A 57671-nucleotide genomic window follows, 5' to 3' on the forward strand; every position below is an offset into this window, starting at 1 on the left:
GCGTTTCGAAGCGCCGACATCGAAGTGATGTGGGTCGAACCATCCTTGGTGGGCGTTGCCCGCCTGGTCGGACAGGCGGGTTTGTGGGGCGACCAACCGATCATGATCGCCGACGGAACCGGCAAACAGTGGGACGTTGGGATCGCCAGCGCGGGCCGACTGTTACTGGACTATCGGCCCGCAAACGCCACCAGCGAAGAAGGACTTCGCGAGGCATTGGATGGACACATTTCGCGGCTGAAACGGTTCTGTCACCGTCACTTGCGAGGCATCTCCGGTGACGTCGAAGAACTGTTGATCTGTGGCGACGGCGACAAGCCATCCCGAGCCATCGAAGCACTGCGAAACGTTCGAGGTCTAAGCGCTAGCATCCTGAGCGTCCCCGAACTGCCCCACCTATACACCATCGCAGAACAGGATCGGGCGCCGCACTGTGTGCCGGCCGTGGCGACTGTCTTTCCGCTGTTGATCGACGTCACCGCCGACGAAGTCCCTGACCTGTTGGTCCAAGTTCGACGAGCACCGGACCTGTCATGGCCCCAGCAGATGGTCAAACTGCTTTGGCCTGTGGCCGCTGCCACGCTGCTGGTTGCCGGTTCCTATGCGATGGTATCCAAAGAACGCAACCGCCACGCCAACACGTCGCAGAGCCGCGAATCGCTAGAGTCCGAAATCGTCGCCAGCAACGTCAAGTTCTCGCGTCTGGCTCGCAAACGCGAACAACTCAATCACTTCCGCACCATTGCTCGGCAAACTCAAGAACCGAATTGGGCGATGATGCTTCGCAACATCACCCATTGTCTTCCCGATTCGGCCAAGCTGAATGAATTCCGTGTGGAGTCCGATGGGCACGTCTTGATGTCCGGAGTGGTGATGGACGAATCGGTGGTTTACGAATTGGTCAACACACTTCGCCGATTGCCATTGGTCACGCAAGTAGCGCTCAACGGCACGACACCAGAACACGATAGCCAAGCAACACGGTTTTCCATTCGATTGGCCACCGTGCGATCTGCCACGCCCGAAACGATGGGAGACGGCAATGAAGCCTAGTCAATCGCAGCAAGAGACCTACTATCGCGTGTCTCGAGCGGCCCTGTTGGGATTCAGCTTGTTGGCGATCGGCGGCCTAGGCGTGCCCTGGATCAACGAGTATTACGAACTGCAACGTGACGCGGTCGAACTGAACGCACTGGAAAGCAAACTAACTTCGGTTCGACAACGGCAAGACGCGCTGAACAAGATCGAGCAAACGATTGCATCGGAGACCGGCCAATTCTTCAACCGCAACGTGACGAAAGAAAAGATCGAATCGGCTCGCGAACAACTGATCGAAATCGTACGCGTTTCCAAAGCGAGACTGCGGCGCCTTGAAATCACCCCCAGCGATCCACGCATTTGGGCATCCGAGAACGACGACGCCCGAAACGACGCGATGCCAATCTACGGAGAACCATCCGGATTCGTGATTCAATCCCACACCATTGAACTCGAAGCCGACGGTTCACTCGATGCCATCGGAGGCATCATCCAGTCGATCTCCAAACAAGGATGGTTGATGTCAACAAAGAATGTGACGGTAGGACCAACGAACACATCCGCATCACCAATCAAGCTTGAAATGCGTTTGGTGGCCTATGGGTTGTCCGTCGCGGAAGAACCCACCGATGCGGAAGAAGAACGAGACCTAGAAGACATCGCCGCAGTTTCGACGCAGAATTCAATCCGCTGATCGATTTATTTGATCGATTCTGCTGATCATTGCGTTGATCAGAACCGCTGTTCCCCGATTGCTCGCTGACTGAAAGAAGACTTGCCATGGATGGCAACGAACCCCAGACCAACCTGATCAGCGTCCGCTCGGTTGCCTTCGGCACCGGACTGTGCGTGGCGTTGTGCGTCACCACTGGCTGGAGCCAGGTCCCTTGGTCCCTGGGCCCGCAGGTCTCTGCGAAACCGATCCAGCAATCGGTCATTCCCAGCCATCTGATTCGACCGGCCGCGAATTTGATCGCTGCCGACAAGTCGCCTTTCCAAGCCACACTGACGACCCCACGGATCGCAGCCAACCCACGCCCATCGACCGGTGCCGAACAAACGTCATCAGATGGAACGGGGCAACCGACCGGCAGCGAAACAGCGCCCCTGACGGTGGCCCAGGCATTGCAGATGCGCGGCTCGGTGACGTTCCGCAAGACCCCACTTTCCGAAGTGATCTTCCTGCTGAGTGATCTTTGGCACATCAACATCGTGGCCGGCGAAGACGTCTCCGGCGACGTCAGCGGGTCGTTCCATGATGCCCCACTAAGCGAAGTGTTGGCAGCGATTCTGACTTCGTCAGGATACAGCTACCGAAAAACGGGCAGCAGTCTGGTGGTTTTGTCGGCAGACCAAATTGGCGTCGACGATCCTTCCTTTGCTTCGGAAACACTTCGGTTACCGCCCTCACTTCGCGAGGACGCATCGACGCTTGAAGCCGCTAGTTTGCTGCTTAGCGAACGAGGCGAACTTAAGAAGATCGGCTCGGACCTGGTGCTTGTCATCGATGCACCCGAGCGTATCCAACGCGTCCGCAGCCTGTTCGACAGCCTTACACCGTCACCGGCCCAGGCGTCTGCTGCACAATCAGCCAACGCCCCCGTCGAACCCCTGTTGATCGCTTCGGCCAATACTCTATCAGGCATCTCGTACTTCACCCCGCAGTTTACCGAAGCCGAAGAGATGGCAGAGTCGCTTCGCGAAGCGCTTGGCGAAGGAGTGATCGTTGCCATCTTTGCCGAAGAAAATCGCATCATGGTCAAGGGCACCCCCGCCGATTTGCGATTGGCCAATCAGATCATCGAACAACTGGACAAACCACGCCAACAGGTTCGCATCACGGCGATGATCTATGACGTCAGCCTGACCGAACTGGAAAAGCTGGGCGTCAACTGGTCTCGCGACATCCGGGCTCTGGCCAACGGTCGCAACGATCTGCTGGAAAACGTGACCGAATCGGTCGACAAGTTCGCCAAATTTTCTTCGGACCTGACCACAACGGGAGCCACCAGCATCGGCATCCGAACGTTGACCGGCAGCATGGAAGCGAGCGTATTTCTAGAAGCCCTCGATTCAACCTCCGAAGCAAAGCTACTTGCCGACCCATCGATCACCGTCGGTGACCGACGGCAAGCGTCCATTCGAATCGTCCGGCAAATCCCCATTGTCGGTGCCAACCCGGTGCAAAATTCGAACGCGGTCTTCACACAAACCGAATTCAAAGAAGCCGGTGTGATCCTGAATGTCCAACCGCGGATCAGCCGTGATGGAACGATCGAACTGAACGTTGAACCGGAATACAGCGTGGTCGCAGAGATCACGGCATCGGGTCCAGTCATCGATAGCCGAACGGCGCAAACGATTGTTCGCGTGGGCAACGGCCAGATGTTTGTGCTGGGCGGGCTACGTCAAACGTCGATCGTTGAATCGCAGCGTGGCATTCCTTACCTGAAAGACATCAAGTACGTCGGCAATCTGTTCCGCAGCCACGACACCGAAGTTCGCGAAAGTGAACTGATCGTCTTTCTGCGTCCTGAAATCATCTCGCCCTATTACAACGGGACGGCTCGGGAACGCGAAGCCGCTCGGGTATCCAACCAACAGCTGGACGACATCGCACACGCGTCGGTTTGCCCACAAACGGAGAACTGCAAGGACCCGTACTGCCCCAACCATTGCCGACGACCACGGATCAACGCGGGATCACCGGGGCTGCCCATGATCGGCGGCGACGGACTTTACGATTCAACGATCGATGGCATGATGGGCGATTCGCTGATGGTGGAATCCATCGTCATTCCCCAGCACGGTGTTCTGCCGCCGGGGATCGACGCCAACGAAACGTTCTATCCGCTCGTCAACCCTGGCACAAACCATATTCCGATGCAAGGCATGCCGACGGGCCCGTCACAACCTTACGCCGCACCGATCGATGATGGCGACCAATTTGCACCGGTCATTGTGGCCCCGCAAAGTAGCCTTTGACTCGGATCCACGACGGCTAGTGAGAGATCCAGGTGAGCGCCAATAGCGCGATGGTGGACAACAGTGCCATCATGCGCAGCGCCCAACGGGTTCGCATATCCATCTTGGTTTCCGATCGCATCCCTCGCGCCCACAAGATGAACGACGATCCGATCATGATCGTGATCACGTTGATGGAAACCAACAACAGTGGGCCGACGACCGGCCAGCCGCGATCCGTGTTTTCCCACTGTCCAAATGCCAACTGCAGACCCGCAGTGGCAATCGGCGGGACCAACGCCGCCGCGATTGCGGCGCCAGCCAACGCCGATGAAAGGTGAGTCCGCGTGCGTGCATAGGACGCTGCCAATCCGCCCACCAACCCCACGCAAAAATCCAGAGGCGATGGCTTGCAGCGAGCCCACATTTCGTCGGTGATCGTCGGCTCTTGAAACAGCCAGAACAGCCATCCAAACATCATGCTGGCCGCCAAGGCACCGATAAACCCGAGGGCGATCGTCAGCAAAGAGGATTGAAACAGCGGGCGGTTCCCATGGGCCAATCCCAAGCCCGCACCCATGATGGGAGTCATCAGTGGCGCGATCAACATCGCCCCGATGATGACCGCGGCCGAGTTCTGCATCAGACCAAAAGCAGCCAGCATGGAGGACGCTGACATCAACCCCAAGAATTCGAGGTTTGGCTGCGAACCTTCGACCAAGTCATCCGCCAGCGCGATGCGTTGTTCACGCTGCATCGGCGGAGCGATCGATGCGAACCATTTCCGAATCCTTGCGGCTGCGGTCTCGGCAAGCGAATCCCCGTCGTGCAACAACGCAAATGGGTAAGGCGAGGCGGCCGAAATTCGTTTCCGCGCCCAGCGGTACACCGGATCGGAATCACGAGCCGCGTGAACCGCCACTAGCACCAAGTCCCGATCGGTCACACCGAAATCTTCAAAGACCGTTGCGATGATGGACGGATCGTTGGTTTCGGCTAACGTGCCTTCAAACGGAATCGTCGCCTCGGCAAGCAATCCCAATGATCGCTGGGCCATGCCACGTGAAAACCCGTCTCCGTCCAGATCGATCGCGAAGGCACGCATCGCTGCATCGGACATCTCGGCGCTTTTAAGCGGATCGGCAGCGACCGACACATTTTCTTCGTTGGTGGGCTCCTGATTCGGCCCTTCGCCACCAATATGAATCCAAACCGTTGAATGGATCGACTGTTCAAAAACGGCTTGCTGCCACTGATGGTCGCTGTTCTGATACGACATCAAAAGTTGGCTGCAACCGACCGACGTGGCCAATTCGATGACCCGCTCGGGTTCGCGGGCAACGCTGTGTACCGACACACGTTTTTCGTCAATCCCCAGGTAATCGATGGCCTTGCGGTTGACTTGCTCGGTCAGAATCTTGCTGTCCTCGCCCAGCACGACAAGATGCACATCCGCCTGACGTAGATTGGCCATCCGCTGGCACCAAGGGGCGCCAAAACGCAGTTCCTGTTCGGATCCCATCACGAAAACGATACTCATAGAAGCGATTTCTCTTTCGCGAGGGTTCCCCTGGGTCGGCCAAGTCCGTAGCTTAGGACGATGCGAAAATGAAGTGTCCGCCCCCTTTTGTGCGAAGCACCCGAACTTTTGTGCGAAGCACCCAAACTTTTGTGCGAAGCACCCGAAGGGCCGGTTCCCGGCAAAAGGGGGCGGACACCTTTTTTCTCGCACGATCTTTAGCGGAGCTCAATAATACCGACCTGAGAGTGACGTGAAACCAGAGTAGGTGCAATGGCGTCGGCTGGGGCTCCCACCGATCACTCTGCCATCGCCTTTCAAGCTGGTGCGTCCGTTCTGTTTTGCTGGCCAACCATCGCTGTGACGAAGAATCATCAATGGCGGACATTCGCAGCCATGACGGGATCGCTGGCTCTTGCCGTGTTCTGTCTGGTTCTGTTGGCGTTTGATTCCCATCCAACCATGGAATCCGATCCCAGTGACGCCACTGGGCGTGGCAGTTTGCACGTCTACTGTGCATCGAGCAACCGACCCGTCATGGATGCCGTCTTGGCCGAGTATCGGCACCGAAACGGTACCGAGGTGACGGTCCAGTACGGTGCATCCCAAACGTTGATTTCGACCATCGCCATCGTCGCAGATGGCGATTTGTATTTGCCGGCCGATGAAAGTTACCTTGCGAAAGATGAATCCAAGGATTTGATCGCGAAGTCGTTCCCGCTTGCCACCACCCGCGCCATCGCCGTGGTCCGCCGCGGGAACCCCAAACAGATTCACTCGCTAAGTGACTTAGAGCGCAAAGACGTGGTGTTGGTCCAAGCCAACCCTGAAACCGCTGCGGTGGGGCACGTCACACGATTGGCTCTTCGCGGCTCGAATCATTGGATCCCCTTGGAACGATCCACCAAGGCGTTTCGGACATCCGTGACCGAGGTCGCCAATGACGTTCGACTGGGAACAGCCGACGCGGGGATTATCTTTGAAGCCATGCTGACGACCTATCCAGAACTGCAAGCGATCGAGTTGCCGGAACTGCAAGATGCGAAGGCACGATTGGAAATAGGACTGTTGGTGGGATCCAAGCATCCCGAAAAAGCGATTGAATTGATCGAGTTTCTGCAGTCACCCGATGGCGGACAAGCGATCTACGCCCGTTTTGGTTTTCAGGTCGACTCTAGCCCCAGCCCCATTCCAGACGGCGAACCTAAATCGCAGGGCACGCCATGACCGCACCGTCACAGCCGACGTCCGTTGTCCCCAACAACACCGACCGCACTTATCCCCACCAGCCGCTGCCGCTGAAAAATCGATCGGACGTTCCTTTCTATCTGGTCACCGGCGGGTTGGCTTCCTGCTTTGTCGTTTTGATTTTGCTGTTGCTGGTCGCCGACGTCGCCTTCACATCGCTACACGATTTTCGCACAGCGATCGGCAAGCCCGAGATATTAGCATCGATCCGACTGACGTTGTTGACGTGCACCGTCTCGGCAATCGCGTCGATCTGGGTTGCCACTCCGCTGGCCTACGTGCTGACCCGGTTTCGATTTTTTGGACGATCACTGGTCGAACTGTTAGCGGACATTCCGCTGGTGCTACCGCCGCTGGTTTTGGGGCTAAGCCTCCTGATCCTGTTCCATTGGTCGATCGGATCGGGGGCGGATGCTTGGACGCTGGAATCGTGGCTCCGCGACCGGGTTGGTTTTCCGGTCACCCACCGTTGGCCGGCCATCATCCTGGCTCAGTTTTGCGTCGCCTGCGCCTTCGCCGTGCGGATGATGCGAGCCACGTTTGAACAGATGGACCCCCGCGCCGAACAGGTCGCCCAAACCTTGGGATGCAATCGCGGCCAAGCGTTCTTTCAAGTCGCATTGCCCCAGGCCAGTCGCGGCATGTTGGCCGCCACGACCATCGCGTGGGCCAGATCCCTTGGCGAATTTGGCCCCATCTTGGTATTCGCCGGGGCAACCAGAATGCGAACCGAGGTTTTGTCGACCAGCGTCTATTTGGAGCTGAGTGTCGGTGAACTCGGATCCGCCGTCGCGGTGTCACTGTTGATGGTCGGGATTGCGGTGGCGGTGTTGATCGCACTGCGATCGATCGGCGAAGGGATGCTACGTTGATCGAACTGAAACAAGTGGACATTCACGCTGGCGATTTCTCACTACGGGGCTTAAACCTGTCGGTTGCCCCAGGGTCGTACGCCGTGTTGATGGGACAAACCGGACAGGGCAAAACAACCATCTTGGAATCCATTTGTGGGCTCCGCCGAGTCGCTGCGGGATCGGTATGGATCGACGGGATGGACGTCACCCTTTGGCCACCCGCCAGACGGCAGATCGGTTACGTGCCTCAGGACGTGGCATTATTTTCGTCGATGACGGTCGGGGAACATCTGGCATTCGCACTTCGTCAACGAAAGTATTCACGGCGGGCTATCGCGGATCGAGTCGACTCAGTCGCCCAGTCGCTTGGCATTGACTCTCTACTGGATCGGCGGCCACGCCACCTCAGCGGCGGCGAGGCCCAACGCGTCGCACTGGGCCGCGCCGTCTCGTTTCACCCCGCCGTGTTGCTATTGGACGAACCGCTCAGCGCACTCGACGAGGCCACTCGCACGTCGATGCAGAACTTCCTGCGATCACTCTGCCGGGATCAAGGAACCGCAATTCTGCACGTCACCCATGATTCGCAAGAAGCCGCTTCGCTAGCCGACCATCACTGGGACCTTGCCGACGGAAAAATATCGCAGCGAAGGCCAGTTGAACCGCAGACCCCATCGACAAACAAACACCACTGATGCGATCAAACGGGACCAATCATAAGATTCGCCAACGAAGATGCGAGTGACATTCAGTTTGCAAAATCGTTTATCAACAAAGTCCAGTCTAGGCCGAGAAGTTTCGCTAGTTCAGTGAGTTCGGATTTGTACTGTTCGAGGAACTGGGTTCCGATGCGATCTTGATCGCGAAGACGAAGACGATTTCCGTCGCCCAGCAGCTTCTCGATGCCATTTGACTTGTAGTGTTGGTCGCCTCTGTGCCAGACGCGATCAAATCCGATCGGGTCAGCAGCGGAGTACGAATCAACGTCCAAACCGTCACCGTGCGCGAACAGTTTGAAGAAGTTCATTTGGCTTGGTCCAGGTCGGCCAAGGGGAGGTTTTGCCGACGCCATGTTGAACTAAGCGATCGACATTGGATAACGAACAGCGAATGATACGCCAGCGAACGTGAATCACCAACGAAGGCGTGCCCGAAGGGCCTTTGCGGCCAAACCATGTTGGCCGACCGGTCGTGTGCGTATCCCGACGAGAACAGCAGCTAAATTAGTGATTGATTAGCGAAGATTAGTGTTCGGCGCAGCCAAGTTTTTGGGAACACTAATCCGCACTGATTGCACACGAATCGAATCCCCAAAGCCAACCTCGCGAACTCTACAATCCCTAGGTCGTCGAACGGAAGTTTTTTGCCGACGCCGCCGTGAACGAAGCAAGTGACTTTGAGTAAATGAGATTGGACCAATGCGATCGCCCGTTGCCAAAGAGTGAAGGAGATCACGCAGCGACTAGCGTAAAAACCATATTCGGCGATCCGGCATCCGCTTCGGGTCAGTGGTAGCCCCACATTGCGCCCAGAGATTCGAGGTGCAGGCGAATCTCGGACTGCAGTCCATGATCGCTGGTGTTGGCGTACACCAGCAACGTAACAGAAGGATCATCAGGAGACGGACCGATATCACCGACAAATCGCAAACCATCACGATCACAGACCAGCGTTGAGAAGCCGTCGTGTTTGTGCACAAGGATCGGGTTGCTGTGCACCTCGGTCGAGACACCCAGCGACTGGATCGCGGACTCAAGTTTCGGAACTGCGGAGTTGGGTATTGAGAGTTGGTGAAAAGGCTCCATCTAGGGTCGCCCAACGGGAGGTTTTGCCGACGCCATGTTGAACTAAGCGATCGACATTTGGATAACGAACAGCGAATGATACGCCAGCGAACGTGAATCACCAACGAAGGCGTGCCCGAAGGGCCTTTGCGGCCAAACCATGTTGGCCGACCGGTCGTGTGCGTATCCCGACGAGAACAGCAGCTAAATTAGTGATTGATTAGCGAAGATTAGTGTTCGGCGCAGCCAAGTTTTTGGGAACACTAATCCGCACTGATTGCACACGAATCGAATCCCCAAAGCCAACCTCGCGAACTCTACAATCCCTAGGTCGTCGAACGGAAGTTTTTTGCCGACGCCGCCGTGAACGAAGCAAGTGACTTTGAGTAAATGAGATTGGACCATGCCATCGCCCGTTGCCCAGGGCGATTGCTCCACGCTGGAGGCTCGCTGATTCGTTTGGTTGATTCTAATCGAATTTGGGAACGAGATTTTGCTCCATTCTGCGGACGGGCTTCCTGCGATGGCATCATTGATCCCTCGTTCACGGCTGGACGTACGTAGCGTCGGCCAGCTTGGCTACTGAAACGATCCTATTTTCTTCCAATGGCTTTCGACGCTTGAGGCTTGAGTTGTTTGGAATTCACTATTCGCGTTGCTGCGACAGCTTGAAATAGCGACTGGTGATTTCCGTTTCCAGCCGCTGATAGAACGCTGCGCTTGCGAATCGCTCTCTTTGTTCACGGCTAAACGACCGGAAAGTAGGAAGTAGGCCGGAACAAGGAGCGCAGCGACGACGATCCGGCAATCACACTTGCGACCAGACTCGCTGGCTGCCTAGAAATGCCTTGCATTTGCGTCGTCCGGTTCGGCAGAGCGGTCAAGGTCGGGAAACCCATTCATGAAACTCAGCGAAATCCGATCGGACCGGTGGATCGCTGTGACGGCGTTCGTGATCGCGGCCTGCGTCGCATCGGTGGCTTCGATCGCACCTGCCCAGGATCCCTACGTCGTGATCGAGAGCGGCGAAGAAGATTTCCCCAGCGCTCAGTTGCCACCACCCGATGAGGAGACATTTTCGGAATCGTTCCACAGCGAGCTGGACGATGACGCAACCCGGAAAGCCAGTAGCGAAGCGGCGACACTGAATCTGGTGCCGACGGGATTCCTAAGATCCCGGTGGGCGATGACCGATCCAGCCTATGCGGAAAAGTATGCCAACGGTGCTCGCAAGACCAACCTGCTGAAAAAGATCAAGCAAGCAGCCGACGCTCGCTTTGTCAGAGATTTCGCGGGCTGGTATCTGTCGGGCGGTCTGACTGCGATTGGCGACACACCGGATCCGCTGGGAAGTATCGAGATCGGTGTCACCGGCTATCAGACGTCCTACCTGACCTCACGGCTTGGATTCATCGCGGCCGCCAATGACAAAGATTTTTACGTGGGTGGCGAAACCGGCCTGCGGATTCAGACCCCGACACGCTTAGCTCCCTTCGTCGGCGGCGGGTTGTTCTTGGGTGCATCGAGCACGCGCAGCCCCGCGGAGGACGACAACGTCGACAACGATGATGACGGGGCGGTCGATGAAGACGGAGAAACCGAGTTCGATTTCGACGGTGCTCTGGCGGCCATCTATCCGGAAGCTGGAGTTCATTTTTGGTGGTCGCCGCGAGTCCGGATCAGCGGTTTTGGCCGGTATCTGATCACGACCGAAGGCCGCAGCGCCGATTCGTGGTACTACGGTGTATCGATGGCAATCTTGTCGCGTTGACGCCAATCAACCGGACACCTGTTTCTTCCGACGCCCCATTGTCTGGTTGGTAAATCGCTAGCAAAAGCTGGCCACGACGTTTGACCGAACGTGTCAAAACGGTCGTTCATCTTGCTCGGATCGGTTTCCCATCCCAGTCGCTGCGGCGAATCTTCGCGAACAGATTCGGACCGCTGCGATAGCCACCTTCTCGCAAAGGACGGTACAAGATGTACGATTTTGATGAACAGAGCTGGGACGATCAGGCTTCAGACGACCAGGCCTGTTTCGACCAAAACGACTGGAAAGTCACCCAAGGCGGATACCTGATCCAGCGTCTGACACCCCTCGACCTGGACCTCAACCAGGCCCCCGACGCGGCCGAGTCCAGTGTGGCTGAGTACCGATTCCTGCAGATTGGCACTGGCCAATGGTGCTCGGCCGTTCACGCGACCGTGTTCCCCCAGCCATCGACGGCCGAGGCTTATGCATGGGAATTCGGCTATGTGATCGGCCGGCATGCCCGCGTCGTCCACCGCCGCTTCTAATCATGGAATCAGCCGAGCGACGTGGCAGACTTGGCAAGACGACCATTGGCGAGACTACAATGGCAAAAACGCGGGCCGCCCATGGCCGGCGTTTGCCCACCTTGATTGCCCTCCCCATCGGTTCTCGGTCCCTCCATGCTCGCTCGCCACCTATTGATTCTGACCGCGTTTGCTTGTTTTTCTGTGCCGCCCACCACCGGCGCGGCCCCCGTGACGGGTGCCGAACCCAACAAGTCTGTCGCACCAGACAAATCCGTCACCCCGGATGCAGCATCCAAAACGGAAAAGCCAGCCCCCGACGCCGACACAGAGGCAACCGACACAGAGGCAACCGCCCCCGATGCCGACGTCACCGATGCCGACGTCACCGATGCCGACGTCACCGATGCGGGCCACAGCTATCACGGCGAAGCGTTCAACGAAGGACCACGGCAAGCGGCGCACCGGATTGCGGGAATCCCGGCGGTCGATTTTCCCACGTCTAGCGAATCGGGATCCGCGCAGGAGTTCTTCGAACAGGGCGTCGGCCAGCTGCACGGTTTCTGGTACTTGGAAGCCGAACGGTCGTTCCGGCAAGCGGTCAGCGAAGATCCGGACATGGCGATGGGATATTGGGGGCTGGCCATGGCCAACATCAACAATGCAACCCGAGCCCGGGGTTTCATCGACAAGGCGATGGAGCGAAGGGAAAAGCACACCGATCGTCGCGAGCGGCTGTACATCGAAGCCTTGGATCGATGGACACCCAAGACCGTCGATGACGACGCCAAGAAACCGACCAGCGATGAAAAGAAAGATGCCAAACGAAAACGGACCGAACGTTACATCGCTGACCTAGAAGGCATCTTGCATGAATTCCCGCACGACGTGGAAGCCAGAGCGTTCTTGGTTTTGGCGTTGTGGATGGGCGACCGTGACGGAGTAAAACTGGCCAGCCGTTACGCCGTGGACGCTTTATTGGGACAGATCTTCGACGCCAACCCCATGCACCCGGCCCATCACTATCGGATCCACCTGTGGGATTCCAAACGTCCCGAGAACGCCTTGGAATCTGCGGCCAAGTGTGGTCCGTCCGGCCCCGGCATCGCGCACCTGTGGCACATGCCCGGACACATCTATTCGAAACTGAAACGATACAACGACGCCGCCTGGCAACAGGAAGCATCCGCTCGCGTGGACCATGCCCAAATGATCCAAAACCGGCTGATGCCTGACCAGATCCATAACTTCGCCCACAACAACGAATGGTTGGTCCGGAATCTGTTGCATGTCGGTCGTGTCGATGACGCGTTGGACCTGGCTCGCAACTTAGTCTCGCTGCCGCGTCACCCCAAATACAACTCGCTGGCCAAAGGCGGCAGCTACAAATACGGGCGTCAACGCTTGCTGCAAACGTTGACCCAATACGGACTGTGGGACGACCTGCTGGGGGAAGCCGGCGGCATGTTCCTGGTCCCCACCGACGACGCCAAAGAACAAGAAGAATGGATGGGATGGCTAGCCGTCGCCCAGTTCCAAGCGGACAATGGCAAACCATCTGAAGGGGCGCGGATCCACCGCTCGCTCCAACGCCGCAAACTAGCACTGCAGGGTCAACTGTTGGACCTGGCGGAACCACAGAAAACCGACGATGCGGATTCCAAGGAACAAGACGATGCACCCGAGTCGCCCAGTCGCGACGAGATCAAGAAACATCTAGACGGGATCAAGAAAGTCATCGCACGCGTTGCCGCGGCATCGGCAGCACGCCGAAAAGACCTTGATGCATTCCGCCGCAACGCCAAGATTGCAAAACTGGATGCCGTGATCGAAGCCCAGTGGCTGGCCCAGGCGGGCGACTTGGACGAAGCCCTGCAAGCGGCTCGCAAAGCCGCCAAGTCCGGCAAAGGCGAAGTCCGCCCGCAAGCGGTGTTGGTCGATCTAGCATGGAAGATCGGCGACAAAGAACAGGCACTTCGCGAATTCGAAAAGCTGCGTTCGTTGGCGGCAGTGGCCGATCTGACCACGCCGCTGCTGGCAAAACTGCAACCGGTTGCCGATGCCGCCAAGATCGAAGGCGACTGGCGAATCGCTGCCGAACCGGCTGATGACTTGGGTCAACGACCGCCGCTGGACACCCTGGGACCGTTTCGTTGGCGACCGTACGCCAGCGAGTCGTGGGGCGCCAAGATGGCGGACGGGACCCTGGTTGCCGGCGACCAGTATGATGGGAAACCACACATCATGATTTTCTATCTGGGATTTGGATGCCTGCACTGCATCGAACAGTTGCACACGTTCCAGCCCCGCATGAAAGAGTTCCAAGACATGGGGATCGATGTGGTTGCGCTCAGCACCGAAAGCATCGACGAACTGAAAACGGGCCTGGAATCGTTCGACCAGGAGATGTCGATCCCGTTGATGTCGGATTCCGACCAGCACATTTTCCGGTCCTTCCGCTGCTGGGACGATTTCGAAGACCAGCCGCTGCACGGTACTTTCCTGATCGACTGTCAGGGCAAAGTTCGCTGGCAAGACATCGGTTATGAACCGTTCAACGACGTCGATTTCTTGCTGAAAGAATCCAAGCGACTGCTGAACCTGCCCTAAACGTCGATCGCTTCGGCGTGTTCGGCGCGGTCCATGATAAAACGGAAGCGAGCCGATGCGTCGCGTCCCATCAGATCGCTGATGATGCGATCGGTTTCCAAGTGGTCGTCGATTTCGACTTTTTCGAGGCGACGGGTGCGGGGGTCCAAAGTGGTTTCCCACAGCGTCTTGGGCATCATTTCGCCGAGGCCTTTGAAGCGAGTGATTTCCGGCTTGGCACGCCCCCCGTGTTCTCGGATGATCCGTTCGCGATCCGGTTCATCGGCCGCCCAATACGTTTCTTTGCCAAGATCGATTCGGTACAGCGGGGGTACCGCGATGAACAACCGCCCACCGGCAATCAAGGCTGGCATGTGGCGATAGAAGAACGTCAACAACAAGGTCGTGATGTGATGGCCGTCGCTATCGGCATCGGCCAACAGAATCACTCGATCGTAACGCAGGGCGGCCAAGTCCAAACTCGGACCGATCCCACATCCCAACGCAGCCACCAGATCCTGGATTTCTTTGTTTTCCAGGATCTTCTTTAGCGTCGCGCTTTCGGTGTTCAGCACCTTTCCACGCAGCGGCAGGATTGCTTGATGGTTCCGGTCACGCCCCTGTTTGGCACTCCCACCGGCCGAATCACCTTCGACGATGAACAGTTCGGAATTCCCTTTGCCACCGGAAACGCAATCGGAAAGTTTGCCCGGCAACATCGTCCGTTTGCTGCCGCCTTTTCGAGAAATCGCGTTGGATGCCGCGCGAGAAGCCTCGCGAGCTCGGGCGGCGGCGATGATCCGCGCGATCACCGAATCGGCGACGCTGCGGTTGTTGTTCATCCACTGTTCCATCGCCGGGCGAACAGCGGCTTCGACGGTGGCCTGCACTTCGGGATTGTTCAGCCGGTCTTTGGTTTGTCCTTGGAACTGCGGTTCGGAGATGAACACCGACAGGATGGCGACCATCCCTTCGCGAATATCTTCGGTCGTGATTTTGACACCGCGTGGCGTCAAGCTGTGGGTATCGATGTAGTTCCGAACAGCTTTGTTCAGCCCGCTGCGGAACCCGTTTTCGTGGGTCCCGCCGCTGCCGGTGGGAATCCCGTTGACGTAACTGCGGACATGTTCGTCGGTGGACTCGGTCCACTGGACAGTGACTTCTAGCCGCGCGTCGGAATCGTCTTTGCGGAGCGTGAAGGGCAGTTCGTGGATCGCCCGAGCACTGCGTTCTTTCAGAACTTTGGCCAGGTAGTCGACGATGCCCTGTTCGTGCAGAAACGTTTCTTTTGTTTTCGCCGCTTCGTCGATGTAGGTGACTTTGACGCCACGGTGCAGGAAGCTGGCCGTTTCCAAACGCGCACGGATCAGCCCGCTGTCGAAGTCGGTTTTGGGGAAGATCGTTGGATCAGGCGTGAACGTGATCGTCGTCCCGGTTCCACGCACCGCACCTTTTAGCTTCTGCAACTTGCTGGTGGCGTGCCCCTTCGCAAAGGTCATCCGATACTGCACGCCATCGCGTTTGATGACGGCGATCAGTTCTTTCGACAGGGCGTTGACGACCGATGCACCGACACCGTGCAATCCGCCTGCGGTCTTGTAGTTCCCTTCGTCGAACTTGCCACCGGCATGCAACACGGTCAGAACGGTTTCGAGTGCCGATTTTTTCGTCTTGCTGTTTCGATCAACAGGGATCCCGCGGCCGTTGTCTGATACCGAAACGGTGCGACCGTCCTTTTGCAGGGTGACCGTGATCTCGGTCGCGTGGCCGTTCATCGCTTCGTCAACACTGTTGTCGACGACTTCCCAAATCAGGTGATGCAGCCCCTGGGACCCAACGCCACCGATGTACATCCCGGGACGTTTGCGAACTGGTTCAAGCCCTTCCAAGACGGTGATGTCATCACCACCGTAACGTTTGGTTGCAGTCGACATGAAAAACAGATGGTGATGGTTGGAGAACAAAGGGGGGGGGTAGTGAGGGCGAAGGATCACTCCGCCCCCCATGAATCATAGCCAGAGAATCGCAGTCACCGAATCAACGCCACCGAATCCACATCTACGGCCGCCAGCAATGATTCGCGTGTCCCGTGGCATCCTGTGGAAACCGGCGAAACGGTTCCACCGGTGATTTAAGCGTCATCGTCCAAGACGGGCGGAGCTTCCAGCGGGGGCGAAACGATCTCGTCGATCTTGCCATTCTTTTGGATCTCGTTGCCCCGACCGCCCCGTGAGGTGACACGATACTTGGCGGTCGAGATGGTTTTCTTGGCACCCCGATTGGTGACCACCGTCAATAGATCTCGGTCTCCTGTCGACGGCTTGAACCCCAACAATTGGTCATCGGCAGACAGACGGATCAACGTGACCCCTTTTCCGGCACCCGATAGATAGTTGATTTCTTCGGCCGGACAGACCATCGCCCGACATTCACGCGATACCGCCAAAATCGTTTCGCTGCCGTGGATCGCGACCACATCGATGACTCGCGCCGTACCGGCGACACGGGCAAAGCGGCGACCGTTACGGGTCGATGGTTCGACAAACGATTGCAGACCAAATCGCAGTGCAAACCCGTTGGTGGTGGCGGCCAACGCGTGGGTGTGGGGGCACAGATCGGGTTTCTTCGGATCTTCGGAAATGTCACCGATGACCCTGGGGTCAAAGGACATCACAGCAACGATCTTCTCGCCGTCCTTCATTTTGAACAGTTTTTGAATCGGTTCGCCGAACCCTGTTGATGCGGGCACATCGATCATGCGAGCGGTGTAGCAGACGCCCATCGACGAGAAGAATCCGATGGTTTCGCGGGTGCTGCCGGCGACACAGGCCAGCACGCTGTCGCCCTGACGCAGACGGCTCTTCGACGGATCGGCGATCTGTTTTTGACGCTTTACCCAGCCATCGGTTGTGACCAGGATATGGCATTCCTCGGCGATGATAAAATCTTCGGCCGTGTATTCTTCTTCTTCGACCGTGTCGATCGACGAACGGCGTTTGGCGGCATCCGATTTGCCAAAATCTTCGATCAAGGCTTCGATTTCACCACGAACGATCTGCCATCGCCCGGATGCATTCGTATCGTCGGTCGCTTCGCTAAGCAGTTTGCGAATCTCGCGTGCGCGTTTGTTCTTGTCTTTCAGTTCGTCCAGGATCAGGTTGATTTCTAGACGGGCCAAGCGATACAGCTTGAGCTCCAAAATCGCGTCGGTTTGATCTTCGTCCAGCCCACCGCCCTTGGCAGTGGGTGGGAATCGTTTCATGATTTTGGTTGCGGCGTCGGCTTTCCCATCACTGCGACGGATGATCTGAATGATTTCATCCAGCGCGTCGAAGATTAACGCAAACCCGTTCAGCAGGTGAATCCGACGTTCCAGGGCTGCCAATTCATTTTCCAGCCGCCGCGTGACGACATCCAAACGAAAATGCAGGAAGTGCCACAGAATTTCTTTCAGGCTTAGCCGGTTGGGTGCCCCGACCTCTGGATTTTCAGTCGGCACCAAACACGTCAAGTTGACGTTGAAGTTGTTCTGCAGCTGCGTGTGCTTGAACAGGTACGCCAACACTTTGTTTTCGTCAGCGTCCTTTTTCAGCACCAGGTCGACGCGAATGTCTTCGGTCGAAAGGTCACGGACCTCGGTCACCAAGGGCAACTTGCCGCTGTAGATGATTTCGGCGATCCGTTCGACCATCAACGCTTTGTTGACGCCGAACGGGATCGAATCGATCTGCAGCACGCGATTGCCGTCGATCTTGACCAATTTGGTCGTCCCGCGCAGTTTGATCGTGCCGGATCCGGTGGCGTAGATGTCGCGCAGTTCGTCCTTGGTATTGGTGATCTGCCCACCGGTGGGGAAATCCGGTCCCTGAACCGCGTCATTGGCGACCAATTGGTAGTCTTTGACTTCGGCATCGCGCAGCAGTTTCAGCAGCGCATTGCAGACCTCTCGCAGGTTATGCGGCGGAATGTTGGTCGCCATCCCGACCGCGATCCCGGTCGCTCCGTTGACCAGCAAATTGGGCACACGGCTGGGCAACACGACCGGTTCTTCGCGGCTGCCGTCGTAGTTGGGTTTGAAGGCGACCGTTCGGGTGGCCAGGTCAGCCAGCACTTCCGAGGCGATTGGTGACATCCGACATTCGGTGTACCGCATCGCCGCCGCATTGTCGCCATCGACGCTGCCGAAGTTCCCGCTACCGTCGACCAACGGCATCCGCAGCGAGAACGGCTGTGCCATCCGCACCATGGCTTCGTAGATCGAACTGTCCCCGTGTGGGTGGAACCGCCCCATCACGTCTCCGACGACCTTGGCGCACTTGACGTGCTTGCTGGTCGCCGTCAGCCCTTGGCCGGACATGGTGTATAGAATCCGCCGCTGGACCGGTTTCAGCCCGTCTCGGACGTCTGGCAGGGCGCGGCTGGTGATGACCGATAGCGAGTAGTTGAGGTACTTTTCCTGGGCCGCTTGGCGCAGGGGGACACCGACCAGATTCTCGCCGATGGCATCAAAGAGCGAATCATCGCCCGAACCGCCATTTGCCTTCGAATTACGTTTACGACGCTTTGCCACGCCAGAAGCTTCCTTGTCTGTGAATCGTTTGCAGGGGTGCCGAGCCGAGAAGTTAGGCAGTTTGTGCCGATCACGCCAGACGAGTCGATTGTGGCCCCCCTGCGGTATCTTCGGCTACGACCGATTGTTCCTGCAGATCTCATGATTCTGACCCCACCGGTTGCGGGAATCTGAGGGTGCCAGATTGCAAAGATCATCCCGGCAATGCTGAAAAGCCGAAATCAACGAAGCCTGGGGTTCGCCAACAACCCCCTGCGGAACAAAGAATCACTGCGTCGACGGCCATTTCCTACGAATGGACTCCACCGGCGCCCCATCAAGCATTGCCCACCGAAACCGAACAACACCCTTGGTGAAACCGGTTTGGGGACGAGGTTCACGGAGGAACCGAGCCATGAAGTTTCGATCTATCCACACTCTGGTTCCCGCCTTGGCGGTTGCCCTGACCACATTCTGCGGTTCCTCGGCCGAGGCTCAGGAATACATCGTTAGCGAACAAGTCGTCAGCGACGTCAAGGTCGAAGGCGGATTCACCGGCAGCCAGTACGCGGGCGATTACGGATCCCAGGGCGAAGTGGTCAGCAGCGGTTCCGGAAACTGCGCCAGCGGCAACTGCGGCGGATCTTACGTCGGCGACATGTCCGGTGGAGTGGTCAATCGAAGCTATGGCCAACCCGACCTGTTCTACAACTATTACACCAAGGGCAACGCCAACGGTGTCAACGCCAAGATGTACGTGTCACCGATGCCGGTGCCAGCAAATGTCGGGCACACGCACATGACGTATCAACCGTTCTATCCCGAAGAAATGCTTTATTGGCATAAAAATAAGTTTCACAACAATTATGACAACGGGCGCGGCATGAATCGTACCCGTGCGATGTATTACAGCCCGCCTGTCCGCCAAACAGCAAGTAACCTGTATTGGAACTTCCTGCGGATCCCTCGCTAACGGCAGCTGGATTTTACGATCCATCGAATCGTTGGAATCGCTGACACCGGCACATTCGCCGGACATCGGCGAATGATGCGGACCACTTTGGATCTGCCCATCTTAGAGTCCGCAGTACCGATGGTTCCTTTACCAACCCCCTTTGTCTTCCGAGAACTTCAATCATGATCCACCGAATCATTCTCGCCGCCGGTTTGATCGCCTCGGCGGTCGCGGTCAACGGCACGACCGCCCAAGCAGGCGACCCGTATGCGGTGGCTCAGGTTTGGAACCACAACTATTCGATGAACCGTCCTTGGCACGGGAACTACTACAACCAAAGCTACGGCCAACCATTGGCTTTGGTGGTTCCGCCGACCGCCCACATGCGACAAACCTTGTCGTGGGGCGTCAGCCAGAACAAGACGTATCCGATTCACCACCAGTTCGGCCGCAGCGCTCATTCGCAGCCTCGCGCCGGCCAGGGCAATTTCCAACCGACGCCTATCTGGCCTAGTCATACCGATCAATTCGGTACGTACTATGTACGGGGCCCTTGGTAAATCACCAGGATCTGCCGCTTCTAACGCAGCGCGAAGCCGAGTGTCTCTGGAAACAGAGGCACTCGGCTTTTTTCGTGCGCCGATCGCAGCACCAGCACCCGGCCCCGACGAACAGACCAGCAGGTGGCCCGAGATGACAAGGCAAGAAACCCATCAGTCGGTGGTTCGCGAGAGCCGTACCCAGCAGGAACATTCGGGCGGGCGACGTAGCGGAAGTCGCCAACAGTTTGCCGATCGATCCGAACGATCATCGGCAATGATCATCGGGGGGGGATTCCCGGCCGCTTACGCGATCACGGCTCACTCCATCGACGAAACTCTTGACGAGTTCCGCTACTCCAACGTTCGGTGCGTCGCTGCGCCCGCGTTGACCGCTGGTCCGGTCCGGCACTCCTGGAAAACAGTGCGACCTACAAAAAGTCTAACGCTGTTCCGGCCTGCGCACGTTTTACGTTCTATCTTTGCGTGGGTCTTTCTAACGTTTGTTGTCTTTCCGCCACATCGATGGCGAAAAACGACCGGACAAACGTTGCAAGCCTCACCACCGTTCTCCTGTCATCGCTTAGTGGCGATGGCCCATCGAGAACAGCAGCACGAGACTTAACGGTTATATCAACCAAGGACATTACAACGATGCGCACGGGCACCCCACAGGCTAAACCTGACGCCGATCGTCAACAACAATTTGAAGACATCAAACGCCGCATCCACGGCAAGTTGGTTGACAAGTTGGACTTGTCTCGCGTGGGCGACCTGAAGGGAGATACGCTAAAACGCGAAATCCGCATGGTGGTCGAACACCTTTGCGACGCGGAAGACACCCTGCTGAACCGCCAAGAACGCGAACGCATCGTCGACGAAGTGATCGACGAAGTGCTGGGTCTTGGTCCATTGGAATTGATCCTAAAGGACCCCACGGTCAGCGATATTTTGATCAACGGCCCGAAGAACATCTACGTCGAAAAAGGCGGCCAGATGCAGAAGTCGGAAGTTGAATTCCGCGACAACAAACACCTGCTGCAAATCATCGACCGGATTGTCAGTAAAGTCGGCCGACGCGTGGACGAAACGTCGCCCATGGTCGATGCGCGTTTGGACGATGGTTCGCGGGTCAACGCGATCATCCCGCCCCTGGCACTTGACGGTGCCTGCGTGTCAATTCGTCGATTCGGTTCGAACCCGCTAAAACTAGAAGACCTGCTGAACTACAAAGCGTTCACACCTGAAATGGTGATGCTGCTAGAAGGCTGTATCAAAGCCCGCCTGAACTGCATCATCGCCGGCGGTACCGGTTCGGGTAAAACGACGCTTTTGAACACGCTATCGTCGTTCATCAATCACCATGACCGAATCGTCACGATCGAAGACGCGGCTGAATTGCAGCTGCAACAGGATCACGTCGTGCGATTGGAAACTCGCCCTGCCAACATCGAAGGCAACGGAGCGGTGACCGCCACGGACTTGGTCAAAAACGCTTTGCGGATGCGTCCCGAACGAATCATCATCGGCGAATGCCGTGGTGGCGAAACGTTGGACATGTTGCAAGCCATGAACACCGGTCACGACGGATCGATGACCACGGTTCACGCCAATACGCCGCGTGACGCGATCGCCCGTTTGGAAACCCTGGTGATGATGTCCGGATTTGAACTTCCGGTCAAAGCCATCCGCCAACAGGTTTCCGGTGCCGTCGACGTTCTGATCCAAGCCAACCGATTGCAGGGCGGACCTCGCCGTGTGACCGCGATCACCGAAGTGGTCGGGATGGAACAAGACACGGTCATCCTGCAAGACATCTATCGATATGTCCAAAAGGGCATCAACGAAGAGGGCAAAGCGTTCGGTCACTTCGAGTGCACCGGAGTTCGCCCCAGCTTCATGGACAAACTGGAATCCGCCGGCGTGCGATTGCCCGCCAGCGCCTTCCGCGAACGCGTCATGATGCAAGCCTAGCGAAGTGCCAGGCGAGCAGGACCCGGGGGCGTGGCCATCGACCCACCACCCCCGGATCCAACGTCACCCCACTGACCGTTTGCGTTTCCTAAGACTTAGAACCTAAAACCTAGAACCCAATCCCATGTCCGGACTAGTCATTGCTCTCGTGATCGGCGTCGTCGTCGCATCGCTGGTTGCCTTCGCCGTGAACGTCTTGATGCCTACGGACGATTCCACGGCTACCGAGGATCGTCTATCTGCGATGGCATCGCGTCGTCGCGGTGGCGCCCAGGGTGACGTTGAACAAGCGTCGCTGTTGCGGATGGAAGGGGACGATGGCACCAGTTTGCTGTCGCGTTTGACATCGGGAATGCCGGCGTTGTCGGATTACCTGGACCAAGCCGACGTACAGATGGCGCCGGCCAAGTTCGCCCTGATCTGTCTGGCATCCTTTGGTTTTGGCTTTGTGATCTGCTTGGTCACGTCGGTGCCGATCCTGATTGCTCCGATCGTCGGCGCCCTATTGGTGGGATTGCCGGTGGGTTGGTTGCTGATGAAACGCAAACGTCGATTGGCCAAGTTTGGCAATCAAATGCCCGAAGCCTTGGAACTGCTAAGCCGATCGCTTCGCGCCGGACACTCACTGAACGCCGGATTCGGTTTGGTGGCATCGGAAATGGAAGCGCCGCTAGCGACAGAATTCGGACGCTGCTTTGAAGAACAAAACCTGGGTATTCCGTTGGAAGAAGCCATCGATGACATGGCCAAACGGATCCCCAACATGGACCTGCGATTCTTTGCAACCGCGGTTGTTTTGCAACGCACAACCGGGGGTGACCTGTCCGAAATTTTGGACAAGATCGGACACTTGGTTCGTGAACGGTTGATGATCCTGGGAACGATTCAAGCGTTGACCGGCGAAGGCCGGATGAGTGGTGCCGTGCTATTGGCTCTGCCGCCGGTATTGTTCCTGGTGATGCTAAAGCTGAACTACGAATACGTGATGATGCTGTTCACGGATGAACTGGGTCGATACATGTTGGGCGCCGCGCTGGTCACCCAGCTGGTCGGTGCCTTGGTGATTCGCAAAATCATCACGATCAAAGTTTAGTCCATCGTACTTTTCATTCGCTCCACAACCGCCCCACAGCCACCGCGTCAGTTCACGCATCGCATCGGTCGTTTCCAGACCTTTTGCAAGGAATATTTGTCATGTTAACTTCGCTGATCCTTTTCGCATCGCTCAGCACCGCCACCATCGCTTCGATCGCCGTCTTTGTTGCCGTCACAACGGTTGCATGGCTGGTGATTGGGCGCGTCAGTGGTGATGACAAACCAACCGCCGAAACAAGGTTGGATGCACTGCGCACTCGCAGCAGCAGCGTGGCAGAACTGAGCGATACAGACAAATCACGCAAGAAGAACGAAGCCCTGGCGGCCGTTCTGGAAAAGGCGACCTCACCGCTGGAAAAGACGGTGACGGGCAACGAGAAAGAAATGAGCCAACTTCGCGAGAAGCTGGTCAATGCGGGATTCCGCCGCGAAACCGCTCCGGTCGTCTTCAAAGGTCTGCAACTGATTTTGGCAGGCGTCGGTCTGTTCCTCGGTGGTGCGGTCGGCTTGCTAACCGATGGTTTCAACCAAGGCATGCTGATGAAACTGGCTGGCGGTGTGGTCGCTGGTTTCGCATTGCCGTCGCTGGCCCTGGGCCACTTGGGGAAGAAACGCAAAGAGAAAATCTTCCTGGGCCTGCCCGATGCATTGGACTTGATGGTCGTCTGTGTCGAAGCCGGTTTGGGGATGGACCAAGCGCTGCGTAAAGTGGCCGAAGAGATGGAGAAGAGCCATAAAACGATCGGCGAAGAATTCGGGATCGCCAACCAACAACTTCAGTTCGGACGGACTCGCAGCGAAGTGCTGCAGGCACTCGGATTCCGAAGTGGCGTGGACGACCTGAAACAGTTGGCGTCGATCCTGATCCAAGCGGACAAGTTCGGATCCAGTGTCGCCAATGCACTGCGTGTCCAAAGCGATTCGATGCGAATCAAACGGCGTCAGATTGCGGAAGAAAAGGCTGCCAAAACAGCCGTCAAGATGATCTTCCCGTTGGTGCTGTTCATTTTTCCAGGCATCTTTGTCGTGCTGGTTGGACCTGCCGGTATCAACATGTATCGAAACATGTTGGAAAAATAGTCGGTCAGTCGCCGGTGGACCGGGGCGTTCGGCCACCATCGGGCAACGCAAAGGATGTTTGTCGGCGACCGCTGCTGTCGGCCATCCCACAGTTCATCCCGGGCGTGTTGTGTTGCATCACAACCTGTCCGTCGCGTGACACGGCGATCAATCCGCCCGTGCCAGGTTTCAAACGGCGAGTCATGATCTCCGTGACCGCTTCGTCCAAGGACCGACCGGCGTAACGCATCTGCGCGACCACGTCGTAGGCGACCGCGGCGCGAATGTACTCCTCGCCCAATCCCGTGCCAGAGACCGCACAGGTATCGTTTGCGGCAAAGGTTCCGGCGCCGATGATCGGCGAATCACCGACACGGCCGGGCAATTTCTTGGACGTCCCCCCCGTGCTGGTCCCGGCGGCCAAATCGCCCATGGTGTCCAGCACGACGCAGCCCACGGTACCGAAATGCGGAGGCGTATCGGGGGCGACATCGTCGTTGGGGCTGCTGTAGCTAAGAAAGTAGTCCGGCGTGACCGCGTCGACGCCCTGATCGGTCGCAAACTCGTCGGCCCCCGGACCGGCCAACAACACGTGCGGCGTTTCGGTCATCACCAACCGAGCCAACCCGATCGGGTTCTTCACCGTGCGCACGCCCGCCACCGCGCCACAGCCCAGCGTGGCCCCGTCCATGATCGATGCGTCCAATTCGGCCGTCCCGTCCTCGGTCAACACAGCCCCGCGACCAGCGTTGAAGTTCGCGTCGTTTTCGAAAACGATGATCACAGCCTCGACCACATCGATGGCCGACGCACCGTGCTGCAATAAAGCGACGCCAGTGTCGAGGGCTCGCTGCAACCCTTCCTGGCGAGCGGCTTTCTTGGCCGAGTCCCAATTTGCAGGACCGCCGCCGGCACCGCCGTGGATCGCAATCGACCACCGTTGATTTGAATCCGCCATCTTGTCCGATCCTAGTAATTGGAAATTGGTTCGACTACAAAAGTTCTTCGATCAACCGGGGCAATGTGGAAAGTTCCGTCGCCGTTGCGATGGCCGCGATCACGTCAGCCTGACGTGGGCAAATCGCCGCCGGTGCCCCTGCGGGCGGCAAACCATCGGACAACCGCGCCGCGATCGTCTGCATCAGATCATCGATCCCTTGCCCGGTCGTCGCCACCGTGGGCAGCCAATCGGGATCGATCACCGCTGGATCCTTGGTAACAGGATCCTTGGTAACAGAATCCGTGGTAACAGAATTTTTGGTGCCAGAATCGTTCGCAACCCAATCGGCCAACCGATCGACTTTGTTCATCACATGGATCACGGGCACGCCCCCGGTTCCGGCATCCAATTCGTCGATCTCCCGCGAATCTGCCGATGCGGCCATGGACGAATCATGTCGGGGGAACGTGGTTTGCGGCTCGTGCACCCGGATCACCAAGTCTGCCTGGCTAGCGGCGGTCCGGGCCCGGTGGATGCCTTCGCGTTCGATCGGTTCTTGGCTGGATCGGATGCCCGCAGTATCGCTTAGACGGATCGGCAATCCATCGATGACGGTATCCGCGTGCAGGACGTCGCGAGTGGTCCCGGCGATATCCATCGTGATGCTGCGGTTATAGCCGACGATCGCATTGACCAAGCTGCTTTTGCCGACGTTGGGCGCCCCGACCAGGACCACGCGAGACGGATCGGCCAAGCGGACCGTGCGCTGTGCCCGGCGGGTCATCTGAGCCGCTTCGTGGCGAATCGCATCGAAATCCGATGCCCGTCCGTCATCGGGAAGCCGCGCATCGCCCGGCAGCCGATCCGGGGACGTCGATTGCCCCGCCACCAACGCCGCGTTGATCCGATCCCGCCATCCAGTGGCCCAATCGACCATCGCACCGCGGACCTGCGCCAGCGCGATCGCAGCGGTTCGAGTCGTCACGCACTGGGAAAGCACTTGGTGTGCCTCGGCCACCAAAACCGATGGCGTCATGTGTTGGGTGTATTGCTGGGGCGACTGCGGATGCACCCCGGACCGCGTCAAATCATCCATCACGCGGTCCGTCGCCGCGACGCCACCGTGACAATGGATTTCCCAGCGATCGTCGGCAATGGGAACCACGACGATGGATTCGCCCGCGATTGGTAGTGCTGCAGTCGATGGTTCTGCGACCGATGGCGATGCGGTCAATTCGGATGCGGCTGATTCTGCTACGGCCCCCTGAACCGAACTCTGTCCCCAGATTCCGTAGCGAATCTGTCCCGGGCGAAAGGCCGTCGTCGTGGCGGGCAGGAAGTGTTGCTGGACGATCGCGGAAACGCGGTCTCCGTAGACTGCGATCACAGCCACAGCACTGCGTCCCACGCCGGTGATGATCGACGCGAAAGTTTCGCCCGCAGGCGCGACGACGGACGGGGAATGACGATCAACGTTAGCCACGATCAATCCGCAACGATTGTTTGGAAGGAAGATGCATTTAGGGTGAAGACAAATGCGACCAGTCGAATAGACTAACGCACCCGACTGGATTGTCACTCGTACGTGATGATCGGTTGAGTTCGCCCGCAGATGATTTTGGAAACATGGCGTCCGGAAAGCCACGTCAAAAAAAACCGCGTCACGAATCGCAAAGCTCTCGGCTCCCCACCCCCAAACGGCCGAGCCCAAAGTTGCCGAGCGGAAGGTCCAACGATCCGGACCTGAATTCGAAGAGCGACGACGAATTGCTTGATATGCGGATGTGCGACTTGAATTTGTCGATCGTCGGCACTCCGCTGGAAAAACGAATCCAGCAACTCAACGAGGAATTGGTCGCTCGAGGTCTGAATTTCAGGCCACACTGCTGGCTCAGCGAGGAATGGTTTTCGCCCGACGACATCCCCGGCATCGCGATCCCATTCTATCTGGCCCACCCCCGGCTGATGCGGCTGGAACGCAAACAACTGCTAGAGGTCGAAGGCGGCACCCACCAGTGGTGCATGAAAATCCTTCGCCACGAAGCCGGCCATGCGATCGACACCGCCTATCGGCTGCGCCGCAAAGCCCTGTATCGCCAATTGTTTGGCAAGGCGTCCGAACCGTATCCGGAATACTACAACCCGACACCGTCCAGCAAGGATCATGTCCTGCATCTAGAGATGTGGTACGCTCAAGCCCACCCGTTAGAGGATTTTGCGGAAACATTCGCCGTCTGGCTGCGGCCAGGATCGCGGTGGCGAGTACGATATCGGGACTGGCCAGCGATCGAAAAACTCCACGCCGTCGACGATTTCATGAAATCGATCCGAGGCAAAAAATCCCCGGTCAGTTCCCGGGCCACGGTGGAACCCATTTCACGCTGTCGCAAGACCCTGCGTACGCACTACGAGCGAAAACGCGAACATTACGGCGTGGACTACCCCAGCATCTACGACAATGATCTGCGCAAACTGTTTCCGACCACTCCGGCAGATAAACGTAACGTGACGGCCGCCGCATTTCTGACCCGGATTCGTTCCGAACTGCGAATCTCTGTCGCCCGCTGGACCGGCGAATACACCTACACCATCGACCAAGTGATCCAGGAAATGATTGAACGCTGTCGCGAGCTGAAATTGCGAGTCGGTGGATCGGCCGACGAAACCAAACGCAACGCGATGATCCTGGTGGCTGTTCGAACGACCAATTTCTTGCACGAAGGACGCCACCGTGTCGCGGTTTGAATGGGTGTCGCCAGCGGGTGTGATTTCGAACCAGTCCAACCATCTGGTCGCGGGCGAGGTGCAGCATGACTAAACGTCGTATCCTAGTGCTGGTCCGCGATGGACACGTCCCGCCGCTGACGTTGAAGGGGATCAGCGACGCTGAAATGGATCCCTGGAAAGCCGAATTTGACGTCTGCGAAACGCTGCGACGCCTCGGGCACGAAGTGCTGCCGCTGGGCGTGTACGACGACTTGGCCCCGATCCGCAACGCGCTGCAGGAATTCGAACCCGACATCACGTTCATGCTGTTGGAAGAATTCCATGGCGTGGTGACCTACGATTTTGCCGTGATCAGCTATCTGGAACTGATGCAGCAACCGTACACCGGATGCAACCCACGGGGACTGCTGCTCAGCAAAGACAAGGCACTGTCGAAAAAAGTGCTGGCCTACCACCGCATCCCAACACCCCGCTTCGCCGTCTTTCCGTTTGGCCGCAAAACCCATCGCCCCAAGAAGCTGTCCTTTCCGCTGTTTGTCAAATCGGTCATCGAGGACGCATCGTTTGGCATCGCCCAAGCATCGATCGTGCACACCGACGAAGCGCTGGCCGAACGGGTCGCGTTCTTGCACGACAAAACCAAAGACGATGTGATCGCCGAACAGTACATCGAAGGCCGCGAACTGTACGTGGGCGTCGTCGGCAACACTCGACTAACAACCTTTCCCGCTTGGGAGATGGATTTCGGGAAGATGCCCGATGACGTGGCAAAGATCGCCACCCGAACCGTCAAGTTCAATCGCAAGTACCAAGAGAAAAACAACATCACGACCCGCGAAGCGGATGATCTTGACCCGGTCACGAAGGATCGTATCTCGAAAATCTGCAAGCGAGTTTATCGGGCGCTTAGCATGAGCGGGTATGCCCGCATGGACCTGCGGATGACCGCTGCGGGCGGTATCTATGTGATCGAAGCCAACGCAAACCCCAACATCGAATACGGCGAAGACTTTTCGGAATCCGCCGAGGTCGCAGGGATCACCTACGAGGCCCTGCTGCAGCGGATCGTCAACCTGGGGCTAAGCTACAAAGCCGCCTGGATGGCCACCTAGTTGGACAGCCAAGGTGAGAGAACGTCCGGCTTAGCCGCGGAGCGGCGGCAGCTTTTTGCCGTGGGGCGGGCCGCACGGATAGCGATGACTAACGCAATCTTGATCTTCTCGGCCAGGCCGCCCACAGGCGGCCCGGCCGAGAAGATGATTGGGGGGATGCCAAATCCGGTGGCCGAAGCCACCGGCATGATGCTTTCGCCTCTGCGAGGCTGTTTTAACCCGGACGTTCTCGTGAGCGACCGGGAATTGCCCGTGGCCCAACGACCAGACGGAACAAGAGAAGAACACCCATGAATCGTGTGTATGCAAAATGCTTGGTTTTATGCTTCGCCATGGCGGTATCGCTGCATGGGGTATCCCTTCCAGCCTCCGATCGTTTGCCGGTGGGCACTCATCCTGTTGCGCTTCAGTCACCTCATTTCCCGAGCAGGCTGCATGCGTTCATTTGGCGAAACTGGCAACTGGTTCCCCCGCAACGAATGGCTGAATTGGTGGGGACGGAAACCGCAAACATCAAACAAATCGCTGGTTCGATGGGGTTACCCAAAGTCGACACCGTGTCGAGCGAGATGCGCGAGCGTGGGTACATCACGCTGATCCGTCGTAATTGGCATCTCCTGCCTTACGAGCAATTACTACAACTGCTCGACATGACACCGGACGAATTAGCACTGACGCTGCGGGAAGACGACTTCCTGTACATCAAACTCGGCAATCTGAAACCCAAGTGCGATCCGCTTCGATACCAAGAACCCGACGAGACCGCCGTTCAAAGAGCCGCAGAAATCAAACAGGTCGTGAGGGAACATTTTGGCGATCTGGAACTGGTCGAGTCCGAGCCAAGATTCCGCTTCGTTGAAACACTTAGCAGCACGGAAGGAACCACCGCGTTGCCCGATCGCGACACGGTCAACCGTGAACAACCGTTGCGGATGGTCTACTCTTACTTTGGCTTGTTCGGCGATCCGTTGATCGATCCAGAAATCGAGCCGATCCCGGATGGCCTGTTAGCAAGATTGGCTGAAAAAGGCGTCAACGGAATTTGGATGCATGTGGTACTTCGACAGCTTGCACCAGGCGGCGAAGACTTCCCAGAGTTCGGCGCTGATCACGAACGCAGAATCCAGACGCTGAAGAACCTTGTCGCACAAGCCAAACGGTACGGCATCGGAATCTATCTCTACATCAACGAACCTCGAGCGATGCCGCCGGCGTTTTTCAAAACACGTCCTGAACTGGCGGGCATTCATAAACGCGATTTTGTGACGATGTGCACCAGCACTCCCCAAGTACGCCATTGGATTAGCAACTCGCTGGCCTATGTGTTTGGCGAAGTGCCGGACCTGGGCGGCGTGTTCACGATCACCGCTTCAGAAAACCTTACCAACTGCGCGTCCAAGGGGCAGCATCAGCTATGTCCTCATTGCAAAACACGCACCGATGCCGAAATCATTGCGGAAGTCAACGCAACCATCGCCGAAGGAGTCCACCGAACCAATCCGGACGCCCGAGTGATCGCGTGGGATTGGGGATGGAAGCGACACGGTGACGCGCCGGATATCATCTCGCTACTACCGAAGGACGTTGCCCTGATGTCGGTCAGCGAATGGTCGCTGCCCATCGAACGCGGGGGAGTTTCATCCAAGATTGGCGAGTATTCCATGTCGGCCGTGGGTCCTGGCCCCCGTGCGACCAAGCACTGGATGCACGCGAAACAAGCCGGACTAAAAACAGTCGCAAAAGTTGCCGTCAACAACACTTGGGAACTTTCCGCCGTGCCGTTTCTTCCCGTGATGGATTTGGTTGCCGAACACTGCGAAAACCTGAACGATGTTGGCGTTGACGGCACCATGCTGAGCTGGACGTTGGGCGGGTACCCGTCGCCCAATTTGCTCGTGTCTCAGTACTTCTCGACAGACCCCGGGGCAACGAAGGAAACGGTACTCAACCGAATTGCCCAAGATCGTTATGGCGACGATGCGGCACCTCTGGTTCGCAAGGCATGGACCGCTTTCAGTGATGCATTCAGGAATTTCCCGTACAGCGGGGCGGTGATGTACAACGCCCCCCAACAAATGGGACCAGCCAATTTGTTGTACGCAAACCCAACGGGCTACCGAGCGACCATGGTCTGCTTTCCCTACGACGATCTGCTGCGCTGGCGCGGCCCTTATTCCGCCGACGTCTTTGCCGAACAATTCGAAAAGGTCACGGTTGGATGGGCCGAGGGAATTCGGCACTTGGAACAAGCGGTCGAAGCCACTGCGGGTGTGCAGCGTCAGGCGGCGGAATCGGACCTCAGTGTGGCTCGCGCAGCCCATCTCCACTTTGCCAGCGTTGTCAATCAAGCAAAATTTGTGGTCGCCCGCGATGCTGCGTCGCAGTCCGACGGCGATCCCAAACAGAAGTTGGTCGAACAGATTTTGCAAATCACCGAAAACGAGGTTTCGGTTGCCCGCGACATGTTTGACGTCGTCAGCCAAGATTCACGAATTGGCTACGAAGCCTCGAATCACTACTACTATGTCCCACTGGACCTCGTCGAAAAAGTGATCAACTGCGAATACGTGTCCAGTCAATTTGCAACGCAACCCTAGTCGCCTGCCTGGCAACGATCGAACCTGCGTCGTCGTGGGATTCGCCAGAATTCCTGACCGCTGCGATGGCGGGGGAGGGAATCCAGGCGAATCCCACGACTGCAGTACCGGCACTTATTGATCGTGTGCGGCCTAGGGACCGGTGACGTTCAGGTACAGGTTCACGTCCTGAGTGGCGCGGCCACCGGCCAAGATATCGACGCGGCCGTCGCCGTTGAAATCGGCACACCAGACGTCTTCGCAGGCCATCGGAAGATCGATCGCCTGCTTGGTCCAATGGTCCCCCGATTCGTCGTCCGACCGATACAGGTAGATCCCCGGGGCCGTCCCATCGGATTTCGGTTCGCGGTGAGCTGCCACAACCTCGTCACGTCCGTCACCATCAAAATCGGCGCACCAAACCGCGTGCCCCTGCGCGTAAGAATCGTCCAGCACGATTCGCTTCATGTGCGGACCGACTTGGTCGCCGATGTGCACCGCCACACGACTGCCATGCATCGGTTCGATCGTCGCCAACATTTTGCGATCCCCCAGCACGCCCGACTTGACTTCGCCCGATGCCTGCTCGGACAACCTTTCTGACTGAAAGCCGTCCTTACTTTTCACCAAACGGGTCAACCCCTCGTCGCTGGCAACGATCGTATCGGTGACCGGGCCGCTGCGATGCCAGTGGTTGTGAGCCTTGTTCAGCGAACCATCCATCACGACCGGTTGCCAGGGTCCGGCAACCGGGTCCGCGGGGATCGAAAACGCCATCAAGCGAATGCCCGGTTCGCCGACCGCGTTCAGCGGAGTGACCACCAACTGATCGCGACCGCGGCCTAGCACATCGGCGAACCGCATTCGGTGAGTCCATGGCTGGGCGCCGATCGAATGCACCGACCACGGATCGTCCAGCGTTTCGCCTCGCGTGATCCAGTGGATCGTGCCGCCGTTCTTGGGCCAGCCCGCGCCCAACGCAAAGTCAACCTGTCCGTCCGCGTCGATGTCACCGGCAGCGATGCAAACCAGATCGCGAGGACAGGCATCGGAGACCATGACGCGTTTCTTCCACGTTGGATTTTCGAACCACACCGCCTCGCGCTCGCTGATCGCCACCGCGTCCAAGTCACCATCCCCGTCGACATCAGCCGCCGTCACGGCATAGCAAACGTCGCCAACCTGTGGATCCAAAACTCGTTTTTCAAACTCGATCGCAGGGGCGCTGCCAGCGAAAACAAATGGCAGCGACAGCAGAATCCATCGGTAGCGAAACATAGGGTTGGCCGCAGGGGGTGGGAGTGGGGAGGTCGGGCGAGTCCAGAATTTTATCGTCCCCGGCAGGACAATGCGACTTGACCCGCCCCACAACCCTAGTGTACTATCGAACTAGTTAACCATGCAGCCCACAACGGCCACAGATCGCCACTGCGTCGCGATTGGTTTCACATTCGTACGAGCCTGCCATGTTTCTATCCATCGATTTTCAGTCCGATGTCGCGATCTATTTGCAGATCGTCCGGCAAATCAAAGCGTCGATCGCCGCTGGCACGATGCGCAGTGGGCAGTTGTTGCCCAGCGGCCGTGTGTTGTCCGGCCAGTTGGCCATCAACCCCAACACCGTCGCCCGCGCCTTCACCGAGCTTCAAAACGACGGCGTGATCGAATCGCTGCGAGGTCGTGGGATGGTGATCTCCAGTGGCGCCGCGGCGATCTGCCGCCGCCACCGCGACGGAGTGCTGGCCGAGCGGATCGGAGGCGTTTTGGCCGAGGCGTGGAACGCCGGCCTGGATGCTGAGGCGATTGAATCGATCGTCCACAGCGAACTGAAAAAACTGTCCAAGACGACTCCCAACGTCCATGTTGAAACGGGCCCCGCCCCGGCTTCGGAACCTGCCACCGCGAACTCCACCACCAAGAAAGAGGGCTAAGACATGCCGCCAGTGATCTCTGCCAAAAACTTGTCCATGCACTTTCGCCGCTGCGATGCACTTCGCGGGGTGGATATGGAGATACAGCCCGGAACGGTCTTCGCTCTGCTGGGCGAAAACGGAGCCGGCAAGACAACCCTGATTCGAATTTTGACGGGGTTCCAAAAACCGTCGTCGGGTACGTGCTTGGTGTCGGGCGTGAACCCCAGCACCCATCCACTGAAGGTCCGCCGCAGCATCGGGTACGTGTCGGATTCGCCGGCCCTTTACGACTGGATGACGGTAGCCCAGATCGGCGGCTTTGCGGCCTCGTTCTACGACCGTGAATTCCTGACGCAATACGAAGAATCGATCCGCCGGTACGACATCCAGCCGGACCAAAAGGTCAAACATCTTAGCAAGGGCCAACGCGCCAAGGTCGCTCTGTCGCTGGCCTTGTCGCACGATCCGGATCTACTGATTCTGGACGAACCCACCTCGGGCTTGGATCCGAAGGTTCGCCGCAGTTTTCTGGAAAGCATGATCGACCGGGCCGCAACCGGACGGACCGTGTTTCTGTCTAGCCACCAGATCAGCGAGGTTGAACGGGTGGCCGACACGATCGCGATTTTGCATCAAGGCAAGATCGTGTTGCACGGTTCGCTTGCCGAAATTCGCGAAACGATCTGGCAGGTGGTGGTGGATGTCGACGATCCACTGCGGGCACTGCCGATCTTGGCGGCGCCAGCGCAAATCCTTAGCGAAGAGGCTTCCGGCGGCCAGCGACAAATGTTTGTCCGCTATCTGAAACCCGAAATGATCGACGAACTGCGGGCGACCGAGGGAGTGGTCGACGTTCGTCACCGCGTGGCCACGCTAGAAGAAGTCTTTGTGGCCTGCACATCGGGTGACCTGCCAACGCAGTCCGCACCCAGCGACCAACCAGCAACGGAAACGAAACGGGAGGCGGTATTGTGAGCACCTTCACATCAATGATCAGCCACAACCGCTGGCTGTGGTGGAAAGAATTTCGGATGCTGATGCCACTGGCATTGATGCTGGTGGGGGTGGCGTTGCTGCTGTTTGTGATGACGGCGTTGATGGGCAACAGCTACGACGTCAACAGCTATGTAGATGACGTCCGGCTGTTGCTGCCGATCGCATTCCCGATCCTGTTTGCTGTTGGCTGCGGCGCCGTGCTGGTCGGCCAAGAACGTGAACAGCGAACGATCGAATTCATGTCGTCGTTGCCGCTGGAACCGCGACAATGGATCGCGGTGAAGTTCGCGGTGGCGATGTTGGGACTGCTGGCGATGTGGATCTTCGCACTGCTATGTCTGATGGCAATGGACGACGGGCACGGATCGATCTCGCATTGGCGGATCGGCGGCATTCAAGGCATGTCGAACGCACCGGTGGCCTATCCGTTGTGGATTGTGCACAGCGTCTACCTGACGATCTGTGGATTTTACGCCGCATGGCGAATCCGTCATCCCTTCCATGCCTTGGTCGCCGTCGTGGCGTTGGCCTGTCTGCCGCTGGCGATCAGCGAATTGTTTCGCTACGTGGTCTACGTGGCCCAACGACATCACCTCAGCGGCGAAGACGTTCGGATGGTGACGACGGGCCTGATCGCCCTGCTGATTCCAATCATGGGATGGTTGGCCTATCGATCGGCGATGCGGATCCTGATGCCACAAACGGTCGGACTGGCTGAATCTGCGATGCCCGAAACCCGCCACGGGGCATCGGACGCAGTCGCCCGATCTGGCAACACCCGATCATTCTGGTCAACCGCGCCGGTGATGGGATCCAACTGGTCGTCGATGATTTGGCAATCCATCCGCTCGGCTCCGTTGGCGATTGCGATTCCGACAGTGCTGTTGGTGGCGGCGATCACCGGCAACCTGATGCTCAGCGAACAGACGCTTTCCAATTCCAGGGTGATCTTCGGGACCCTGATCTTGGTCAGTCCAATAGCGGTTTCCTGGTTGGGCGTGTTGGTGTTCCAGAACGATGGCTCGGCCGAACGAATCCGTTTCTTGGCAGACCGCGGCGTGTCCCCGACCAAGGCCTACTTCGCCCGACATGCGATCCCCTTTGCCATTCTGTGTGGTTGCCTGTGCCTGTATTCGCTGCTGGCCCTGCGACGAACCTTCGCTGCCCCAGGCGACCCGATGCAATTAACGATTCCGTCGCTGTTGACCGTGGGGTTCGCGGCGTGGGTGATCTATTCGACATCCCAGTGGACCAGCCAACTGTTTCGCACGTTGATCTTGTCCGCGATCGTTGGTCCGGTGGTAAGCCTGATGGTACTGGGCTGGTTCGTATGGTCGATCGGCGCCTTGGAAACTCCGCTTTGGTTGGTGGCGATCTGCTCGCTGGCACCGATGTTGGCGACATGGTGGTCGATGCGACGGTACATGGACATGCGAGACCGACCAAGTTCGACCCTAGCGGCGTTAGGTGTGGCGGTCGTGCTGATCGGCGTACCGGTGGGTGCGGCAACGATGCGCGTTCGCCAGATCCCAGACATGGCATCCGCGACTCGCACCAATCTGTTGGACGAGGCCGAAAAGATCCGCCGATCGGCATTCAGCCCGATCGTCCTATCCCTGTCCAAGGGCAACGACGCCGTCTTCCGCAGGACCGATCGCAGTGAAATGTTGCCGATCGACCAGGTTGAGCAGTGGTTGAAAACCCGACATCCAACGCCCCAGCAGATGATCCCGGCACTGGCCGATGTCCGCCAGCATCCAGAACTGGCAGCGTCGGCCGATAAATTCGCCTTTTTCAACCTATTCAACACGCTGATGTACCAGCGTCTGACCTACGAATCGGATCCTGAATCGAAAGCCAGCTGGCAAGCATTTTCGCCTTGGTTGGTGGCCGCATCCGAGATCGCCCAGTCGCTGCGTAACAGCACGCAGTGGAAAGATCAGGAAACCGCCGACATGCTAGAAATCTGGATCGCCGACACCCTGGGGGTACCAGGCATGGACGCGTGGAAAGACGATCCGTCCTACCAATCGACCGTCGCCCATTTGCCGACCTCGGCGAAACGGAATGCGGCGCGGCGATCTGCCGTGCTGGCGACCTGGGCACGCTACCTTGCCAAACGAGACAACTCGTTGGACCAGGGCTTGTCTTACCAACCGGCGTACTTGGCAACCTGGATGCGATCGCGACGGGCCGACGCCATCGTGGAAACGGCTCTGGCGGGACTCCGCTCGCACGACCAGTCGGATTCAAAATCGTCTGGGGACGCATCCGACGCTTGGCTGCGGCAGATGCATCACTTGCAAATGATGCCAACGATGCCATTCGACTTCGGCCCCTACGCACCTCGAATCCGCTCGCGGCCAGCAATCGAGCTGATTCGCAGCGGATCCACCTACCCAGCCGAGTTCTGGGGCATGCCGTGGGAAACCACCATCGACCAACTGATTCAGGAGAACGTGCAATGAGCAAGCGAACCATGACCGGCAGCGATGTATTTCACATGGCGATTGTCGCGGTCCCCATTCTGGCGCTGGCGGGGACGATCGGCGCAGCCACCGTTTCCTGGCGGTCCCATCAGACCCGACTGGAACAGGCCATCCGCGACGTTACCGCGGACGGAACCACCATCGATCACTCGACACAGTTGCGTCGATATGATGCAAATTCGTCCAAGGATGCAACGGCCACCTGGAAAGCGATCTTGGCGGCGACCGAGGATTACAACGCAGTGTACGGAGGCCCATTTGCGTGGGAAGGCGACGAATCACCCTATGAACAACTGGTCCCGCCCGGCCAGGACTGGGTCGCCGCAGAGGTTATCCACCAGTACGCCCAGGGTGCCGAACCGATACTGCAGAAGATCGACTCGCTGCTGGATTCCGGCGATACGATTTGGACGCCGCTGGTCGCTGAAGCCTTCGAAATGAACCTGAACGAGGTTCAGAAGTCTCGCGCCCTTGCTCGCCTGCTTCGCTATGTGTTCTTGGATGCCGTTCACCAAGGCGATAGCCAGCGCGCGATCATGACCATCAGGGCAACCGACCGGTTCTTCGGTCCCAGCCAGCAGTCATTCTTGATGGTCGGAGAACTGGTCCAGATCGCCTGCTATTCGGTAACGATGGCCGAGGTTCGCCGCTCGATAGCCGCCGACGTGTGGACGGACGAAGAACTCGCCGAGATCAAGTCGATCATCGACAAACCCTCCGAATGGGACCGACGCTGGCGATCGGTCGTCGAGTCCGAGCTGTATTCTTATCTGCCGGTCTTGATGGATGGCAAGATCGGCTCGAGCCTGTCCAGACAGACGGCTGCACCGCTGCCACTGGGCGTTGCCCCTAGCTCGCTGATATCGGTTGTCCAAATGCAGCAGGAACTGATCAACCTGCCGGTGGCGCAGCGGTATAGCGAGATCGACAAGGCTCGTCAGATCACAGAAGATCACGCGAGAAAACCTGACGACGCTTCGATGGACCGCTTGTTACAGGTCCCGTTCACTAGCAGCGATTGGCTCACCGACCTGCTGACGCCGGCATACGGAGCGCTGGCAGGAGCATTCAGCCGAGTCGCCAACGAACAACGCTATACGCGAACGGTATTGGCAACGCGGCAGTTCGAGCGACAATTCCACCGCTGGCCCGAATCACTGGACGAACTGGGCCGCGTCGGATTGCCTCAGTCAGAAACGCAGGCCTTCGACGGCGGCCCCTTCGCGTTCGAAGTCGACGCGCAGGACCAGATGACGATCTACCTGCAGTCGAATCGCAACACCGACTGGTCACACGTCCTGGGGCGTGACCCCGAGGTGATCACATTGGTTCCGGGGGCAGGTGACTGAAGGGCGTTGCAACCGTAGACCAGGCTACGGCGAAACCCAACAAAAAACCCTCGCGGCACGTTCGCTTTTCGAACATGGCCGCGAGGGTTTTGATTTGGAATCCGTTGTAACGGCCTGTCGACGACTACTGTTGCTGTGGCTCTTTGCCCAGCATGAACATCATCGCCGGTTGTTGGCTACCGCCTGCGTTGTAGGTATAGCCGGCTTCCAACGCGCGATCGATGCGTTCCTTGATCTCGCTAAGGTGCGCCATCGTGTAGGCGTCCATCTTGCCGCCGCAGGTCTTGATCGACGATTCGATATCAGCGGAGATCTGACGCAGCTGCATCCGAGCCAGTGTGCTGATCGGCTTGTACGCGGCCGTGTCATCGGACGATTCGAGCAACAGATCCAACAGACGTTGCATGTGTTCACGTTGCAGGTTGCGACGCAGTGACGAAATCATCGGCTTGCGATCATTTCGGCCTTCGGGGCATTCCTCTTTCAGCTCGCTCCACACCGCCGTGCTGACGCTGTCCAACAACTCGGGCAATGTCAACGCGTCTTCGTCGGCTGGCAAACGCAGTTCATTGTCGTACACGCGGCGAAGCGTGGTCGGGTTCAACAACCAAGTCATCGCTGACGCTTGCACGCCCAGGATGCGGTCATGAATCGGCCAGGTACCTTCGGACGACATCGACGAGTGACCGCCCCCATCCAACCACTTATCAACGCTCATGCGTTCGAGCAACTCGGGCGTCAAACCGTAGGCATCGTCATAGAACGACGTATCGATGACAAACTTCAGCGCTGCTCGCTGTTGTTCAGCGGGCACCACTTCGACAGGCGGACGATCGCCGGGGTCGCCTTTCTTGTCACGATAGACGAACGCACCGCCGATCCAATTGGCCATCATGTTCGCAGCCTTGGTCTGGAAGCCCAACGTCAACTCGTAACCGCGACGAGCCTTGGCCCAAGAGTCGCCATCTTTGACGAATTTATCCAAAATCCGTTCGCGATACAGTTTCACCAACTTCATCTGTTCGTTGGCGTAGTCGAGCGGATCCTTGGAAAAATCATAGCGACGGGCCAGCGGGTCGGGACCCGAGGTGTCTTCGTCGGTGGCGTACTGTAGTTCCGGTTCGGTACAACGTTTCAGGATTTCAGGAAGATCCTTGTCCTTGAACGTATAGCCGTATTCGATCGCCCAGAAATCGTAGGGACCGATATCGATCATCGCGTAGTCACCTTGGACGTCACCCGATTCGTATCGATAGTTGATCGGCGTGTAGTCCATCACCGATGCGGTAAAGGTTTTCTTTCCCTTGACTTCGGCACTGTTGATTTCGTCCAGGGTATGAACTGCCGATCCCTTGAAGTTGTGACGCAGCCCCAAGGTGTGACCGACTTCGTGGGCGACCAGATCGGCTAGCAGCGGACCGACAAACCACTCGGGCATGCCGTCCAAAAGATGTTCGTCGGACTTCGATTTCTCTTTGTCCTTGTCATCATCCTTGTCGTCGTCTTTCTTGGCGTCCTTCTCGTCATCCTTGTCTTCGTCTTTGGCGTCGGCATCTGTGGCGCCCGCGTCATCCGATTTGTCAGCATCCTTTGCCTCGGCGTTCTTCGCTTCGGCTGCGGCCTTGGCTTCTTCCTCGGCCTTCTTTTTCTTGTCGGCCTCTTCGTCGGCCATCAACGTCAGTCCCCAATCCATGCGTGCGAACGCCAGATCAAGACTGCGACCGGCGGCGGCCATGCACAGACCGTTCTTTTGGCTGACGCTGCCAAACAATCCGTCGTACTCTTGGTCGCCCATCAGCGTCGGGTCAGCCGATGCCATTGCGAATCCACCCATTGGCTCTTGGGCCTGACGAGCGAACTTGCTGCGCAGGTAGTTTGCCTTTTCAGCCGGAGCCATTCGGACGCGTGGATCCCAACTGGGGTGGGTGCCCAACCAAGACAGTGTCTCGGCCGAGAATCCTTCCATCGCCAACTTGGGCATCAGGTCGGCGTAGTTGAAATTGAAGTGACGGATCCAACCGTCGGTCAGCACGATGTCGGCATCCAGGATCTGACCGGTCTGTGGGTGCACGCGACTGGGACCGATCGCGGTGCCAATGTCATTGTTCAACCAACGAATGAAATTGTAACGAACGTCCTCGGGATCCTTTTCCATATGGATACCGCTTTCGGCATCCTGATATTCGATCACGATCGCGTCGACCAAACCGACCTTTTCAAAGGCTTTGTTCCAGTAGTCCACACCGGCCTTGATCCAGCGGCGATAGCGAACCGGTGCAGTGTGTTCGACATAAAACCGAATCGGTTCTTTGGGTGGGCTTAGTTCCAGTTTCGAGTCGCGTTTTTCCAAGTGCCAGCGGTTGATGTTCCGGACGCGAGTCTCGTCGTCTTCGTACTTCGACAGGTCCGAATACGCGGTGGTGAAATAGCCGATCCGTTCGTCGGCTTGGCGTGGCTTGTATCCGGCCGACGCGCTGGGCACTTCGCTGAACGAATAGTGGATCGTTTGCAGTTTGCCGCTGCCGTCGACGCGCCGTCCGCCGTTGACGATTTCGAATGCGATTTCGACGTTGTCCGGGAAGACTTTGGCGGATTCCAAGTCAAAGATTCGTGTATTGCCGACGCGCACCGACGAACCAAAGAACTTGCTGGCGTGACCGATCAACAGTCCATCCAGATCGATGACCGGACCACCCGATGGCCCGGTCGCCATGATCGGCACGTCCAACAACACCGTATCGGTGAACAATCGTTTGACCGACGCTTTGCTTTCGGGATCGCCGGTGGCCCGGATATCCAAATTGGGTGCGATCAATGCCAAGCGGTCGTCATAGCGGCGCCACTGGACGACCCAATCGCCCGACTGCAGCCCGGCGTACAGATCGCCGCTGCTGACCGTCAGGGCGATGAAGTAGCTCTTGCCGGCAAAGTTTTTGGGCAGTTCGCCGATCAGCTGGGAATCTTTGTCGCGTTTCCAGACATTGAACAACCCTTTGGGCGTCCGCTGGTCGGTGACTTCGACCTTTTCGTATCCCTCGGACACTTTATCGAAGGCGGGCAAATCGGCGTTTGCCGGCGACGAAGTGGCGGCGGTGGCCAGAGCCACCAATGCCGCGGCAAGACTGGGCAGGTATTTCATTCCGAACACTGAATCTTTCGGGGGAAGGGTGGGGAAGAGGGCGGGAATCGACCGTGGGTGGCCACGACTGCCCCGGCGTCGCTCGAATTTCCTGATTCTGAGACTCTGTCGGGATACCGAAGTAGCGGCTTTGGCCAGCAAACCCCTCATCGTTTTATCCGACAAAGTTTGCGATATCCGAACCTTTTTATCTTACATGGGCGGGGCAAATCGCGCCCAAACCCTTTTCAAGGGGCAGAAAAAAACGATTCTTGTCGGTGTCGAATGCGACGACATTGACGGTTTTCGGTAAGAGACAGACAATCCAACCCTGTCATCCCAGGTGGGAACGCCCTTATCCCGCCGTCCGCCAGCCTCCATTTTCTTCCGATTTTCCATGATCCAAGAGACTCGCACCATGAACCCGTTGGCCCAACAAGACCCCGCCATTTGGGAAGCGATCCAAGCGGAAGCCGTTCGCCAGCAAGAAGGGCTGGAAATGATTGCCAGCGAAAACTACACCAGCCTGCCGATCATGCAGGCCGCTAGCAGCGTGCTGACCAACAAATACGCCGAGGGATATCCGGGCCGACGCTATTACGGCGGCTGCGAACACGTCGATGTCGTCGAAACCATCGCGATCGACCGGGCCAAGGAACTCTTTGGTGCGGAAGCCGCCAACGTCCAGCCCCACAGCGGATCCCAGGCCAACACCGCCGTTTACCTGAGCGCCCTGGAAGTCGGCGACACCGTGCTGGGTCTGGACCTAGCCCAAGGGGGTCACCTGACCCACGGCATGAAGCTGAACATCAGCGGCCGGCTGTACAACTTCATCAGCTATGGCGTCGACAAAGTAAATCATCGCCTGGATTTTGATCAGATCGCCGAGCTGACCCGCAAGCACAAGCCAAAGATGATCGTCGCCGGGGCCAGCGCTTATCCGCGTGAGATCCCTCACGACAAGTTTGCCGAAATCGCAAACGATGCGGGCTGCAAATTGATGGTCGACATGGCCCACTACAGCGGGCTGGTCGCTGCCGGCATCCACAACAGCCCGTTCCCGTATGCCGATTACGTCACCACCACCACGCACAAGACCCTTCGCGGACCACGAAGTGGATTGATCATGTGCAAACAAGAACACCTGAAACTGGTCAACCGCAACGTGTTCCCAGGAACCCAGGGTGGCCCGCTGATGCACATGGTCGCCGCCAAGGCGATCTGTTTCGACGAAGCGATGCAGCCGGCGTACAAGGCCTACGGCCGATCGGTCGTCGACAATGCCAAAGTGTTGGCCGATACGCTGATGGCAGCCGGACTTCGCTTGGTCAGTGGCGGAACCGACAACCACCTGATGTTGGTCGACGTGACCGCCGTCGGACTCGGTGGCAAGAAAGCCGAAGAAGCCTTGGACAAGTGCGGCATCACCGTCAACATGAACATGATCCCGTTTGACGAACGACGTCCGGCCGACCCCTCGGGCATCCGCATCGGCACCCCCGCGCTGACCACACGCGGCATGGGCACCGAAGAAATGAAGCGTGTCGGCGGTTGGATCGCCAAAGCACTCTCGGGCCCTGACGACACAGCGTCGCTAGAAGGGATCCGCGGCGAAATTCGCGAACTGTGCCAAAGTTTTCCAGTCCCGGCTGGCCACGATGCGGCCCTGGTTCCCACGAACCCTAGCTAGTGGGCGTGTGAAGCATTTCGTAGCGGAAGTCGTCGAGACTTTCGGTGATTCCACATCCTGTGCCGAAAGTCTTGACGACTTCCGCTACGAAAAACGGCAACCAATGCTTCACAGCGTTAGCCTAAATGGCTCACGAATCAACAGCTCGCTGTCCACGCTCGCTGTCGACCAATGTTCGCTGTTCACACTGCCCGCGATCCCATTCGCAGCCCTACCTTTTGCGGAATCAATCATGCACAAAATCCTGATCGCCGATGACAACGACGCCAACCGAGAACTGCTAGAAGCCTACTTGGTAAGCGTTGACTGCGAACTTGAAACGGCTGTCGATGGACAGGACACCCTGGACAAGGTTGCCTCGTTCCAGCCCGACCTGGTGCTGCTGGACGTGATGATGCCGAAACTAAGCGGGTTCGAAGTCTGCAAACGACTGAAGGATTCGCCGGACACCCGGCGAGTGATGGTGTTGATGGTGACGGCCTTGAACGAACTGGGCGACCACGAACGGGCAGTGGCGGCCGGCACCGACGACTTCCTCAGCAAACCGGTCAACAAGATCGAATTGCTAAAGCGAGTCGAAATCATGCTGAAACTCAAAGGCACCGAAGACGAACTGGAACGCCTGCGTCAGTACATCCAAGCGATGGAAGAAACCCAAAAGCAGTAACCTGAGTTCTGCCGTATTGGGATTTGCCAGAATTCCTGGGTCCGATCGATCGATTCCGATCAAAGCGTGCAATTCGGCGGGAATCCTGGCGATCTGCACTACGCCGATCCCGCTGGCCACTCACCCAAGACGTTATTCGTCGGAGGAATCGGGCGATGCCGGGTCGTCCGGGTTGGCGTCGGCGTCGGCGGCCGCTACTCCATCGCTCTGGCCAGGTTTCTTTGCGACGATCGGATCGGCGTCGTTCAATTCTAGGATCGTCTTGATCACGTCCACCAATTGGTCCAACCGAAACGGTTTGAACAGGACACACTTGGGGTGCAAACCGTGCTGGCGTGCTTTGACAATCGAATGGCCCGGGTCGTAGCCAAAGCCTGTCATCAGCACCATCGGAACGCGATTCATCAAATCGCCTAACCGCAGCATCAATTGATATCCGCTGTAATCGGGCAGCCGGATGTCGCTGATGATGACGTCGTACAGCCCCGCACCGCCGCTGTTGCGAACCATCCACAGAGCTTCGTCGCCCTTGTGAGCGGTTTCGACGATACATCCGTAACGTTCCAGCAATCGGTGGGCGTCCTCGCGAACCGGCCCGTCTTCGTCGACGACCAAGATTCGGCGCCCACGAAGCGAGGAATGTTGGGGCGACTGGATCCCGACGGGGACGGCTTCCAGCGGCGTCATCTTCTGACCAACCTGCTGGATCGTTTGCTTGATGTCGCGAGCGTTCTGCAAAATGCGTTGCAAACGTTCGACCACTTCGGGGCTGTGCCCGATGTAGCCCTCCATCACATTGACCGCATCGTTCAAAATTTCGTCGACCGGCATGGCGACGGCGCTGTGGATCGCGTCGCAGCTTTGCTGGGCCGTGTTGGCTTTTTGGGCGACCAACAACTCCAGCGTATTGAGTGCAAAAGCAACGTCGCGGGCAAAGATTTCCAGGAACTGCAGGTCACTGTCACTGAACGCATTGGATTCGGGGCTTTCGACGTTGATCGTCCCCAGCACTTGATCGTGCAGAATCAACGGAGCCGTGATCGAACTTCGCGACGACACCACGCCGGGAATGAACAACGGATCGTTCTCGACATCCTGGCATACGTAGGGCGTCCCGCTGGCGGCAACGTAACCGGTGACCCCATTGCCTTGGGGGTGCGCAAACAATTGACGATCGGCCGCATCTTGGTCGATGCCAACACTTAGCAGCGGAACCAGGTTTCCGGTCGCATGTTCCAACAAACGAATTTCGATGACTTCGAAATTCAACAGGTCACTTAGGTAGTGACGGATGTTTTCCTTCAACAGATCGATTCGTTCATCGACTTCCATCATGAAGATTTCGGTCGGACGCAGATCGGCAAGTTCGCGTCCTGCCTTGTGAATCGCTTCCAATTTCTGCTGCTGCAGAATTTCTTCGGTGATGTCGCTGACGGTAACGATCAGCTGACGTTCGTGATGGGGTTGGACCAGCGGTGCAGCGTGCACTTGGTAGTAGCGGTTCTGGGCGGTGTGCAGCGTGCTGTTGCTCTCCTCGCCGGTGGCCAATGCCGTGTGAAACGGACAGAAGTCGGGGCCCATGATCTCGGGGTTGGACAACAACTGATAGAAGTTCATCCCGCTGATGCTGCCCGTCTGGCCTGACCATTCGATCAAGCGACGGTTTCCCCACAACACGCGAATGTCGGAATCCAGCAGCGCCACGCCCTCGGGCATGTCACGCAGCATCAAACCGCTCTGGGCAATGCCGCGTAGCTCGCTCAGCTGAGGCAGCTGATCTCGCGCAATCCAAACGCCGTCGATCGACGGCTCGTTCAACTCGTCTACCACCGCTACCGAGGTATCAACGACGATGACTTGATCGCGGTCGATGTCGCCAGGCAACGTCTGCGGATCTCCCACGCAGATTAGTTTGCGTGGCTTACTGGTAGCCTGCGTCGCCTGAGGCGATCGGTTCATCGATCTTCTCCCACCACCGCACTGCTGCGAAAAACTTTGATTGCAGCCAGCGATTTCGTCATTGCCGTGGTGGCTCTGACGCATATCCCGTTGCGAATTCCCAAGTCAGTTTGTCCATCATACGACGGACATCCATTCTTGTCACAATCCCAAGTGACAATTTGGCGTCACGACGCCACTGGGGACCCCAAGTCACCACCACGCCAGCGGATCGGTTCCGGATCCCCCCCCGTCGGTCGCAGCCCCCAACCGCTCTGCAACCGAAAGCCGCCGCAAGCGAAAGCCACTGCAAACGAATCGAACTGCAAACGAATCGAACTGCAAGCTGGCGGAATCCGCTGCCCAATCGGCAGCGGCCCTGTGGCTCCTCTTCGACGACCGCGACACCCGCGTCCACGGTTTTCGATCGGCACATTCGAGTGAAACATTGAACCGCCCCGAGAATTCGACTCGGAAATGTGCAACCCGCCGCCGCCGTTCCAATCCTTCGTTCGCCTGCCCAACCAGCGATTTTGGGGGGCGGCGGGAGGGGACATCCCAGCGATTCATCGATTGACCAACGGTGGACGCCATTGCCCACACCGGCGACTAGGCCCGGATCGAGCATCAGGAATCTGCCCACAGTGCCAGCGATCTGTACCGCGCGTCAGCCATCTGTACCGGGCGTCCGCCAGACGCCCCGAAGTCCGCCACGGGCTGGAACGAATTCGGCCACGGAACACACTTTGGGCGAGGCGGGACGCAGAGAAGCCGACTTTCGGCGGAACCAGATTCTGCCGTACTGGCCCATGCGCCAGCAGCTATACAGATGACCCGCGAATGGCCCAAAGTGCAATCACCAAAGTGACTTGTTCGATTCCAACGATTATTCCAAGATTTTGTCGCCTCGATCCAGCGGCCTGCATCGCGGCATCGACTCGCCCGGCCTCGGCGTCGGGATTCCGCCACGAGGGCCCCCTCTGTTACGGCAACCCGCACAACCCAAACACCCCCCACGTGGAAAACCGAATAAGTTAACGAGCCCATCTGGCACGTTCATCCGCTGGTTACGAGGCACAACCAAGACGCGGGCGGCACCCAACCAGCCCCCCCTCCGATGCTAGGTTCCCAAACTGGCCGATCATAGGTGAACAAAGTCGGTCCGCGACCAGGCGGTTGCGGCCAGCCGGAACGCATGCTGGGACAGGGTCGATCGCCCATCGGATCCCCTGCGGAGCAAGATCCAGCCCTTTACCGCCGGTGCCTGTGCGCTACAAATGAACCGCGCGAACATCGTCGACGAACTCGCACAAACCCCGTCTATGACGATGAACGGATCGCATGGAGACGCGAACCGCATGGTAAACAATGCGCAACAATCGACAGCCTGCGAAAGCTGATCGACGGATTTCCAAAACGTGAGACAATTTCCCCGTTTTCGCAAAATAGCTGACGGCGACTTGTTGACACCCAGTGTACATCCTTTACCATTGCGGACCGCTGGACAAACCACCCAGCTTGCGCAGCCGTTAAAAACTTCCTCGTATTTCTTCTATGACCTCACGTGCTGTGAGACGTTTCTGGAGGGTTCCCCCAAGATGAGAACACAAGTGTTAAAGACAGTATTCGGGCTTGTTGCAGCGATGTTGTTCGCTGTAAACGCCCAAGCAGGTTGTGGCGAATGCGGCGGCTGTGAAAACGGCTCCGGTTGCGTCACCAGCGGTGGCGTTGCCATGGGCAGCGGCGGCGGCAGTGTCGTCTACAGCAGCGGCTCGGCCGGTGCATCGCTGGGTGCTGCTTGCGGCCCAAGCGTCTCTTACGAAACCCGTACCGTGATGCGTTCGCAGTACGTGACCGAGACCCAAATGGTCCCGACCACGACTTACCAACGTCAAACAGAAACTCGCATGCGTGACGTCACTCGCCAAGTGGCGAAGGTCGAAACTCGCGAACAAACTTACACCGTCAACGTTCCGCAAACGCAAACGCGTACGGAAACTTACGACGTTCAAGTTTGCGTTCCTTACACCGAAGAAGTGCCTTACACGGTACAAGTTCCTGTAACGACCGAAGTCGAAGAATCCTACCAAGTCAGCGTTCCTGTGACCGAGCAAGTTGAACAAACTTACACGGTTCAGGTTCCTAAGACCGAAGAACGCACCGAAACCTACACCGTTTCGGTTCCTTACACCGAGCAACAAGCTTACACCGTTTCGGTTCCTTACACCGAACAGGTCGAGCAAACTTACACGGTTCAAGTTCCGGTTCAAAAGACCCGCGAAGAAACCTACCAAGTCAGCGTTCCTTACACCGAACAAGTTGAACAAACTTACACGGTCCAGGTTCCTGTCACTTCGACTCGTACTGAATCGTACCAAGTGTGCGTTCCTTACACCGAAACCGTGACTCAGTCGTACCAAGTTCAGGTTCCGTACACCGAAACCCAAACTCAGTCGTACACGGTCAACGTGCCTTACACCGAAACCGTCGAGCAAGCTTACAGCGTTACGGTTCCTTACACCGAACAAGTCGCTCAGACCTACACGGTTCAAGTTCCTTACGTCGAACAAGTTGCACAGAACTACACCGTTCGTGTTCCTGTTCAACAAACTCAAACTGCCTACCGCACTGTCACCAAGTGCGTTCCAGTGACTTCCATGCGAAGCGTCACCCGGGACCTGGGCAGCTACCAATGCCAAGCAGTCGCCACTAGCGCTGCTTCGTACAGCTCGGCTCACGCCGGCCACCATCATTCGGCTCGCCGCGGCTCGAGCTGCGGTTCATGCTGCTGCTGTGCACCTGTCTCCACCTGTGGTGGCGGATGCGACAGCGGTTGTGGCGGATCGGCTTCGGCCGGTGCTGCTTGTGCACCTGCGGTTTCTTACCGTCAAGTTTACGTTCCTAACTTGGTGACCGAGCAAGTTCCAACCACGTCTTACCAGCGTCAAACCGAGCAAGTTCCTTACAGCTACACCACGACCAGCTACACCACGCAAACTCAAACTCGCATGGTTCCTGTTCGCCGTTGCCGTACCGAAACTCGCCAACGAATGGTCAACGTCACCAAGTACCGCACCGAACAACGTTCACGTACGGTTCAGGTCCAAAAGTGCCGTCAAGAACAACGTACTCGTGACTACACCGTCACCAAGTACCGCGTTGAAACTCAAACCCGCGAAGTGCCTGTCACCAAGACTCGCCTGGAAACTCGCACCCGCGAAATCCCAGTCGTCACTTGCAGCACCGAAACCCGTACCCGTACGGTTCCGGTCACCAAGACTCGCCTAGAAGACCGTACCCGTACGGTCAACTACACGGAAATGAGCACCGAAGAACGAACTCGCACCGTTTCGGTTCAAAAGACCCGTCAAGAAGAGCGTACTCGCGACATCACCAAGTATCGCAACGAAGAACGCACCAAGACGGTTCCTTACACCACCATGGTTAGCGAAACTCGTACTCGCACCGTTCCGGTAACGAAGACTCGCTTGGAAACCCGCACCCGCATGGTTCCTAAGACGACCTACACCACCGAAACCCGCACCAACACGGTCACCAAGAACCGTTTGGAAACTCAACAACGTAGCCGCGAAGTTTCTTACACCGTCAACGTGCCAGAAACTCGTACCCGTAGCTACAACGTGACTGTTTATGACACCGTCACCGAACAAGTTCCAGAAACTTACTCGGTCTGTGTCCCAGTCCAAACGATGAAGGCTGTTCAAGTTCGCAAGTGCGTTCAAGTTCCGTCGACCATCAACGTTCCTGTCTACGGCTCGGCTTCGGCTAGCAGCAATGGCGTCATCACTGCTGGCAGTGGTTGCACCAACTGTGGCGGCGAAGTCTCCACCGGCGAAGTCATCATGCAATCGGCTCCTGTCGAACAAGTTGCACCGATGGCAACTGGTGCTGGCTGCGTCAACTGTCAGTAATGACCGAAGACTTCCGCCCCTCAAGCGGATAACCAACGATCGAAAGCCCCGGAGACGAAAGTCTTCGGGGCTTTTTTCGTTGGCCCCAACCGAGCCCCAAATTCACCTGAATTGACCAGACGGCTAGTAAGCAGGGCAATTTTCGTTGTAGCTTGACGGCAGCACCTTTTTCCAACGCTCCGCTTCGGACTGCCACCATCAAGTTTTGCGGGGGCGACCAGAGCGTATCGTTTCTCCCCTCTCCACAAGAGACTTTCGCCGTGCAGCATGTTGATGTGAAGATTCATGATCAGGTGGCTACGATCTTGATGGACCGTCCTGCCGTTCGAAATTCATTGCACCCCAACCTGATCGAAGACCTGCAAACGGCCTTTTCAGATGTGCACCAAGAAAAGCGTGTTCGGGCAGTGATCCTGGCGGGCAGCGGCGACCACTTTTGCGCCGGCACCGACATGAAGACGTTGGGCGAGATCGCGGCGATGCCCGAAGGCGAAGCGATCCAACAATGGTTCGCAGCGTGGCGGCACCTGACGGAATTGTTCGAACAGATCCTGCGGTTCCCGAAACCGGTGATCGCCGCGGTGGACGGCGCGGCGATCGGCGCCGGCTTTGGACTGGCGCTAGCCGCCGACATCATCGTCCCCTCGGACCGTTCCATCTTTGGCGCCAATTCGGTCCGCCGCGGCCTCGTTGGCGGCGCCACCGCAGCCCTGCTATCGTTTCGTGCCGGAGGCGCCGTCGCTGCACGCATGACGCTGACCGGCGTACCGATCGATGCACCGGAAGCCTACCGAATTGGACTGACGATGGCACCGGTCGTTTCGCAGCAGGTGTGGGTAGCGGCCAAGGACGTGGCGCTGTCCTGCTGTCATGGCCCCCGGGAAGCCGTCCAAGCGAACAAGAAGATGCTGAACGAAAGCATCGGCGAACATTTGCTAACCCAAATCGCGGCCGGCGCGGCCGATAGTGCCACCGCCTGCACCACCGAATCCGCCAAAGAAGGGATCCAGTCGTTCTTAGAAGGCCGGGAACCCACGTGGCCCTAGCCCAACAGCCTATCGGAACACGACTGCCCACTGCTGCCGCGGGACCGCACACCGATCGGCGCCACACCGTGATGCGATCCAGTTCGAAACGAGTGTTTTGGATAGCCATCCTTTGGCTTTCCCTGTCCAACGCGGCATTTGCGTGGTCGGCGTCCGGTCACCACGCCGTGGGCGTGATCGCTTACCAGATGATGGACGCTGGCCAACGAGATGCGGTGATCGAAATCCTGCGTTCCCATCCGCAGTTCGCCCAACACTTCGGCCCACCTCGCGGGGTCACGGATCCCGAATCGATTGCACGCTGGCAGATCGGAATCGCCGGATGTTGGCCAGACATGATTCGGGACACGGATTGGGACCGGCCCCGGTGGCACTACCAAAACGAAGCCAGTGTCGTGATCGGAAACGTGCCCACGCCGGGCCCGACAGCCCCGTTGCCGCCGCGATCGACGATGGACGACACCGATCTGTACCTATCGCAGGCGACCGAGTTGTGCGTTGAAAGGTTCCGAAACGTGTCGTTGCCGGATTCCGAACGAGCGGTCGCAATGTGTTGGATCTTGCACCTGTTTGCCGACGGGCACCAACCATGCCACGCCGGTTCCCTGTACTCGGCTGCATTCCCGCGCGGCGACCGCGGAGCCAACCGGATCGAACTGACCGACGGCAGCAACCTGCACGCAGCCTGGGACCGACTGCTAGGCGGATACCCATCGCCCAACGACGTTCGCCAACTGGTCACCGGGATGGGCGATATTCGCGGCCGTATGGAGAACGAATTCCGCCTGGGCGGCGGTGGCCAGTGGCTGCGGCCGCAAACCTGGATCGCGGAATCGATGTCCATCGCACGATCCCATCTGTATACCGACGAAGTCACCGGCCCAGTCATCGCCGCATCGCGCGGACTGACGCCCACGGTCCCACCGATCCGGCTTTCCGCCGACTACTACCTGGCCGCCGGCCAGGTAGCCCGACACCGAGTCCAACAGGCCGGCTATCGCGCCGGCGCGGTGATCGCCCGATGCCTGCATTCGCCAACGAGCACCCCACAGCGCTAGGGCAAACGCCCCCCTCGTTTAACCGCGTGGGCAACGCCCCGCGCGCACCCCAAACGCAACCCCGCAAGGCACGCGACCAAACAAGCCAAACCGCCCGCCCTACAAACGCCCCCAGTCGTTTAACCGCGTGGGCAACGCCCCGCGCGCACCCCCAAACGCACCCCCGCAAGGCACGCGACCAAACAAGCCAAACCGCCCGCCCTAAAATCGCCCCAGTCGTTTAACCGCGTGGGCAACGCCCTCTTTATCCTACACATCTATTTTAAGCCTTTGATTGCCAAATAGGCTTCGTGGTAGGCATGGGCTTTGAGCAGACCACGCCAGATGGTCGTCGAGCCTGGAGGTCCTTGCCCGTGTTGGTCTACGTAGCCACCTAGTTTGGCAATCACTCGACAAAAATCTTTCAGCGTCGGTGGGGTATCGCTGTGCAAAACACCGCCTTCAACGACCGTCATCACCGCTTGCCAAAACGTCGCATCGTAGATCGCCCCGCAGCTTGCCTCCGGAGTGACACGCGAAGCGCTTTTAAGTTGCTCGACTCGGAATGCCGTGATCATCAAGGCGGCCACAGCGTTCAAATATGCGTCAATACTTTGATACTTCAGCTTCTCTATCCTCATCCCGCTCTTGAGCGTCTTGAAAAAAACCTCGATGTCCCAGCGCCTGCAGTATGCTGATAAAACTAGCTCGATCTGAGCCAAGCTGGTCACCGCGAGTGAAGTAAAGAGTACCCAGTGGATCGGCTCGCACCCCACCGGAGGATCAAGCTCAACCGCTTCGACAACTTGAAGCTCCACGCGAGCAACCTTTCCGCCGGGACGCTGCGGGCCATGCACTTGAACCGTCTTCGCACGAACCGAGATCGTTGCCGTGCGGCCGTCGCGGTTGCTTCGGCGTTTGCGGCTTTCACCGCTAATTAACGACTTTCGTGGCGAAACACTGACTTCAAATTCGTGCGAAAAAGGGACTTCGGCAATCGCCTCGCTCAGCACCTTGGGTTGTTCAGCAGAGCCAAGATAGACTCGCCGATCCTGACATCCGCGGATAACGAAATCATAGTTTTCGGCCAGATCATTGTTCTGGATGAGCAACTCGTAGATGTCTGATTCGCTGTCCGAGACGCCGATGTAATGAGTTTGAGGGTTTGCCAGAGCGATCTGTTCGCCGCTTTGCATCAGTTCAAGCCAACGAGCGCTTTCCTTTTCTTCAAACGCCATGGTCCTGATCTCGCGATCGCGTTGAGCTTTGCCCACGTTTTGGCGAATCGAGTCACGTGTCCAGATAAGTTGGTCAACGCAACCCAAGACGAGACCATCGAGAGTGACGGCATAAAGCGGATGCAGAAAGAATCCCCGCTTTTTTACGTCCTCCAGAGGCCCGGCACCGACGACTTGACGCGAAGGTTTGGTGAGATCGCAAACGGTGGTGTCCTGTGCCAGCACGACGACATCGTACTTGGCTGACCGCTCCATCGTGGCTTGATTATGGGGCTGCAGAATTGCCATCCAGTTCACACTGGGGGTGTTGAAAAGCCGGTAAGTGGCAGTGAGGTCTGCAACTTCTCCGCACGCCGCCGGTGTCGAGGGCGCTACCTGATCGAACTGCTCAAGAATTCGCCTGAAGCGTTTACTTCGACGCTTGTCACCCAGGTCCAAAGTCCGAGTCTCTTCCTCAATCCATCCTGGACACATCGAATCATCTCCGTCCCTTGAAGAAATGTCAGGGACGGAGTGTCTCAAGAAAGATGTGTAGGATAAAGAGGGGCAACGCCCCGCGCGCACCCCAAACGCACCCCCGCAAGGCACGCGACCAAACAAGCCAAACCGCCCGCACTACAAACGCCCCCCAGTCGTTTAACCGCGTGGGCAACGCCCCGCGCGCACCCCAAACGCAACCCCGCAAGGCACGCAGCCAAACAAGCCAAACCGCCCCCCCTACAAACGCCCCCCAGTCGTTTAACCGCGGGGGCAACGCCCCGCGCGCACCCCAAACGCAACCCCGCAAGGCACGCAGCCAAACAAGCCAACCTGGCCTCGCGAAGCGGGGCGTCGCGAACTTCAACCTTGGCTGATCAAGAACACCCCTGCCAAGATCCCACCGATGCACACCAATTTGGCTTGCCAGTTCAGTTCGCCTAGCCGCAGGATCCCGAACAGGAACGAGACGATCACCGACGTGCGTCGCACCGGCGAGATGACGGATATCAATGCATCGGGATCCGAAACCGCTGTGAAATAAAGCCAATCGGCGATCAACAAGAACACCGCGATCAAGGGGATCGACCACCGCCACTGAAATGGCTTGGCGGCCCGATCGCCCCGCCACCAACGGATCGCCAGCGGCAGCATCACCGGGACCAGATAGATCGAAAACCAAGCCTGCGTGGCCGATGGCGAAATCTGGATCGATTGCAACAGATACTTGTCGTAGATCGAACTGACCGCACCCAACAATGTGGCGGCGATCATCAATAGCACCGCGGGGCTACGATGAAACCGAATCCCTTCGCGTTTTCCGACTCGCGAGAACGCGGTAAAGGATGCGACGATGATCGCGATCCCACCCCACTGTCCCCACGACGGCCGTTCGCCCATCGCCAAAACGGCGATCGCGATGGTCCAGATCGGGCTGGTCGCACGGATCGGCGTTGCGATCGATATCGGCAACTGTTTCATGGCAAAGAATGCCAAGGTCCATGACGTCCCCACCAACAGCGATTTCGCCATCAGCAATCCATGATGCTGCAGTGGCAGGTCGGTCAGTCCAGCCAAACCGCCGCCCGCGGTATCGAAACCGGCCGACGACGCGACCACGGCGGGAAGCCACACCAGGGCGGCCGTGACGACGTTCAACAGCAGGACGATCGGAACCGCGTTGTCCCGAACCGACGACTTCTTGGCGATGTCATAAAACCCCAGAAAGATCGCCGACAAAACGCTCAGCGCGATCCATCCCATCACGAACCGAGGTAATCCAATCGGCGTTGGACTTCGCCCTTGGCAGGTGGATCGAACATCAGTTTGATCTTGTCAATTTCGATCGGGAACCGTCCATCGGTATGGTCGCGGAGAAACACGGCCGTCCCAAGGATCTGCAACGCTTCGGCGTCCGTCGTCGCCTTGGCCAATGCCCCGTACAGCGATGCCCGCGCGTCCTGGCCACCGACCACAGCCATGAATTCGACCGCGCGAGCGACTACCAATGGGTCCGAGTCCTGCAATCGATCGGCCACGTCATCCGTCAAAGATGCGGCTGGATCCCCCAAGGCAGTCGCGGCGATCACCCCCCAATACCGTGTCGCCGCATCGTCGCTGGCGATTGCCTTGCGAAGACGGTCCTGGGCATCGGCAAACGGCAGCAGCGCCAAATTGGCGACGTCGATCAGTTCAGCAATGTATTCCTGGTGGCTTTGCCCAAAGGCGACCGGGTCGTTCATCGCCTGTTCCACCAACTTGGCTTCCGGAACGAAGCTTAGATCGGGCATCCCTTTCAACCGATCCATCAACCGCGATCGCAATTCCAACAGCTTTGCGGCGTGGGCAGGGTCCCCGGCCAGATTGTGAGTTTCGAACGGGTCCACGTCCAAGTCGTACAAGGATTCGACCGATTTGGGACGAAAGAATTGGCTTTGCACTTCGTTCAGCTTGCCAGCCTGATACAGCGATCGCCACTGACGATAGGCCGCCATCTGGTAGCGATAATTGTTCTGCATTCCATCGGGATAAAACGCTTCGAAGTTGCGAACGTATTTGAAGTTGCCTTTTCGAAGTGTGCGAACCAGATCGTACTTTTCGTCAAAGCGATCGGCATACCCGAATGCTTCGTCGCGTGCATCGACTTCGGCGGGATCGACCGAATCGCCCAAGAACGCTTTCCCATCGACGAATGCGGGCGGTTGGATCCCAGCCAAGCTGAGCACGGTCGGACCGAAATCGACAAACTGAACGAACCCGTCTGTCCGACTGCCCAGCGAGCGACCTACTTTGTCTGCGAATTGACGAGGCACACGAACGACCAACGGGACATGCAATCCCGATTCGAATGTGTAACCCTTGGATCCAGGCAACACCCCGCCGTGGTCGCCAAAGTAAAAGACGAACGTGTTTTCCAACTGGCCGGCAGCGTCCAGTTCCCGAATGATTCGCCCCACCCCATCGTCGATCACCATCATTTGGTCTTGGTAACGAGCACGTGTGTAGCGCATCAGCGGCGTGTCAGGAAAATACGGCTGCAGTTGGACCGACTGGGGATCGGTCACCGTCGCCTTCTGTGTCACATCGGACTCTGGAAAATGCAGACGTCCCTCGTGCGATGCCGCATCGGTTTGAACGTGAAAAAACGGCGTGTCGTCGCCGGGCCGATTCTTCCAGGACGCACGCTTGGACGAATCGTCCCAGACACCGCGGGACGGCGTGGCGTTGTAGTCTTCTTTGGATTGGTTGGTGGTGTAGTACCCCGCTTGGCGCAGATAGGCCGGAAACATCTGCATGCCCGACGCCAGCTTTGCCAGTTCGATGCGCCGATGAAACTGTGTGCCGATTCGAGGCCCATAGCAGGATGTGATCAGCGTGGTCCTAGCCACCGAACAAACCGGTGCATTGGAAAACGCATGGTCAAAGGTGATCCCGTGATTCGCCATCGCTTCGATATTGGGCGCCGGAGCCCCCATTGGATCGAAGTGCCGCAGGTAGTCCGCCGAATTGTCCTCGGACATGATCCAAACGATGTTCGGTCGCGGCGGGCCAGTCGATGCACCGTCGGTCTGGCCAGCCTCCGTCGCAGGGGACGACGAAGATTGCCCGATTGCAACGTTTGACACGCACAGCGCGACCGCCAAGGCCATCGCTGACGCCATCTGCGGGTAGAATTTCGAAGCAGGACCGAATCCGTCACTTTGACGTTTCGAGCAACCGACCAGACGACATAGCGATTTCAAGGGATTTCAATCCATGCAAGTGCGTGAGAGACAAACTTTGGCAAGCAACGATTGTAAACCATCCGGTCCGATTCGGGCGACGAGATCGTTTTGGCAACCAGCTTCGGTGGCGGCAAGTCGACGGCGATCGACCGCAATGGCGGTGTGCTTCATTGCCTGCTGGGCCGGGTCATGGCTGACACCTGTGGCCAGCGGTCAACCGCCCACCGATGCCGAACCGAAGAAGACGTCCAAGCCGGCCCCGGATGATGGGCCACCCGAACTGTCCCTCTCGGCGCTGTTTCATCCGGACGACAAGCAGGACTTCGGCGGCGAACTGCCAGCGACCCATTGGATCGATCGGGACGGCGCACCATCGACGCTCCTGGTACGGCGTGGCCAAAAGTGGATGCAGGCCGACTTGGACCAAGACGGACCCACCAAAGATCACGAGCAACCCTGGCCGGTGGTTGGTCAGTTGGCCAAGCAATTGAAATCGCTGGATAAGATTTCGGACGAACAATCGGAAACGATTGCCAACCGAGCGGTCACCAAGATGAATCGCGAAACCGACACGGTGTTGGTCAAGATCGGCAAGGCGTTGGCGATCGCATCCCCCGACCGTCCGGCACGCTGGCTGACGCAAGACGGCGCGACCTGGAAGAACGCAACGCTGGATCCTACGGCCCGACGGGTCGCCTATACCCGCGACGGCGATCTGTTTGTGGTCGATGTCGCTACCGGCGCGTCCATGCGACTGA

Annotated in this window: 40 protein-coding genes (2 of these 40 only partly in view); 27 read left to right on the plus strand and 13 right to left on the minus strand. The window is 57.9% G+C overall.

Annotated features, from left to right (window positions below; translation table 11 throughout):
* From K227x_RS25520 to K227x_RS25530, 3 genes are all read left to right on the plus strand, one after another.
* Positions 1 to 1053 carry the 3' portion of a hypothetical protein gene (locus K227x_RS25520; protein WP_145174656.1) on the plus strand. Its footprint begins 486 nt before the window's first position, so the window shows 1053 of its 1539 coding nt (coding positions 487–1539); its start codon lies beyond the left edge, outside the window; its stop codon occupies positions 1051 to 1053.
* On the plus strand, positions 1043 to 1732 hold the full coding sequence (locus K227x_RS25525) for a hypothetical protein (RefSeq protein ID WP_145174659.1): 690 nt from the start codon (positions 1043 to 1045) through the stop codon (positions 1730 to 1732). The genes K227x_RS25520 and K227x_RS25525 overlap by 11 nt, the downstream gene beginning before the upstream one ends.
* A gap of 86 nt (positions 1733 to 1818) precedes the next feature.
* Positions 1819 to 4023 carry a secretin N-terminal domain-containing protein gene (locus K227x_RS25530; RefSeq protein WP_145174662.1) on the plus strand — a complete coding sequence of 735 codons (2205 nt, stop codon included), beginning with the start codon at positions 1819 to 1821 and terminating at the stop codon, positions 4021 to 4023.
* Between the two features lie 16 nt (positions 4024 to 4039).
* On the opposite strand, the gene K227x_RS25535 is transcribed toward K227x_RS25530, so the two are convergent.
* On the minus strand, positions 4040 to 5542 hold the full coding sequence (locus tag K227x_RS25535) for a DUF389 domain-containing protein (RefSeq protein WP_145174665.1): 1503 nt from the start codon (positions 5540 to 5542) through the stop codon (positions 4040 to 4042).
* Between the two features lie 339 nt (positions 5543 to 5881).
* Between K227x_RS25535 and modA the strand changes: the two genes are divergently transcribed.
* The 3 genes from modA to K227x_RS25550 are packed head-to-tail and all read left to right on the plus strand — an operon-like array spanning position 5882 to position 8318.
* A complete protein-coding gene (gene modA, locus K227x_RS25540; protein WP_218933529.1) occupies positions 5882 to 6748 on the plus strand; it encodes a molybdate ABC transporter substrate-binding protein in 867 nt (288 codons plus the stop codon).
* A complete protein-coding gene (locus K227x_RS25545) occupies positions 6745 to 7641 on the plus strand; it encodes an ABC transporter permease (protein WP_145174671.1) in 897 nt (298 codons plus the stop codon). The genes modA and K227x_RS25545 overlap by 4 nt, the downstream gene beginning before the upstream one ends.
* Positions 7638 to 8318 (plus strand): ATP-binding cassette domain-containing protein, encoded by a 681-nt coding sequence (locus K227x_RS25550; RefSeq protein WP_145174674.1) that lies wholly within the window; start codon positions 7638 to 7640, stop codon positions 8316 to 8318. The genes K227x_RS25545 and K227x_RS25550 overlap by 4 nt, the downstream gene beginning before the upstream one ends.
* Before the next feature lie 53 nt (positions 8319 to 8371).
* Here K227x_RS25550 and K227x_RS25555 read toward each other — a convergent pair whose 3' ends face one another.
* Positions 8372 to 8650, minus strand: a complete 279-nt coding sequence (locus tag K227x_RS25555; protein WP_145174678.1) for a hypothetical protein — start codon at positions 8648 to 8650, stop codon at positions 8372 to 8374.
* Between the two features lie 478 nt (positions 8651 to 9128).
* Entirely contained in the window at positions 9129 to 9428 is a 300-nt protein-coding gene (locus tag K227x_RS30885) for a hypothetical protein (RefSeq protein WP_218933530.1), read from the minus strand.
* Positions 9429 to 10308: 880 nt separating this feature from the next.
* On the opposite strand from K227x_RS30885, the gene K227x_RS25560 reads away from it, so the two are divergent.
* The 3 genes from K227x_RS25560 (at position 10309) to K227x_RS25570 (ending at position 14294) form a co-directional block, all read left to right on the plus strand.
* Positions 10309 to 11178, plus strand: coding sequence for a hypothetical protein (locus K227x_RS25560; protein WP_246146257.1), 870 nt, complete (start codon positions 10309 to 10311; stop codon positions 11176 to 11178).
* A gap of 209 nt (positions 11179 to 11387) precedes the next feature.
* Positions 11388 to 11705 carry a hypothetical protein gene (locus K227x_RS25565; RefSeq protein WP_145174680.1) on the plus strand — a complete coding sequence of 106 codons (318 nt, stop codon included), beginning with the start codon at positions 11388 to 11390 and terminating at the stop codon, positions 11703 to 11705.
* A 135-nt stretch (positions 11706 to 11840) separates the two neighbouring features.
* The gene (locus tag K227x_RS25570; RefSeq protein WP_145174683.1) at positions 11841 to 14294 is read left to right on the plus strand and encodes a redoxin domain-containing protein; all 2454 of its coding nucleotides are present in this window, start codon (positions 11841 to 11843) and stop codon (positions 14292 to 14294) included.
* Here the strand turns inward: K227x_RS25570 and K227x_RS25575 are convergent.
* Together K227x_RS25575 and K227x_RS25580 are read right to left on the minus strand one after the other, a co-directional pair.
* Positions 14291 to 16207, minus strand: a complete 1917-nt coding sequence (locus tag K227x_RS25575) for a DNA gyrase/topoisomerase IV subunit B (protein ID WP_145174686.1) — start codon at positions 16205 to 16207, stop codon at positions 14291 to 14293. The genes K227x_RS25570 and K227x_RS25575 overlap by 4 nt on opposite strands.
* 197 nt (positions 16208 to 16404) lie before the next feature.
* Positions 16405 to 18843 (minus strand): DNA gyrase/topoisomerase IV subunit A, encoded by a 2439-nt coding sequence (locus K227x_RS25580; RefSeq protein WP_145174689.1) that lies wholly within the window; start codon positions 18841 to 18843, stop codon positions 16405 to 16407.
* Positions 18844 to 19237: 394 nt separating this feature from the next.
* Here K227x_RS25580 and K227x_RS25585 point away from each other — a divergent pair, with 394 nt between their 5' ends.
* The 5 genes from K227x_RS25585 to K227x_RS25605 all read left to right on the plus strand — a co-directional run bounded on the left by K227x_RS25585 (position 19238) and on the right by K227x_RS25605 (position 24465).
* Positions 19238 to 19795 (plus strand): hypothetical protein, encoded by a 558-nt coding sequence (locus K227x_RS25585; protein ID WP_246146258.1) that lies wholly within the window; start codon positions 19238 to 19240, stop codon positions 19793 to 19795.
* Between the two features lie 164 nt (positions 19796 to 19959).
* Entirely contained in the window at positions 19960 to 20337 is a 378-nt protein-coding gene (locus K227x_RS25590) for a hypothetical protein (RefSeq protein WP_145174691.1), read from the plus strand.
* Between the two features lie 633 nt (positions 20338 to 20970).
* Positions 20971 to 22290 carry a CpaF family protein gene (locus K227x_RS25595; protein WP_145174693.1) on the plus strand — a complete coding sequence of 440 codons (1320 nt, stop codon included), beginning with the start codon at positions 20971 to 20973 and terminating at the stop codon, positions 22288 to 22290.
* A gap of 124 nt (positions 22291 to 22414) precedes the next feature.
* Positions 22415 to 23383 (plus strand): type II secretion system F family protein, encoded by a 969-nt coding sequence (locus tag K227x_RS25600; RefSeq protein WP_145174696.1) that lies wholly within the window; start codon positions 22415 to 22417, stop codon positions 23381 to 23383.
* 101 nt (positions 23384 to 23484) lie between these two features.
* Positions 23485 to 24465: a type II secretion system F family protein gene (locus tag K227x_RS25605; RefSeq protein ID WP_145174699.1), complete on the plus strand. Its 981-nt coding sequence runs from the start codon at positions 23485 to 23487 to the stop codon at positions 24463 to 24465.
* A 4-nt stretch (positions 24466 to 24469) separates the two neighbouring features.
* Here K227x_RS25605 and K227x_RS25610 read toward each other — a convergent pair whose 3' ends face one another.
* On the minus strand, positions 24470 to 25402 hold the full coding sequence (locus tag K227x_RS25610) for an isoaspartyl peptidase/L-asparaginase family protein (protein ID WP_145174702.1): 933 nt from the start codon (positions 25400 to 25402) through the stop codon (positions 24470 to 24472).
* A gap of 34 nt (positions 25403 to 25436) precedes the next feature.
* Positions 25437 to 26867: a GTPase gene (locus K227x_RS31540; RefSeq protein ID WP_315854325.1), complete on the minus strand. Its 1431-nt coding sequence runs from the start codon at positions 26865 to 26867 to the stop codon at positions 25437 to 25439.
* Between the two features lie 230 nt (positions 26868 to 27097).
* Between K227x_RS31540 and K227x_RS25620 the strand changes: the two genes are divergently transcribed.
* From K227x_RS25620 to K227x_RS25630, 3 genes are all read left to right on the plus strand, one after another.
* A complete protein-coding gene (locus K227x_RS25620) occupies positions 27098 to 28129 on the plus strand; it encodes a putative zinc-binding metallopeptidase (RefSeq protein WP_246146260.1) in 1032 nt (343 codons plus the stop codon).
* A 65-nt stretch (positions 28130 to 28194) separates the two neighbouring features.
* Complete coding sequence (locus K227x_RS25625; protein WP_145174705.1) at positions 28195 to 29223, plus strand: D-alanine--D-alanine ligase family protein; 1029 nt, start codon at positions 28195 to 28197, stop codon at positions 29221 to 29223.
* 290 nt (positions 29224 to 29513) lie between these two features.
* Positions 29514 to 31820 (plus strand): hypothetical protein, encoded by a 2307-nt coding sequence (locus K227x_RS25630; protein WP_218933531.1) that lies wholly within the window; start codon positions 29514 to 29516, stop codon positions 31818 to 31820.
* A gap of 132 nt (positions 31821 to 31952) precedes the next feature.
* On the opposite strand, the gene K227x_RS25635 is transcribed toward K227x_RS25630, so the two are convergent.
* On the minus strand, positions 31953 to 33077 hold the full coding sequence (locus K227x_RS25635) for an FG-GAP repeat domain-containing protein (protein WP_145174707.1): 1125 nt from the start codon (positions 33075 to 33077) through the stop codon (positions 31953 to 31955).
* A gap of 188 nt (positions 33078 to 33265) precedes the next feature.
* Between K227x_RS25635 and K227x_RS25640 the strand changes: the two genes are divergently transcribed.
* The 4 genes from K227x_RS25640 to K227x_RS25655 are packed head-to-tail and all read left to right on the plus strand — an operon-like array spanning position 33266 to position 38546.
* Positions 33266 to 33730, plus strand: a complete 465-nt coding sequence (locus K227x_RS25640) for a GntR family transcriptional regulator (protein WP_145174710.1) — start codon at positions 33266 to 33268, stop codon at positions 33728 to 33730.
* A 3-nt stretch (positions 33731 to 33733) separates the two neighbouring features.
* The gene (locus K227x_RS25645; protein ID WP_145174713.1) at positions 33734 to 34687 is read left to right on the plus strand and encodes an ABC transporter ATP-binding protein; all 954 of its coding nucleotides are present in this window, start codon (positions 33734 to 33736) and stop codon (positions 34685 to 34687) included.
* Positions 34684 to 37176 (plus strand): ABC transporter permease, encoded by a 2493-nt coding sequence (locus K227x_RS25650; RefSeq protein WP_145174716.1) that lies wholly within the window; start codon positions 34684 to 34686, stop codon positions 37174 to 37176. Before K227x_RS25645 ends, K227x_RS25650 begins: the two co-directional genes overlap by 4 nt.
* Complete coding sequence (locus tag K227x_RS25655; RefSeq protein ID WP_145174719.1) at positions 37173 to 38546, plus strand: hypothetical protein; 1374 nt, start codon at positions 37173 to 37175, stop codon at positions 38544 to 38546. The genes K227x_RS25650 and K227x_RS25655 overlap by 4 nt, the downstream gene beginning before the upstream one ends.
* 124 nt (positions 38547 to 38670) lie before the next feature.
* On the opposite strand, the gene K227x_RS25660 is transcribed toward K227x_RS25655, so the two are convergent.
* A complete protein-coding gene (locus tag K227x_RS25660; RefSeq protein ID WP_145174722.1) occupies positions 38671 to 41685 on the minus strand; it encodes a zinc-dependent metalloprotease in 3015 nt (1004 codons plus the stop codon).
* Between the two features lie 376 nt (positions 41686 to 42061).
* Between K227x_RS25660 and K227x_RS25665 the strand changes: the two genes are divergently transcribed.
* Both K227x_RS25665 and K227x_RS25670 read left to right on the plus strand, forming a co-directional pair.
* A complete protein-coding gene (locus K227x_RS25665) occupies positions 42062 to 43354 on the plus strand; it encodes a serine hydroxymethyltransferase (protein ID WP_391540397.1) in 1293 nt (430 codons plus the stop codon).
* A gap of 232 nt (positions 43355 to 43586) precedes the next feature.
* Entirely contained in the window at positions 43587 to 44021 is a 435-nt protein-coding gene (locus tag K227x_RS25670; RefSeq protein WP_218933532.1) for a response regulator, read from the plus strand.
* A 132-nt stretch (positions 44022 to 44153) separates the two neighbouring features.
* Here the strand turns inward: K227x_RS25670 and K227x_RS25675 are convergent, their stop codons facing one another.
* Entirely contained in the window at positions 44154 to 45980 is a 1827-nt protein-coding gene (locus tag K227x_RS25675; protein WP_145174725.1) for a hybrid sensor histidine kinase/response regulator, read from the minus strand.
* Between the two features lie 1622 nt (positions 45981 to 47602).
* Here K227x_RS25675 and K227x_RS25680 point away from each other — a divergent pair.
* The 3 genes from K227x_RS25680 to K227x_RS25690 all read left to right on the plus strand — a co-directional run bounded on the left by K227x_RS25680 (position 47603) and on the right by K227x_RS25690 (position 51995).
* The gene (locus K227x_RS25680) at positions 47603 to 49891 is read left to right on the plus strand and encodes a hypothetical protein (RefSeq protein ID WP_246146262.1); all 2289 of its coding nucleotides are present in this window, start codon (positions 47603 to 47605) and stop codon (positions 49889 to 49891) included.
* 260 nt (positions 49892 to 50151) lie between these two features.
* Positions 50152 to 50937 (plus strand): enoyl-CoA hydratase/isomerase family protein, encoded by a 786-nt coding sequence (locus K227x_RS25685; protein ID WP_145174730.1) that lies wholly within the window; start codon positions 50152 to 50154, stop codon positions 50935 to 50937.
* A 92-nt stretch (positions 50938 to 51029) separates the two neighbouring features.
* Positions 51030 to 51995, plus strand: coding sequence for a S1/P1 nuclease (locus K227x_RS25690; RefSeq protein ID WP_218933533.1), 966 nt, complete (start codon positions 51030 to 51032; stop codon positions 51993 to 51995).
* A 257-nt stretch (positions 51996 to 52252) separates the two neighbouring features.
* On the opposite strand, the gene K227x_RS25695 is transcribed toward K227x_RS25690, so the two are convergent.
* The 3 genes from K227x_RS25695 to K227x_RS25705 all read right to left on the minus strand — a co-directional run bounded on the left by K227x_RS25695 (position 52253) and on the right by K227x_RS25705 (position 56931).
* Positions 52253 to 53812 carry an IS4 family transposase gene (locus tag K227x_RS25695; RefSeq protein ID WP_145174736.1) on the minus strand — a complete coding sequence of 520 codons (1560 nt, stop codon included), beginning with the start codon at positions 53810 to 53812 and terminating at the stop codon, positions 52253 to 52255.
* Between the two features lie 240 nt (positions 53813 to 54052).
* Positions 54053 to 54952, minus strand: a complete 900-nt coding sequence (locus K227x_RS25700; RefSeq protein ID WP_145178458.1) for a DMT family transporter — start codon at positions 54950 to 54952, stop codon at positions 54053 to 54055.
* Entirely contained in the window at positions 54952 to 56931 is a 1980-nt protein-coding gene (locus K227x_RS25705) for a sulfatase-like hydrolase/transferase (protein WP_246146266.1), read from the minus strand. The genes K227x_RS25700 and K227x_RS25705 overlap by 1 nt, the downstream gene beginning before the upstream one ends.
* A gap of 136 nt (positions 56932 to 57067) precedes the next feature.
* Between K227x_RS25705 and K227x_RS25710 the strand changes: the two genes are divergently transcribed.
* Positions 57068 to 57671 carry the beginning of a S9 family peptidase gene (locus K227x_RS25710; protein ID WP_218933534.1) on the plus strand. The gene runs 1727 nt beyond the window's last position, so 604 of the gene's 2331 nt are visible here — the first part of the coding sequence; its start codon is at positions 57068 to 57070; its stop codon lies off the right edge, out of view.

The organism is Rubripirellula lacrimiformis, assembly GCF_007741535.1.
Taxonomy (GTDB): domain Bacteria; phylum Planctomycetota; class Planctomycetia; order Pirellulales; family Pirellulaceae; genus Rubripirellula; species Rubripirellula lacrimiformis.

Excerpts from the sequence above, each read along its gene's own strand:
- K227x_RS25635 (WP_145174707.1), bottom strand. The coding sequence starts at position 33,077 with ATGTTTCGCTACCGATGGATTCTGCTGTCGCTGCCATTTGTTTTCGCT.
- K227x_RS25535 (WP_145174665.1), bottom strand. The coding sequence starts at position 5,542 with ATGAGTATCGTTTTCGTGATGGGATCCGAACAGGAACTGCGTTTTGGC.
- K227x_RS25555 (WP_145174678.1), bottom strand. The coding sequence starts at position 8,650 with ATGAACTTCTTCAAACTGTTCGCGCACGGTGACGGTTTGGACGTTGAT.
- K227x_RS25590 (WP_145174691.1), top strand. The coding sequence starts at position 19,960 with ATGATCCACCGAATCATTCTCGCCGCCGGTTTGATCGCCTCGGCGGTC.
- K227x_RS25640 (WP_145174710.1), top strand. The coding sequence starts at position 33,266 with ATGTTTCTATCCATCGATTTTCAGTCCGATGTCGCGATCTATTTGCAG.
- K227x_RS25680 (WP_246146262.1), top strand. The coding sequence starts at position 47,603 with ATGTTGTTCGCTGTAAACGCCCAAGCAGGTTGTGGCGAATGCGGCGGC.
- K227x_RS25575 (WP_145174686.1), bottom strand. The coding sequence starts at position 16,207 with ATGTCGACTGCAACCAAACGTTACGGTGGTGATGACATCACCGTCTTG.
- K227x_RS25600 (WP_145174696.1), top strand. The coding sequence starts at position 22,415 with ATGTCCGGACTAGTCATTGCTCTCGTGATCGGCGTCGTCGTCGCATCG.
- K227x_RS25530 (WP_145174662.1), top strand. The coding sequence starts at position 1,819 with ATGGATGGCAACGAACCCCAGACCAACCTGATCAGCGTCCGCTCGGTT.
- K227x_RS25670 (WP_218933532.1), top strand. The coding sequence starts at position 43,587 with ATGCACAAAATCCTGATCGCCGATGACAACGACGCCAACCGAGAACTG.
- K227x_RS25655 (WP_145174719.1), top strand. The coding sequence starts at position 37,173 with ATGAGCAAGCGAACCATGACCGGCAGCGATGTATTTCACATGGCGATT.
- K227x_RS25675 (WP_145174725.1), bottom strand. The coding sequence starts at position 45,980 with ATGAACCGATCGCCTCAGGCGACGCAGGCTACCAGTAAGCCACGCAAA.
- K227x_RS25585 (WP_246146258.1), top strand. The coding sequence starts at position 19,238 with ATGAAGTTTCGATCTATCCACACTCTGGTTCCCGCCTTGGCGGTTGCC.
- K227x_RS25605 (WP_145174699.1), top strand. The coding sequence starts at position 23,485 with ATGTTAACTTCGCTGATCCTTTTCGCATCGCTCAGCACCGCCACCATC.
- K227x_RS25545 (WP_145174671.1), top strand. The coding sequence starts at position 6,745 with ATGACCGCACCGTCACAGCCGACGTCCGTTGTCCCCAACAACACCGAC.
- K227x_RS25665 (WP_391540397.1), top strand. The coding sequence starts at position 42,062 with ATGATCCAAGAGACTCGCACCATGAACCCGTTGGCCCAACAAGACCCC.
- K227x_RS25595 (WP_145174693.1), top strand. The coding sequence starts at position 20,971 with ATGCGCACGGGCACCCCACAGGCTAAACCTGACGCCGATCGTCAACAA.
- K227x_RS25625 (WP_145174705.1), top strand. The coding sequence starts at position 28,195 with ATGACTAAACGTCGTATCCTAGTGCTGGTCCGCGATGGACACGTCCCG.
- K227x_RS25645 (WP_145174713.1), top strand. The coding sequence starts at position 33,734 with ATGCCGCCAGTGATCTCTGCCAAAAACTTGTCCATGCACTTTCGCCGC.
- K227x_RS25660 (WP_145174722.1), bottom strand. The coding sequence starts at position 41,685 with ATGAAATACCTGCCCAGTCTTGCCGCGGCATTGGTGGCTCTGGCCACC.
- K227x_RS25630 (WP_218933531.1), top strand. The coding sequence starts at position 29,514 with ATGAATCGTGTGTATGCAAAATGCTTGGTTTTATGCTTCGCCATGGCG.
- K227x_RS25565 (WP_145174680.1), top strand. The coding sequence starts at position 11,388 with ATGTACGATTTTGATGAACAGAGCTGGGACGATCAGGCTTCAGACGAC.
- K227x_RS25610 (WP_145174702.1), bottom strand. The coding sequence starts at position 25,402 with ATGGCGGATTCAAATCAACGGTGGTCGATTGCGATCCACGGCGGTGCC.
- K227x_RS25570 (WP_145174683.1), top strand. The coding sequence starts at position 11,841 with ATGCTCGCTCGCCACCTATTGATTCTGACCGCGTTTGCTTGTTTTTCT.
- K227x_RS30885 (WP_218933530.1), bottom strand. The coding sequence starts at position 9,428 with ATGGAGCCTTTTCACCAACTCTCAATACCCAACTCCGCAGTTCCGAAA.
- K227x_RS25525 (WP_145174659.1), top strand. The coding sequence starts at position 1,043 with ATGAAGCCTAGTCAATCGCAGCAAGAGACCTACTATCGCGTGTCTCGA.
- K227x_RS25700 (WP_145178458.1), bottom strand. The coding sequence starts at position 54,952 with ATGGGATGGATCGCGCTGAGCGTTTTGTCGGCGATCTTTCTGGGGTTT.
- K227x_RS25560 (WP_246146257.1), top strand. The coding sequence starts at position 10,309 with ATGAAACTCAGCGAAATCCGATCGGACCGGTGGATCGCTGTGACGGCG.